We start from the raw sequence: 57,671 nt of genomic DNA on the forward strand, positions 1-57,671 counted from the left end.
GGACCGCCTCGCCTACCTCGACTCCGCCACCCGCCGGATCAACAGCGCCCTCGACCTGGCCGCCACCCTGCGCAACATCGGCCGGGTGCTCGTCCCGACCCTCGCCGACGCCGCCGTGATCCACCTGCGCGACCCGCTGCCGAACGTCGAGCGCGAGCCCGGCTTCCCCGACGAGCTGCGCATCCACCACAGCACCGGCACCCGGATCGGCCGCCAGGGCCGCCGGGGCGGCCTGGACGACCGGAACCGCTCCAGGTACGGCTCGCGCTCGACCGCCGATCCCGGCCCGGCCGTCCCGGTGACCCGCGGCGGCGCGATCGCGCACACCCTGCTGAGCCGCCGCCCGGCCGAACCGGCCGTCCTCGGCACGCCCGCCGCCGAGCGCACCGCGACGCTGCTGCGCGAGCTGTACGGCACCCGCGGCCCGTCCCGGCTGGCCGCCGGCACCTCGGTGCTCGCGCTGCCGCTGCGCGGCCGCAAGGCCGTCCTCGGGCTGCTGGTGCTGATCCGCCGGCCCCCTGAACGCACCGGCCGCCCGCCCTTCGACGCGGCGGACACCGCGACGGCCGCCCACCTGGCGACCCAGGCGGGGCTGGCGGTGGACACCGCGCTGCGGTACGCCCGCGAGTGGGAGATCGCCAACGAACTCCAGCGCAGCATGCTGCCGTTGCGCCTGCCGCAGCCGCACGGCGTCCGGCTCGCGCAGCGCTACCTGCCGGGCGAGCGCGGCGCGCAGGTCGGCGGGGACTGGTACGACGCCGTGCCGCTGCCGGGCAACCGGGTCGCCCTGATCGTCGGAGACGTGATGGGCCACTCGCTCACCTCGGCCGCCATCATGGGCCAACTGCGCACCAGCGCCCAGACCCTGGCCGCGCTCGACCTGCCGCCGCACGAGGTGCTGTACCACCTGGACGAGCAGGCGCAGCGGCTGGGCCGCGAGCAGCACCTGGCGACCTGCGTGTACGCGGTGTACGACCCGATCGCGAACCGGGTGGTGCTGGCCAACGCCGGGCACGTCCCGCCGGTGCTGGTCCGCCCGGGCGGGAAGGCCGAGTTGGTGGAGCTGGACTCCGGGGCGCCGATCGGGGTCGGCGGGGTGGACTTCAACTCGGTGGAGCTGCCGGCGCCGCCCGGCTCGGCACTGCTGCTGTTCACCGACGGCCTGGTGGAAACCCGCAACCGGCCGATCAGCGACGGTCTGGAGCTGCTGCGGGCCCGGATCTCGGGCGCCCGCTGGCAGTCGCCCGAGCAGCTGTGCCAGGAGGCGCTGCGGATCCTGCCGCCGGGCGACCGGGGCGACGACATCGCGCTGCTCGGCGCCTGCTTCGACGGCATCCCGGCGGGGGACGTCGCGCACTGGTACCTGCAGCCGCGCAACGAGACGCCGGGCCGGGCCCGCCGGCTGGCCGCGCACACGCTGCGGCGCTGGGGGCTGGAGGAGTTGAGCGAGGCGACCGAGCTGATGGTGAGCGAGCTGGTGACGAACGCCGTCCAGCACGCGACCCGGCCGATCACGCTGAGCCTGGTGCGCACGACGCGGCTGCGCTGCGAAGTCGGCGACGACAGCCCGCTGCTGCCGCGCCCGCGCCGTACCGGGCCGGAGGACGAACGCGGGCGCGGGCTGCAGATAGTGGCGCGGTGCGCGGAGCGCTGGGGGGCGACCCGGCTGGGCACCGGCAAGGTGGTCTGGTTCGAGCAGCGCCTGCCGAAGAACTGACCCGGTGCCCGGCCGGGGGGCGTCACACCCCGGCGGGCTCCTTCGCCTCGCGCTTCTCCTCGGCGAGGCGGGCCATCAGCTCCTCGCCCTCCATGTCGACCTTCGGCACGACCTTCCCGAGCGACCTGGGGAACCACCAGGCCGCCCTGCCGAACAGCGCCATCGCGGCGGGCACCAGCGCCATCCGCACCACGAAGGCGTCCACCAGCACGCCGACCGCGAGCGCGAAGCCGATCGGCTGGACGATCGGGTCGTCGCCGAGGACGAAGGCGCCGAACACCGACACCATGATCAGCGCGGCCGCCGTCACCACCCGGGCGCCGCCCTTGACGCCGCCGACGACCGCCTCGCGCGGGGCCTTGCCGTGGACGTGCTGCTCCTTCATCCCGGAGACCAGGAACAGCTCGTAGTCCATCGCCAGCCCGAACAGCACGCCGATCAGCAGGATCGGCACGAAGCTGACCACCGGCCCGACCTTCGGCACGTCGATGAACCCGTCCAGCCAGCCCCACTGGTAGACGGCGACGACGGCCCCGAGCGAGGCCGCGATGCTGAGCAGGAAGCCGAGCACGGCCTTGAGCGGCACCAGGATCGAGCGGAAGGCCAGCGCGAGCAGCACCAGCGCGATGCCGGCGATCACCGCGACGAACGGCGGCAGGGCCTGGTCGAGCTTGGTGGAGACGTCGATGTTGGCGGCGGTGGTGCCGGTGACGGCGACGCTCGCGCCGGTCGCGGACCTGAGCGCGGCGCGCTGGTCGCGGATCTCGTTGACCAGCGCCCTGGTGTCCGCGTGGTCGGGGCCGGTGGTCGGGATGACGGGCACCAGGGCCGTCCCGCTCGCCCGGTCGACGGTCGGCGGCAGCAGCGTCCTGACGCCCTCCAGGGTCTGCAGCCGGCCCGCGACGGTCTGGACGGCCTGCTCTGGGTTCGGCGCGTCGTGGGCGTCGACGACGACCACCAGCGGCGCGTTGAAGCCCGGCCCGAAGCTGTCGCTGACCAGGTCGTAGGCCTTGCGGGCGTCCGTCCCGACGGCCTGTGAGCCGCCGCCCGGCAGCCCGAGGTCCAGGCTCGCGGCGGGCGCGGCGAGGACGCCCAGCCCGGTCAGGCCGAGGAGCAGGACGGGCAGCGGGCGGCGGACCACGAAGCGGGCCCAGCGCTCGCCCATGGTGGTCCCGCCGTTGGCGGCCGGGGCTCGCTTCCAAAGCGGGAGCCGGTCGATGCCGCGGCCGACGAAGCCGAGCACCGCGGGCAGCAGGGTGATGGCGACCAGCACGGCCACCACGACCGCGCCGGAGGCGGCCAGGCCCATCACGGTGAGGAACGGAACGCCGGCGACGGCGAGCCCGGCGAGCGCGACGACCACGGTCAGGCCGGCGAAGACGACGGCGCTGCCGGCCGTCGCGGTGGCGCGGGCGGCGGCCTCCTCGGGCTCCAGTCCCTCGTCCAGGTGGCGGCGGTGGCGGAACAGGATGAAGAGCGCGTAGTCGATGCCGACCGCCAGGCCGACCATCAGCGCCAGCACCGGCGCGGTGGTGATGATCTCGAACGAGCCGGTGAGCGCGAGCAGCCCGGCCATGGCCACGCCGACACCGGCCAGCGCGGTCAGCAGCGGCAGCCCGGCGGCGACCAGGGTGCCCAGGGTGATGACCAGCACCGCCCCGGCGACCACCACGCCGATCGACTCGCTGCCGCCCTCGACCTTCGCCATCCTGTTGTACGCGTCGCCGCCGAAGGCGACGTCCAGCCCGGCCGCGCGGGCGGGTTCGGCGGCGGCCCGGACGGCCTCGCGCTGCTGGTCGGTGACCTCGGCGAGCTTGTGGTCGAAGGAGACCAGGGCGATCGCGACCCGCCCGTCCGGGGAGACCGCGCCGGTGGCGTACGGGTCGGGCACCGCGGCGACGCCCGGGACGTGGGCGATCCGCTCGACGGACGCGCCGACCGCCTTGGCCGCGTCCGGTGCGGCGATGCCGCCACCGGCGGGGGCGGCGAAGACGACCTGCGCGGAGCCGTGGCCCTGCGCCGGGAAGGTGTCCTTGATCCGGTCCAGGGTGGCCTGCGCCTCGGTGCCGGGCACCTTGAACTCGTCGCTGGTCTTCCCGGCGAAGGCGCCCGCGGCCCCGCCGACGGCGATCAGCACGGCGATCCAGACGGCCAGCACGGCGCGCCTTCGCCGGAAGCAGTAGCGGCCCAGTCGGTACAGGTACGTGGCCATGGGTGACCCCTCGCGGTCGTCGAGCAGGCGGGTGCCTGGCAGCGTCGCGCACCACCGTACGCCCAACTTTGTCAGGTGACAAAGTCGGCCGACGAGACCGAATGACCGGATCGGTTGACGCGGTTGCCCGACCGTGGCGATACCCTGACGGAATGGCTCATGTCCCCGCCTCCGAACGCCGCCCGCAGCTGGTCCAGGCCGCCCTCGACCTGATGGCCCGGGAGGGCGTCGCGGCCGGCAGCACCCGCGCGATCGCGGCCGAGCTGGGCGTGGCGCAGGCGACGGTGCACTACACCTTCGGCACCAAGAAGGACCTCTACCGGGCCGTGGTCGAGCAGCTGACCGCCGAGTTCATCGGCAACGTCCGCGCCGCCGACCCGGGCGACGGCCCGTTCGGCGAGCAGATCCGGGCACTGGTCCACGCCCTGTGGGAGAACTCCACCAGGGGGGACGGGCACTGCGAACTGCTCAGCGAGTTCGCGGCGCTGGCGATGCGCGACCCGGACCTGCAGGAGATCATGTCGGCGATGCAGCGCGAGATCGAGGGCACCGCCGCCGAGATGCTCACCGCGCTGGCCGAGGCGCACGGCATCCGGCTCGCCCTGCCCGCACGGGAGGTCGCCGTCTTCTTCCTGGCCGGCTTCGACGGCCTGACGGACCGCCACCTGGCGCAGCGCACCCCCGGCGAGCCGGCCGACCCGGACACCCTGCGGGGCCTGGAGGTGCTGATCGCGACCGCGGTCGGGCTCTGCCTGGGCGCCCCCGCGATCAGCTGACGATCAGTCGACGATCCGCACCGGCAGCTCGGCCAGCACCTCGCGCAGCGCCGCCGCGAAGCGCTCGTACTCGGCGCTGCGGGCCGAGCCCGGCCGGGTCGCCAAGCCGATCCGGCGGCCGGGCGCGGGCTCCGCGAAGCGGACGGCGGCCAGCCGGTCGGCGCGCCCGGCCTCGACGTCCAGCGCGGTGGCGGGCAGCAGGGTCACCCCGAGGCCCCCGGCGACCAGCTGGACCAGGGTGGACAGCCCGGCCGCGCGGGTGGTGGAGCCGGCCGGGTCGGCGCCGACCTCGCGGCAGATGTCCAGCGCCTGGTCGCGCAGGCAGTGGCCCTCCTCCAGCAGCAGCACCTCCAGGTCGAGCAGCACGTCGCGCGGGACGTCGATCCGCCCGGCGAGCGGGTGCCCGGGCGGGGTGACCAGCACGAAGTCCTCGTCGAACAGCGGGATGTCGCGGGTCGGCGACGCCCCGCCGGCCGGCAGCGCGAGCAGCAGCACGTCGAGCCGCCCGGCGGCCAGGCCCTCCAGCAGCGAGGGGGTGCGCTCCTCGTGGACGTGCAGCTCCAGCTCGGGGAAGCGGTCGCGGACCAGCCGGAGCACGGTGGGCAGCAGGTACGGTGCGACGGTCGGGATGACGCCCAGGTGCAGCGGCCCGGTGAACGGGCGGCGGGCGGCCTCGACCTCCTCGGTGAGGGCCTGCAGCGAGGCCAGCACCCGGCGGGCGTGCGCGTGCACCCGCTCCCCCAGGGGGGTCACGATCACCTTGCGCGTCGTACGCTCGACCAGTTGCGCGCCGAGGGCCTCCTCCAGCGCGGCGACGGCCCCGGACAGCGCGGGCTGGCTCGTCCCGGTGGCCGCGGCGGCCTCCCGGAAGTGCCGGTGCTCGGCCACCGCGACGAAGGCCCGGAGCTGGGCGACGGTGGGGGTGCGGGGGGCGCGGACTGTGGCACTCGCCACAGTCGCCTCGGGCTTGCCGCCCTCGCCGCGGCGGGAGCCGGGCCGGGACGTGCGCGGTTCATTACTGATAACAATCTCCGATCAGACACATCCAGGGTAGCTATTTCCCCGATCAGTCCACCATGTGGAATGGTGGACGGCGTCCGGAATCCGGACAAAACTCCCCGCAGTCTCACTTCAGGAGAAGCGAACGTGCTCACGATCGGTGACAAGTTCCCCGAGTTCGACCTCAAGGCCTGTGTCGACCTGGACGCCGCGAACGCCTTCGCCGACATCAACCACAAGTCCTACGAGGGCAAGTGGAAGATCGTCTTCTTCTGGCCGATGGACTTCACCTTCGTCTGCCCGACCGAGATCGCCGCGTTCGGCAAGCTGAACGACGAGTTCGCCGACCGCGACGCCCAGATCCTCGGCGTCTCCGGCGACTCCGAGTTCGTGCACCACGCCTGGCGCAAGGACCACAAGGACCTGCGCGACCTGCCCTTCCCGATGCTGGCCGACGTCAAGCACGACCTGATGCGCGCCTGCGGCGTCGAGGGCGAGGACGGCACCGCGCAGCGCGCCGTGTTCATCGTCGACCCGAACAACGAGATCCAGTTCGTCATGGTGACCGCCGGCTCCGTCGGCCGTAACCCCAAGGAGGTCCTGCGGGTGCTGGACGCCCTGCAGACCGACGAGCTGTGCCCGTGCAACTGGAACAAGGGCGAGGACACCCTCGACGCCCAGGCCCTGCTGGCGGGCTGACCCATGGCTCTCGACGACCTGAAGGCCGCCCTCCCGGACTACGCCAAGGACCTCAAGCTCAACCTGGGCTCGGTCATCGGCAACTCCGACCTCCCCGCCCAGCAGCTCTGGGGCACCGTGCTGTCCTGCGCGATGGCCACCCGCAGCCCCCGCGTGCTGCGCGAGCTGGAGCCCGAGGCCAAGGCCAACCTGTCCCCGGAGGCGTACAACGCCGCCAAGGGCGCGGCCGCGATCATGGGGATGAACAACGTCTACTACCGGACGCTGCACCTGCTCTCCGACAAGGAGTACAGCACGATGCGGGCCGGTCTGCGGATGAACATCATCGGCACCCCCGGCGTCGAGAAGGTCGACTTCGAGCTCTGGTGCTTCGCGGTCTCGGCCATCAACGGCTGCGGCCAGTGCCTGGACTCGCACGAGGGCGTCCTGCGCAAGGCCGGTGTCGAGCGCGAGGTCATCCAGGCCTCGATGAAGATCGCCGCCGTGCTCCAGGCCGTGGCCGGGGTCCTCGACTCCGAGGCCGCGCTCGCCTCCGTCGACGCCTGAGGCACCGCGCCACCCGCACCACCCCGCACCACAGCGACGGGCCCCGCCCCGGACACCACGTCCGGCGCGGGGCCCGTCCGCGTGCGCGGGCCCGGCCGGTCAGTCCGCGGCCGGGGCCGGCTCGGCGGGACGGACGGGAGCGGGCGCGGGCGCGGGCCGGGTGTGGGTCGGGTGGGCCTGCGGCTGGGCGGCGGCGGTGCGCTCGGCCGCCTCGCGGGCGGCCTCCATCGCGGTGAAGACGGCCTGGCCGGCCTCGTTGCGCCGGCGCAGGTGGGCGATCACGGTGTTGGTGACGGCGATCAGCGGGACGGCGACCACCGCGCCGCCGATGCCGCCGATGATGCCGCCGGCCGCGACGCCGAGCACCACGCCGAGCGGGTGGACCCGGACGGCCCGGCCGAGGATCAGCGGCTGCAGGATGTGGCTCTCCACCTGCATCACCACGATCAGCACCACCAGCACCATCAGCGCCGTCCACGGCCCCTGGGTGACCAGCCCGATCAGCACCGCGACGGTGCCGGTGATCAGCGCGCCGACCAGCGGGACGAACGCGCCCAGGAAGATGAGCACGGCCATCGGCAGCGCAAGTGGCACGCCGAGGAAGTCGACCCCGATGCCGATGCAGACCGCGTCGATGAAGGCCACGCAGACGGTGCCGCGCACGTACGCGGTGAGGGTCGCCCAGGCCTTCGGCCCGGCCCCGGCCATCGCGAACCGGGAGTGCCGGGGCAGGCCGCGCAGCGCCCAGTTCCAGATCTTCGCCCCGTCGTAGAGGAAGAAGAAGGTGGTGAAGAAGGTCATCATCAGCGCGGTCAGGACCTCGACGGCGATCTGCGCGCCGGTGATCGAGACCGAGGTGAGCCGGTCGGTGTTGCTGGTGATCGCCCCGGTGATCTGGTTGGCGAAGTCGGTGATCTGCTGGTGGGTCAGGTGCAGCGGGCCGTCGATCAGCCAGTCGCGCATCTGGTCGACACCGGTCTTCACCTTGGTGGTGACGGTGTCCACGTTGTCGGTCACCTGCCACACCACGAACCAGCCGACCAGGCCGATCCCGGCCAGGCCGCTCAGGAACGTCCCGCCGGCGGCCAGCGAGCGCGGCACCCCGTGCCGGCGCAGCCAGGAGACCGAGGGCTCCAGCAGCGCGGCGATCAGCAGCGAGGCCAGCACCGAGAAGGCGACCAGCCGCAGCATGTCGACGACGTAGAAGACGACGTAGAGCGCGGCGCCGAGCAGCAGCAGCCGCCAGGTGGACTCGGCGGCCACCCGCAGCCCCCAGGGCACCGCCTCGGCGGGGGTGGCGGGCCGCCCCGGGTGGTACTCGCGGCCGAGCGTCGCCTGGGCGGGCGGCGCCGGCGCGGGGGCCGGTGAGGCCTGGGCAGCCTGGGCGGCCGGGGTGGCCTGGGTCGCCGGCACGGGTGCCGGGAGCGCGACCGGGGCCGCCACGGCGGCCGGGCCGTGGTCGGCGCGCGGCTCGGGGAACTCGGCCGGGACGGCGGGCGCTCCGGCCGGTTCGGGGACGGCGGGGTCGTGCGGATCGGCCGCCATCGCGGCGCGTCGGCGCCGTTCGATCACGGCGGCCGCACTCGCCACCACGGCCATGCCCTTGGCCACGGCCTTGAAGGCCTTTCCGCCCCGCGCCATCCTGCTACCCGCCGCTTCCCTGCCGCTTCCGCCGTGTCCGGCGCTCCGCCGTGGGTCGCGCCACGGCCGTCAGGGATGACGCTACCCGGCGACGGCCCGGCGAGTCCGCCCCGCCGCGGGGTTCGGTTCGACCGGACCATCGGACAACGAGGACCAATCCCAACGTTTCGCATGGTTTCGGACACCGGGCGGTGGGGAGGAGTCGGAACGGGACCAGCGCCGCGCGGCAGGGCCGCGGGCCGCGTCCCGGCAGAAGCCAACCGCCGGCGGACCGGCCGGTGCGGGGAGCACCAGGACCCCTTCCCGCGCCCCGCGTCCGCACCCAGGACCGCACCGCCCGCGAGCGCCCCGGTCAGCGCAGCCCGGGCGGCGCGGCCCGCCCCGTCCGGCGGGACCGCGCTCGGGGAACGGGCCCGAAAACGGGAACGGCCCCCGGCCGCTCGTCGACGGGACGACGAGCGGCCGGGGGCCGTCGAGGGCGCGGACGGACCGCGGGCCCTCCTAGTACCAGCTGTGGGCCTGCCAGAACGACCACGCGCCGCAGGGGCTGCCGTAGCGGTCGTTCATGTAGCCGAGGCCCCACTTGATCTGGGTCGCCGGGTTGGTGCGCCAGTCGGCACCCGCCGAGGCCATCTTCGAGCCGGGCAGCGACTGGACCAGGCCGTACGCGCCGGAGCTCTTGTTGGTGGCGGTGTAGTCCCAGCCGCTTTCGCGCTTCACGATCTGGCTGAAGCACTGGAACTGGGTGTCGTTGCCGATGATCTGCCGGGCGATGTCCTGGACCGAGCCGGGGCTGACCGAGACGGCCGGCGCGCTGTCGGTGGCGGTCATCGCCGAGCGGGCCTTGGACCGGTTGGCGGCCTCGGCCTTGCGGGCGTCGTCGGCGGCCTTGGCGTCCGCGTCGGCCTTCGCCTGCGCGTCGGCCTTCGCCTGGGCGTCCGCGGCGGCCTTCTGGCGCGCGGCCTCGTCGGCGGCCTTCTGCTCGGCGGCGGCCTTGGCGGCCGCGTCGGCGGAGGCGCGCTGGGCGGACGCCTGCTGGCCGATGTTGTCGCTGACGGTCTGCGCCTGGGTGCCAGAGGGGACTTCGGCAAGCAGGGTCGCACCGGCGACGTCGACCGTCTGCGTCGTCTTGCCCTCGCTGCCCGAGGCCACACCCACGACGGCACCGACAGCGGTGACGGCGGTGGCGGAGGCCACAGCAACTCCCCGGACCGAGATCCGAGTCACATGGTTTCCTTCCAGCGTCGCCCACGCGTGACCGTGCGGGCGCAAGTTGCCCCTTGGCACGGACCTCCGCACGGTGCTCTGGTCACGGGAGGTGCTGGCCCGGCGTCCGGCCGAGGTGAGGCGACCGGGCGTTGAGATCGGGCGGCGTACGGCTCATCGGTCTTCAATTGTGCGTCCACCGACCGGAGTTGGCGGACCTTCCGGGACCGGACTTCCGGGCTCCGGAAGCCCTGTCGCGCCGTACGCGGGGCCTGACAGAACCCTCACCATGCCGCAAGGGGCACGGTCGACGCAATTCCCGCCCGCGTGGCGCACGTCACACCCAAGGGTGAAAAGCGGCGGGGCCCGCTCCGTCAGGAACGGGCCCCGCTACGGCAGTTGACCGTATTGTCCTACTATGCCCCGGTCAGAGGCGGATCACGGGTGGATGTCCTCCAGCATCTCCGTGACCAGCGCCGCGATCGGCGAACGCTCGGACCGGGTGAGGGTGATGTGGGCGAACAGTGGATGCCCCTTCAGCTTCTCCACCACCGCCACCACCCCGTCGTACCGGCCCACCCGGAGGTTGTCCCGCTGCGCGACGTCGTGGGTGAGCACCACCCGCGAGCCCTGCCCGATCCGGGACAGCACCGTCAGCAGGACGTTGCGCTCCAGCGACTGGGCTTCGTCCACGATCACGAAGGCGTCGTGCAGCGAGCGCCCCCGGATGTGGGTCAGCGGCAGCACCTCCAGCATCCCCCGGGAGATGACCTCCTCGATCACGTCCGGGGTGGTGACGGCGGAGAGCGTGTCGAAGACCGCCTGGGCCCAGGGGCCCATCTTGTCCGCCTCGCTGCCCGGCAGGTAGCCGAGCTCCTGCCCGCCGACCGCGTACAGCGGCCGGAAGACCATCACCTTGCGATGCTGCCCCCGCTCCAGCACCGCTTCCAGCCCCGCGCACAGCGCCAGCGCGGACTTGCCCGTGCCGGCCCGGCCGCCCATCGAGACGATGCCGACCTCCGGGTCCAGCAGGAGGTCCAGCGCGACCCGCTGCTCGGCGCTGCGCCCGCGCAGGCCGAACGCCTCCCGCTCGCCGCGGACCAGCCGCACCCGCCCGTCGCCGGTGACCCGGCCGAGCGCCCGGCCGCGCTCCGAGGTGAGCACCAGGCCGGTGTGGACGGGGAGTTCGGCGGCGCCGTCGACGTCCACCGGGACGTCGTGGCCGCCCGCGAACAGCGCGTCCACCTGGTCGGCCGGGACGTGCAGCTCGGTCATGCCCGTCCAGCCGGACGTGATCGCCAGCTCGGCCCGGTACTCCTCGGCGAGCAGGCCGACCGAACTGGCCTTGATCCGCAGCGGGAGGTCCTTGGACACGACGGTGACGTCGTAGCCCTCGGCCTGCAGGTTGCGGGCGACCGCCAGGATCCGGGTGTCCGCCTCGCTGGCGCCGGACCGGTAGCCGGCCGGCAGTATCGACAGGTCGGAGTGGTTGAGCTCGACCCGGATCGTGCCGCCCAGCTCGCCGACCGGGATCGGCTCGTCGAGCCGGCCGTACCGGATGCGGTAGTCGTCGAGCAGGCGGAGCGCCTGACGGGCGAAGTAGCCCAGCTCCGGGTGGTGCCGTTTGGCCTCCAGCTCGGTGACGACCACCACCGGGAGGACGACCTCGTGCTCCTCGAAGCGGGTCATGGCGAGCGGGTCCGCCAGGAGCACGCTGGTGTCGAGAACGTACGTGCGCCGGTCTGGTGTCCGGCGGCTCTTGGAACTGACCACTAGGCCTCCAGAGCGGATGACCCTGCGTCATCCGCGGCATGCCGGCCCCCGCTGCCCCGGTGGCCTCGGGGCCGGACTGACTGGAGTATTCCCAGGCGAGCGGCGGTGCATTCGCGCCCCCGGCGAACTGACGGATCATTGCCGGTGAACGTTTGGCCTCGCGCGGGGCCCGGGTACGCCAGCCCTACGGCGGTCACTTCACCGTGGGACGGCATGGGGGGCCCAGACCCCAGGGAGCCGCGGGACTAGAGGCCCAGTCGGCGGTGCCGCTGCTCGTACGCCCGCAGCGCGCGCAGGAAGTCGACCTTCCGGAAGGCCGGCCAGTACGCCTCGCAGAAGTAGAACTCGCTGTGCGCGCTCTGCCAGAGCAGGAAGCCGGACAGCCGCTGCTCGCCCGAGGTGCGGATGATGAGGTCCGGGTCGGGCTGGTTGCGGGTGTAGAGGTGCTCCGCGATGTGCTCGACGGTCAGGACCTCGGCCAGCTCCTCGATCGAGGTGCCGCGCCCGGCCTGCTCCTGGAGCAGCGAGCGGACGGCGTCGGCGATCTCGTGCCGGCCGCCGTAGCCGACCGCGACGTTGACCGTGATGCCCTCGATGTCGGCGGTCCGCTCGGCGGCGCTCTTGAGCACGCCGGCGGTGTGCTCGGGCAGCAGGTCCAGCGCGCCGACCGGGTTGACCCGCCAGCGGCGGGCGGCGGCCAGGCCGGCCACGGCCTCCTCGATGATGCCGAGCAGCGGGACCAGCTCCTCGGCCGGGCGGTCCAGGTTGTCGGTGGAGAGCATCCACAGGGTGACGACCTTGACGTGCGTCTCGTCGCACCAGCCGAGGAACTCGCTGATCTTGTCGGCGCCGCGCTGGTGGCCGTACGCGGTGGAACCGCCGGTGGCCTTGGCCCAGCGGCGGTTGCCGTCCAGGATCACGCCGATGTGGTGCGGGGTGCGTGCGAGGTGGACCTCGACCCGGCGGCCGTAGAGGCCGTACATCCCGCCCAGCAGGGTGCGCAGCCCCGGCGTCCGTTCGGCCACATCGCGCAGACCCATGGTTCCCGGCCCCTCTTTTTCCTCGTTCAGCTGGTGCTTCTCAGCCCCCGGCGCAGCCTACTCCGGCGCGCAGGCGGGCGGTAAAGCCGCAGGTAGCGGTCTGGTCACGGTCCTGTACGGAGTCTGTCCCGGCGGCGTGTCGGCCGCCTGCGGGGGAAGGGCGCCGGCCGGCCGCCGTGGCGCGGACACGGAACGGTCTCCGATTCCTTAAGGAATCCGTAAGCCGGCCGTCCGATGCTTGACGGCCGCTATTGGTCTAGTCCAGCTTGTCACCCAGGACGCAGCGGGTACCGCTCGCCCCCCATGTCTCGCACCGGACCTCCCCTCCCCCACACGCGGCCGCCGCGCCCCCCACCGCGGCGGCCGCTCCTCCCCCAGGAGCGTCGCACCATGGCCCGTACGCCGAACCAGCCCGCCCACAAGCGCCGGCGCAGCCCCCTCCCGGCCGTCGCGGCCGGCGCCACCGCCCTCGCCCTGGCCGGCGGCGGCCTGGCCCTGTTCGCCGGCGGCGCCAGCGCGGCGGCCGGGAACCTGGTCGCCAACGGCGGCTTCGAGAACGGGCTGGGCGGCTGGAGCTGTACCGGCGCCGCGAGCGCCGTCTCCTCGCCGACGCACTCCGGCGCCGGCGCGCTGCAGGCCACCCCGGGCGCGGGCGACACCGCCGAGTGCGCCCAGACCATCAGCGTGCTGCCCAACACCAGCTACACGCTGAGCGCCTGGGTCCAGGGACCGTACGTCTACCTCGGCGCGCGCGGCACCGGCGGCACCGACCCGTCGACCTGGTCGAACCAGAACAGCTGGAACCAGCTGTCCACCACCTTCACCACCGGGGCGAGCGCCACCAGCGTCACCGTCTACCTGCACGGCTGGTACGGGCAGAGCGCCTACCTGGCCGACGACGTCGCGCTGGCCGGCCCCGGCGGCACGTCGACGCCCTCGCCGACCGCCACCCCCACCCAGACGCCGACCGCCTCGCCGACCGCCACCGCCACGCCGACCCGGACCGCGACCCCCACCCCCACGGCGACGCCCACGGCCACCCCGACCGCCACCACCCCGCCGGCCACCGGCCTGCCCGCGCACGCCGTCACCGGCTACTGGCAGAACTTCGACAACGGCTCGACCCCGCAGCGCCTCGCCGACGTCCAGAGCGCGTACGACATCATCGCGGTCTCCTTCGCCGACGCCGTGCCGACCCGGACCGGCGCGATCAGCTTCACCCTCGACCCGGGCCTGTCCAAGGCGCTCGGCGGCTACACCGACGCGCAGTTCCGCGCCGACATCAAGGCCAAGCAGGCGGCCGGCAAGAAGGTGATCCTCTCGATCGGCGGCCAGAACGGCGCGATCACCGTGGGCGACGCGACGGCCGGGGCGAACTTCGCCGACAGCGCCTACGCGATCATCAAGGACTACGGCTTCGACGGCATCGACGTCGACCTGGAGAACGGCGTCCAGGCCGGCCCGCTCGGCGACGCGCTGCACGCCCTGCAGGCCAAGGTCGGCCCCGGCTTCGTGCTGACCATGGCGCCCGAGACGATCGGGATGTACAGCACCGCCGGCGCGTACTTCCAACTGGCGCTGAACACCAAGGACATCCTGACCGTCGTCAACACCCAGTTCTACAACTCGGGCGGCATGAACGGCTGCGACGGCAAGGTCTACAACCAGGGCACCGTCGACTTCATCACCTCGCAGGTCTGCACCCACATCCAGGGCGGCCTGCGGCCCGACCAGGTCGGCATCGGCGTCCCGGCCTCCGCCAAGGCGGCCGGCGGCGGCTACGTCGACCCGTCCGTGGTGAACAACGCGCTGAACTGCCTGGCCACCGGCGCCAACTGCGGCAGCTTCGTGCCGCCTGCCAAGTGGCCGACCATCCGCGGCGCGATGACCTGGTCGACCAACTGGGACGCCAACAACGGCAACGCGTTCTCGAACGCGGTCGGCCCGTTCGTGCACAAGATGCCGTAGGGCCGGGCAGCCCCTGAGGACCCAACCCCCTCCGGCGCGCCGCTCCTTGAGGGTGGGGCCCGCGCGCCGGCGGCCGGGCCCGCCGTACCCACCCGGTACGGCGGGCCCTTCCGCGTCCTCCCGCCGGGTGGCGCTCAGCGCCCCAGCACGGCGGCCAGCGCGCCGAGCAGCAGGAACGGGCCCACCGCGAGGTCCAGTCCGCGCACCGGGCGGCGGCGGGCCAGCGCCGCGACGGCCCGCACGACGCCCCAGAGGCCGGCCAGCAGCACCGCGGCGCACAGCCCGCCGAGCACCGTCCGCCAGCCGTACCAGCCGAGCAGCCCGCCCAGGGCGAGCCCGAGCGGGGAGTCGCCGGGGCCCAACGCGCCCAGCCAGACGGCCAGTTCGAGCACGCCCCCGACCGCGAGGGCGGCCAGCAGGCAGCGCAGCAGCGTCGCCCCGGGCTGCTGGGCGGACAGCGCGGCGGGCACCAGCAGGCCGGCCGTCCCGCCGAGCAGCGGCGTGGTCAGCCGGTACGGCAGCCGGCGCACCCGGGCGTCGACGAAGCCGAGCACCACCCCGAGCGCCGCGGCCCAGGCCAGCGCCAGGGTCACCACCAGCAGCCCGTCCGCCGCGTACGCCACGGCGACGGCGACCGCCACCGTGACCGGCTCCACCGTCCAGGGGCCGGCGCCCAGCCGCTCCCGGCAGACCGGGCAGCGCCCGGTCGGCGGCAGCAGGCGCACCGGGCGCCCGCACGACGGGCAGGCCTCGCACCAGGGCTCGCCCTCCGGCACCGCGAACCGGGCGATCAGCCCGCGCAGCGGCACGGCCGCCAGGAGACCGACCAGCACCGCCGCGACCACGACCGGGACCACCGGCGCACCCCCTCCTCGTCCGACACCGGCCACATCCTCCCGCGTGCGGCGGTGTGCCGTCCGTCTCGTTCCGCCCGGCCGCGCGCCGCCACCCCTCGCGTACGGGGGCAATCCGGACATGGGACTGCCGGTTCGGAAGGCCTCCCGCCACCCCCGCCTGCCGATCCAAGGGAGGCTCCCGGGCCCCGGGAAGCACCCCCGCGGAGCCCCGCCGAAGGGCCCGCCGTACCCCTAAAGTAGGCAGGCATGCAGGTCATCCAATCCAGCAAGCTCGCCAACGTCTGCTACGACATCCGCGGCCCGGTGCTCGACGAGGCGATGCGGCTGGAGGACCAGGGCCACCGCATCCTCAAGCTCAACACCGGCAACCCGGCCACCTTCGGGTTCGAGGCGCCGCCGGAGATCCTCCAGGACATCCTGCGCAACCTCGCCACCGCGCACGGCTACGGCGACTCCAAGGGCCTGCTCTCGGCGCGCCGCGCCGTCGTCATGCACTACGAGGACCGCGGCCTGCACGGCCTCTCCGTCGACGACGTCTTCCTGGGCAACGGCGTCTCCGAACTGATCCAGCTGGCCATGACCGCTCTGCTGGACGACGGCGACGAGGTGCTCGTCCCCGCGCCGGACTACCCGCTGTGGACGGCCTCGGTCTCGCTGGCCGGCGGCACCGCCGTGCACTACCGCTGCGACGAGCAGTCCGAGTGGTACCCGGACCTCGCCGACATCGAGGCCAAGGTCACCGACCGCACCCGCGCCATCGTGGTGATCAACCCGAACAACCCGACCGGCGCGGTCTACCCGCGCGAGGTGCTGGAGGGCATCGTCGAGATCGCCCGCCGGCACCAGCTGGTGGTCTACGCGGACGAGATCTACGACAAGATCCTCTACGACGACGTCGAGCACGTCCCGCTGGCCACCCTGGCGCCGGACCTCTTCTGCGTCACCTTCAACGGCCTGTCCAAGGCGTACCGGGTCGCGGGCTTCCGCTCCGGCTGGATGGTGCTCTCCGGCGACCGGTCCCGGGCCCGCAGCTACATCGAGGGCCTGACCGTGCTCGCCTCGATGCGGCTGTGCGCCAACATGCCGGCCCAGCACGCGGTGGCCGCCGCGCTCGGCGGCCGGCAGTCGATCAAGGACCTGGTCCTGCCCGGCGGCCGGCTGCTGGCCTCGCGCGACGCCGCGTACGAGCTGCTGAACCAGATCCCGGGCGTCAGCTGCGTCAAGCCGAAGGGCGCGCTGTACGCGTTCCCCCGGCTGGACCCGAAGGTCCACAAGATCAAGGACGACGCCCGGATGGTGCTCGACCTGCTGCGCTCCCAGCGCATCCTGCTGGTCCAGGGCACCGGCTTCAACTGGCCCGAGCCGGACCACTTCCGGCTGGTCACGCTGCCCCGGGCGGAGGAGATCACCGAGGCGGTGACCCGGATCGGCGACTTCCTCGGCGGCTACACCCAGCCGTAGGAAGTAAAAGGGGGGAAGCACTACGGCCGGAGTCCCGGCCCGGGCGGTCTCCTTGGTCGGGGAAAGACCGTCCGGCGGAACTCCGGCCGTCCTGTCGCTCGGCGGGCGCGCGGTTCGTGCCGCGCGCCCGCCTCCGCTCGGTCGAGGCTCAGGCTCAGCCGAGGCGCGCGACCAGGTTCCGGTACTCGTCCCACAGCTCCTTCGGCGTGTGCTCGCCGAACAGCTCCAGGTGGGCCGGCACGAGCGCGGCCTCCTGGCGCCAGATGTCGGCGTCCACGGTGAAGAGCAGGTCGAGGTCCTCCTCGGACAGCTTCAGGTCGCCGAGGTCGAAGCCCTCGACGGTCGGCAGCACGCCGATCGGGGTCTCGACGCCCTCGCCGGTGCCCTCCAGGCGCTCGACGATCCACTTGAGCACGCGGCTGTTCTCGCCGTAGCCGGGCCAGACGAACTTGCCCTCGGCGTTCTTGCGGAACCAGTTGACGTAGTAGATCTTCGGCAGCTTGGCGGCGTCCGCCTGGGCGCCGACCTTCAGCCAGTGGGCGAAGTAGTCGCCCATGTTGTAGCCGCAGAACGGCAGCATCGCGAACGGGTCGCGGCGCAGCTCGCCCACGGTGCCCTCGGCGGCGGCGGTCTTCTCGGAGGCGATGTTGGCGCCGAGGAAGACGCCGTGCTGCCAGTCGAAGGACTCGGTCACCAGCGGGACGGCGGTGGCGCGGCGGCCGCCGAACAGGATCGCGGAGATCGGCACGCCCGCCGGGTCCTCCCACTCCGGGGCGATGGTCGGGCACTGCGCGGCCGGGACGGCGAAGCGGGCGTTCGGGTGGGCGGCCGGGGTGCCGGACTCCGGGGTCCAGTCGTTGCCGCGCCAGTCGGTGAGGTGCGCCGGGGGCTCCTCGGTCAGGCCCTCCCACCACACGTCGCCGTCGTCGGTGAGGGCGACGTTGGTGAAGACGGTGTTGCCCCAGAGGGTGTCGATGGCGTTGGCGTTGGTGTCCACGCCGGTGCCGGGGGCGACGCCGAAGAAGCCGGCCTCGGGGTTGATGGCGTACAGGCGGCCGTCCGCGCCGAAGCGCATCCAGGCGATGTCGTCGCCGATCGTCTCGACCTTCCAGCCCGGAACGGTGGGCTGGAGCATGGCGAGGTTGGTCTTGCCGCAGGCCGAGGGGAAGGCGGCCGCGACGTACTTCGGCTGCGACTCGCCCGAGGGGCCGGCCGGCGGGGTGAGCTTCAGGATCAGCATGTGCTCGGCCAGCCAGCCCTCGTCGCGGGCCATGGTCGAGGCGATGCGCAGCGCGTAGCACTTCTTGCCGAGCAGGGCGTTGCCGCCGTAGCCGGAGCCGAAGGACCAGATCTCCCTGGTCTCCGGGAAGTGCGAGATGTACTTGGTGGTGTTGCACGGCCACGGCACGTCCGCCTGGCCCTCGGCGAGCGGGGCGCCGACGGTGTGCACGGCCTTGACGAAGTCGCCGTCCTCGCCGAGCTGGTCCAGCACGGCCTGGCCCATGCGGGTCATCACGCGCATGGAGACGGCGACGTAGGCGGAGTCGGTGATCTCGACGCCGTACGCGGCCAGCGGGGAGCCGACCGGGCCCATCGAGAAGGGCACGACGTACATGGTGCGGCCCTTCATGGCGCCGCGGAACAGGCCCTCGGTGCCCTGGAAGAGCTCCCGCATCTCGGCGGGGGCCTTCCAGTTGTTGGTGGGGCCGGCGTCCTTCTCCTGCTCGGAGCAGATGAACGTGCGGTCCTCCACGCGCGCCACGTCCGTCGGGTCCGAGGCGGCGTAGTAGGAGTTGGGGCGCTTCTCCTCGTTGAGCTTCTTGAAGGTGCCCTGAGCGACCAGCAGGTCCGCGAGGCGCTGGTACTCCTCGTCGGAGCCGTCGCACCACTCGATGCGGTCCGGCTGGGTCAGCTCGGCGATCTCGCTCACCCAAGCGAGCAGCTGCTTGTGGCGGGTGGGCGCGGATGCGCTGAGAGCAGAGATCTCGTACGACACGATCGCTCCGTTTCACGCCATCTCGTCGAAGAGGCGGCGTAGCGGGGGTCTGAGGGTGCTTGCAGCGTAGCCCCGGGTGTTCGAGCTGAATGCGGCAGCTCGGCGATATTGACGCATCTTTTACTACAGTCAGTACTATTACCAGCCAGTAACAGCTCGCCGACCTCCGGCCCGGAGTGCGCGGCGCCACACTTCGAACACTCCAAAACGTCCAAGAGTGACTATCACCACTTCACTACGCGCCAGTAACCTACGGAGGCGTAGGTAACGGGTAGCATGCAGCGCATGACTGCTGCTGCGCTCGGGGAGAGCCCCGCGGAGGATCCGACCCGAACCGGCCCCGCGGAGGGCGGCCTCCCGGACACCGGGGAGGGCAAGCCGAAGTGGCGCGGCTGGCTGCACGCCGGGATGTTCCCCGCCACCGTCGCCGCCGGGATCGTGCTGATCTGCCTGGCCGACTCACCGCGCGCCAAGGCCGCCTGCGCGGTCTACTCGGTCAGCGCCTGGCTGCTGTTCGGGGTCAGCGCGGTCTACCACCGCTTCACCTGGGGGCCGCGCGGCGACGCGATCCTGCGCCGCCTGGACCACGCGAACATCTTCCTGATCATCGCGGGCACCTACACCCCGTTCACCATCCTGCTGCTGCAGGGCGGCAGCAGGCAGGTGCTGCTCTGGGCGGTCTGGGGCGGGGCGCTCGCCGGGATCGCGTTCCGGGTGTTCTGGGTCGGCGCGCCGCGTTGGCTGTACACGCCGGTGTACCTCGCGCTGGGCTGGGCCGCCGCCTTCTTCCTGCCGGACTTCCTGCACACCGGGGGCGTCGCGGTGCTGGTGCTGATGATCGTCGGCGGGGTGCTCTACAGCGTCGGCGGCGTGGTGTACGGCCTCAAGCGCCCCAACCCCTCACCGCGCTGGTTCGGCTTCCACGAGGTGTTCCACGCCTTCACCCTCGGCGCCTTCATCGTGCAGTACGTCGGCGTCTCACTGGTGGCGTACAGCACGGCCGGCTGAACCCGGCGTCCCACGACGGGCGGTCGCGCGGTCCACGGACCGGGCGGCCGCCCGTTCGGCCGTCCAGGGCCGCTCGTACGGGGCCCGGCCCTGCGGGCGGTGCGGGTACGGCGGGCGGGCGGCCTCGCCGAGCCCGGGCAGCGGCTCCGCCGGGGGCGCCGACTCCGGGCGCGGCTCCGGCCGCTCGACCCGGCCGGCCCGGCCGCGCGCCTGGCGGGCGTCCAGCGCCTCGCGGGCCCGGCGGCAGCGCTCGCAGTGCGCGGCGTCCGGGGTGCCCCGGCGCGGGCGGTGACCGGACTCCGGCGCCGGCGACCGGTGCAGCGCGCGCCAGCGGCGGGCGACGTAGACCATCAGCAGCAGGGTCTCGACCCCGGCGACCGTCAGGACCAGCAGGGCGCCGTTGATCAGATAGGCCGCGACCACGGCCAGCGCGGAGGCCACCACCACCGCCCCGCCCCACACCTGGGCGCTCGCCCGCACCTCGTCACTGTCGGCCACTTCGGCTCCCCTTTCCCGGCGCCGGGCTCGTGGTCGGCCCTGGCCGCCCCACCCCTTCTCCGCTCTCGGCACGCGTCGGCCAACACTGACCGATTGCCACATGGTATCTACCGTCCGTCACTCCAGGCTGCCCCGAGGCGGCGAACGACAGATCAACGTTGCGTCAATTCCGTGTGCGGAAGCAGCACTTCCAGGACACATCACCGTATGCGATCGAATCGTCACGGGGTCACGCATGGACGGCCGGCACCGAGGAGGCCGGGGCGGGAGTCGAGCCCGCCGCCGTCGAAGATCGCCGATAATCGGGTCATGAACGCCACGCAGCCGACCGCGGCCCTCCCGGACGCCCCGACCAACCCGGTCCAGGCCCTGCTGGAGGCGCCGCTGTCGCTGCGCGAACGCAAGAAGCTGAAGACCCGGCAGACCATCCGGCGCGAGGCGTACCGCCTGTTCGCCGAGCAGGGTTACGAGAGCACCACGGTGGAGCAGATCGCCGCCGCCGCCGAGGTCTCCCCCTCCACCTTCTTCCGCTACTTCGCCACCAAGGACGACCTCGTCCTCACCGACGAGTACGACCCGGCGATGATCGCCGCCCTGCTGGCGCGCCCCGCCGACGAGCCCTTCCTCACCTCCTGCCGGGAGGCGCTCATCGGGCTGATCCGCCAACTGCTCCAGCACGAGCGGCAGGAACTGCTCATCCGGATGCGGCTGGTCACCGAGGTGCCCGCGCTGCGCGCCGGGCTGCACCGGGCCGACCACAGCCCGGCGGCGCTCTACCTGGCCATCCTGCTGCGGCGGGCCGGCGTCGAGGAGCCCAGCTACGACATGCGGATCACCGCCGCCGCGATCGGCGCCGCCTCTACCGAGGCCGTGCTGTGCTGGGCGGCGGGCGGCGGCGAGCAGGACATCGCGGAGCTGGTCGACCACGCCTTCGCGCTGCTGGAGAGCGGCTTCGCCGGGGTGTGACGGTGGGCGGACGCGGTGCGGGGCCCGGCTCCTTCGCCGGGCCCCGCCGTCCCGCCGGGTCCGCTAGCTGCGGCGGGACCGGCGCCGCAGCGCCGCGCCCGTGCCGGCCAGCGCGGTGGCGCCCAGGGCCGCGGCCGCCGTCACCGCGGGCAGCGCCGAGCCGCCGCCCGCCGCCGGGGTGGCCGCCGCCTCCACCTGGTAGCCGCCGCCCTCGCCGGCCCGGTCGTACGCCGAGCCGGGCAGCTTGTCGCCGTACCGCTGGTGCACCAGCTGCTGGTACCGGGCCAGCGACACCCCGTCCGTGCCGACCGAGCGCCGGGCCTCGTCGTCCAGCGGGAGCACCCGGCCGTCGCGCAGCACGTACCAGGCGTTGATCTGCGGCTCGCGGAAGGCCGTGCCGCCACCGCCGCTCGCCGCCTTCGCCGCGTAGTCGCTCTCGTCGCCGCCGGAGGCGATGTTCACGACCCGCCAGCCGTCGCCCTGCCGGACCGTCCAGACCGAGGCGCTCTGCCCGTCCGCCGCGGTCACCTTGCTGGCCGTGAACTCGGCCTTCGCCACCGGCGCACCGGCGGTGCCGGCCACGAAGCCGGCGTCCAGGATGTACACCGGCACGGTGTCCCCGGTCAGCCGGGGCGCCGACGCGGCCGCCGCCTTCGCCTCCTCGGCCGCGCCGATGGTCAGCTGCTGGGTCGGCGGGACGCCCTTGCGGGCGAAGAACCGGCCGACCTGGTCGAGCACCGCCGGGTCCTGCACCGCGCCGCGCGCCCGGGCCAGGTCGGCGGCGGGCACCGGCGCCGGGGCGGCGGTCGCGGGGGCGGCGGTCCGGGGGTCGTCGTCGGCCTGCGCGGCCGGGGCGAGCGCCAGGCCGAGGCCGGCCGCGAGGAGGACGGCGACGGCGGCCCGGCGGATGCTGTTCAGCTCGGTCATGGTCGCCACCTCACGCGCCGATCCGGTAGAGGGAGTGGGTCCACGAGAACGTGTCGTTGTTCACGTAGTACGAGTAGTCCGCCCAGTTGTAGCGGTAGTTGGACGGCCAGGGGTCGCCCCAGTAGATCCAGTTGTTGCCGGTGTCGTAGCCGTAGACGACGTGCATGTGCCCGCCGCCCGAGCTCCACTGGATGCGCGTCTCGATCGGCCGGTTCGCGTTCACCTCGGTCTGCACGGTGGAGTAGCGCAGGTAGCCGGTGACGTACGAGCCCGGGTTGATGCCGACCCAGTCCAGGCCGTTCTGCACATCGGCCAGCGTGGCCTGGCTGTTGGGGCAGCCGGAGTCGATCGAGCGGCCGAACGCGGCGTTGCAGAACTGGTTCTGGCTGTAGTTGTAGCCGAACCAGGTGGCGATCGTGTTGCCGCTCGCCGCCCAGCACCAGTTGGTCTGCTGTTGCTGCTGCATGGTGATGTTGAGCTTCTTGAAGGTGCCGGCCAGGTCGGCCGTGCTACCGGGCGCGGCGGCCTGGCGGACCTTCGCCGGGGCCCGGTCGGCGGCCGACGCGTGGGGGGCGTCGGCGGCGACGGCCGGGGCGGCCACCGCCGCGGTGAGCGCCGGGCCCAGCACGCCGAGGGCGAGCAGGGCGACCGCGCGGCGCAGCCGTGTCCGGGGAACGGGTGTTGCTGGCATGGGGGATGCCTCCTTGCACGAGCGGAGCGAGGTGCTGTGGGGGGGCGCGGTCCGGATCGCGCCATGAGCATCGCGCCGTTGTCGGAGGATGGTCAACGGGTGCCGCGGGTACCGGTGTTGGGGTGTGAACGGGCGGCAGCAGGTGTGAACGCCGCCCGGCGAAGCCGCTGGTGGGGCGCCCGGACCAGTGACAAACAGCCGTCCGGATGTGAATATTCACGGTCAAAAGCCGGTCTGCCCGCGCCGCGTCCCCAGGAGGCAGCCATCCGCCGCAGCGACCCCGCCGACCTCGCCGCCGCCCTGCGCTCCGGCCCGTTCCACCTCGCCCTGCGCACCGCCATCGCCGCCCGCGGCCTCACCCTGCACCGCGTCCGCCGCCATCTCGCCCTGCGCGGCGTCAACGTCGGCCTCACCAGCCTCAGTTACTGGCAGCAGGGCCGCCGCCGCCCGGAACGCCCCGAGTCCCTGCGCGCCGTCGCCGCCCTCGAGGACGTCCTCGACCTGCCCGAGCACTCCCTCACCCGGCTGCTCGGCCCGCGCCGCGCGGCCGCCGACCCGGCCGGCCCGCCCGTGCGCCCGTACCGCGACCTGATCGCCCCGGCCGCCGCCGTCGACGACCTGCTCGCCACCATCTCCGGCCCGCGCGACACCGGCCTGCACACCATCACCCACATCGAACGCATCCGGATCGGCCCCGACCGCCGCCTCACCCGCCGCGACTCCCAGCACGCCCTGCGCGCCCACCGCGACGGCATCGACCGCTACCTCGCCCTCTACCAGGGCGACCCGGGCAGCGACATCGGCCTGGTCGGCGTCCGCGCCGAGGAGAACTGCCGCCCCGGCCGGATCCGCCGCGACCGGGCCCACCACCTGCTCCTCGCCGAGCTCCTGCTCGACCGGCGCCTGCGCGCCGGCGACACCCACCTGCTCGGCTACGGCTTCGACGACGCCCCCGCCCCCGAGCCCAGCGACGAGTACGTCCGCGGCTTCAACTCCGGCGCCGGCCAGTACGTCCTGCAGGTCACCTTCCACCCCGCCGCCCTGCCCGTGCGCTGCCAGCGCTTCGCGCTCCACTCGCCCGGCGAGGACCCGTACGAGACCGAGGAGTTGACCCTCGACGGGCACCACTGCGTGCATCTGGTCGCGACGGCGCTGCGGCCGTGCCTGCTGGGGGTCCGGTGGGACTGGGAGTGAGGCCGCGCTACGCCGGGGCGAAGTCCAGGACCAGGATGTCCTCCACCGGCCGGTAGCCGATCTGCCGGTAGACGGAGTTGCTGGTCGGGTTGGCGACGTCGGTGTACAGCAGCACCTCCTCGGCCCCCTCGGTGAGGGCGTGGGCGGAGGCGGCGGCGGTGACGGCGCCGGCGTAGCCGCGCCGCCGGTGCTCGGCCGGGGTGTAGACCGGGCCGACCCGGGACATACCGGCGATGATCGGGCTGGTGCCGGCCAGGGCGACGGGCCGGCCGCCGTCCTCCCAGAGGTGGACGCCGCCGGCGGCGATCTTCTCGTCCACCGCCCGTGGCACGTCGGGCAGGACGACCTCGACCTCGGCCAGGAAGTCCCGGTACCAGCGGACCACCAGCTCCCGGTCGGCCGGTGCGGCGAGCCGGTGGCGGCCGGCCGGCGGGCGCGGCGGGTCGGTCAGCCGGCCGAGCCGGTACAGCCGCTCCTGGACGCGGACGGACGGCGTGGTGCCGGTGGCGGCCGTCCAGGCACCGCTGAAGGCGCGGACCGCGCCGGTGGCCCCGCTGACCCCGGCCACCTCGGTGAACCCGCTCCCGGCCGCCGCGAGTTCGACGGCGAGCTCGGCGGCCGCCCGCTCCGGCATCCGGGAGAGCCGGGGGTCGAACGGCGGGGTCTGCAGGAAGGCGCCCTCGACCGGGCCGTCCGGCGCCGCCCGCCACCAGCCGAAGACGGGCGGCCCGCCGAACACGTCCAGCCCGGCCTCGGCGAGCCGGTGGGAGATGGTGAGCAGCACGGTGTTCTCGGCCGGGTGGGCGGCCAGGAAGGCCCCGGCCTCGGCGCGGAACGCGTCCAGGGAGGTGGTGAGGGTCCAGGTCATGGCCCATCCTCGCCCCGGCGCACCGGCTCCCGCCAGCGGTTATTCGGCGTCCGGCCGCCCGACGACCACGCCCAGCCGCTCGGCGAGCGCCGCCGGATCGGTGGTCGGCACCTCGCAGGCGAAGTGCCGGCAGACGTAGGCGGCGGGCGCGCCGCCGACCAGCGGCCGGTCGGCCAGCAGCGGCACCTCGGGCTCCGCCGCCCCGGCGGGCTCGCCGACCGCGAGCACCGCCCCCGGGGCCGTCCCGAGCAGCGCCGCCCGGCGCAGCGCGGCGGTGGCCGGGTGGTCGGCGGGGCCGACGACGGCGATCTCGCGCGGCCCGTCCAGCAGCGCCTCGGCGACGGCGAGCCCCCAGCCGATGAAGCGGGGCGCCCGCGCGGCGAGCGCGCCGACGATGCCGAGGGCCCGCTCGGCGGCGGTGCGGTGCCGGTCGGAGCCGGTGTACGCGGCGTAGCCGAGCAGCGCGCCGGCGGCGGCGGTCCAGCCGGACGGGGTGGCGTTGTCGGTCGGGTCCTGCGGGCGGCGGATGAGCTCCTCGGCGTCGTCGGCGGTGTCGTAGAGGGCGCCGGAGGCCTCGTCGGTGAAGTGCTTGAGCACGGTGTCGAGCAGCCCACCGGCCAGCTGCAGCCAGGCGGCGTCGCCGGTGACGGCGTACAGCGCGAGGAAGCCCTCGGCGGTGTCGGCGTAGTCCTCCAGGACGCCCGCGTTGTCGCCGGCCCGGCCGTCGCGGGAGGTGCGCAGCAGCCGCCCGTCCGGGGTGAGGTGGACGGCGAGCAGCAGGTCGGCGGCGCGTTCGGCGGCCTCGACGAGGTCGGGCCGCTCCAGCAGGGCGCCGGCCTCGGCGAGGGCGGCGATGGCGAGGCCGTTCCAGGCGGCGACCACCTTGTCGTCGCGGGCGGGTGCGGGCCGGTCCGCCCGGGCCCGCAGCATCCGCTCGCGGATCTCCTCGTACTGGGCGAAGTCCTCGGGTTCGTCGAGGAGTTGGAGCACGGAGGTGCCGTGCTCGAAGGTGCCGTCCGCGGTCACCGTGAACAGCCGGGCGGCGGTGGCGGCGTCGGCGGGCCCGAGCAGGTCGACCAACTGGCCGGGCTCCCACACGTAGTAGGCCCCTTCGGCGGTGGCGCCGGTCTCCTCGTCCAGGCTGTCGGCGTCCAGCGCGGAGGCGAACGCGCCTTCGGGCGTGCGGAGTTCGCGCAGCAGGAAGTCCGCGGTGGACAGCGCCACCCGGCGGGCGAGCGGGGAGCCGGTGGCCCGCCACAGGTGCAGGTAGGCGCGCAGCAGCAGCGCGTTGTCGGACAGCATCTTCTCGAAGTGCGGCACCACCCAGCCGGCGTCCACCGCGTACCGGGCGAAGCCGCCGCCGAGCTGGTCGTGGAGGCCGCCGCGGGCCATCGCCTCGCCGGTGCGGACGGCCATCTCCAGCGCCGCCTCCGAGCCGGTGCGGGCGTGGTGGCGCAGCAGGAACTCGACCGTCATGGCCGGCGGGAACTTGGGCGCGCCGCCGAAGCCGCCGTGGCGCTGGTCGAAGTCCCGGCTGAGCCCGACGAGCGCCTGGTGCAGGTCGGCGTCCGCGGGTGGGTGGTGCGCGCCCGCCGAGTAGACGGACGCCCGTTCGGCCAGGTCGGCCCGGATCCGCCCGGCGACCTCGGCGACCTCCTCCCGCCGGTCCCGCCAGGCGGCGTCCACACCCTCCAGCACCTGCCGGAAGGACGGCATCCCGTGCCGGGGCCGCGGCGGGAAGTAGGTGCCGAAGTAGAACGGCTCCTTGCCGGGCGTGAGGAACACCGTCATCGGCCAGCCGCCCTGCCCGGTGGCCGCCTGCACGGCCTCCATGTACACGGCGTCGACATCCGGCCGCTCCTCGCGGTCCACCTTGACGGCGACGAACCGCTCGTTCAGGTACTCCGCGAGCCCGGCGTCCTCGAAGCTCTCGTGCGCCATCACGTGGCACCAGTGGCAGGCGGCGTAGCCCACGCTCAGCAGGACCGGCACGCCCCGCCGTTCGGCCTCCGCGAAGGCCTCGGGCCCCCACGGCCACCAGTCGACCGGGTTGTCGGCGTGCTGCTGCAGGTACGGCGAGGTCGCGTCCGCGAGACGGTTCGGCATGCCCCCATCCTCGCGCATCGGCGTCCCGGTCAGGGCGTGTCGCGCGAGTCCGGTCCCGGCCCGGCGAATTGTCGGTTCATCGACTCGGTGCGGGGAGCGCGGCGCCGGTGAGGGCGAGGGCCGCGTCGAGCAGCGCGGAGGTCAGGGTGGGGAGCTGCTCGGGGGACTCGCGCAGCAGGAACAGCCAGGCGAAGACGGGGCCGACGAGCAGGGCGTTGAGGGCGGCCGGGTCGGGGCGGACGGCGAGTTCGCCGCGCGCGGTCGCGCGGTCCAGGATCTCGGCGAGGGTCTGGCGCTGGAACCCGAGGTACCGCTCGACGAACCGGTCCCGCAGGGCGGGGTCGGCGTGGACGTCGGCCAGCAGGCCGGGGACCGTCCCGCCCGGCGGGGAGGCCATGGTGTCCGCGATCTCGGCGATCACGGCGGCCAGGTCGGCGCGGAGCGAGCCGCGGTCGGGCGCCACGGCCAGGAACTTGTCGGGCAGCAGGACGTCGAAGATCATCTCCTGCTTCGTGGCGTGGCGGCGGTAGATCGCGGCCTTGCCGACGCCGGCCCGCGCGGCCACTTCGGCCATCGTGAGCCGCGTGTACCCCACCTCGGTCAGCAGCTCTCGGACGGCGGAGGCGATGGCCTCGTCGACGCGGCTGTCACGGGGGCGGCCCCCCTGGGTGCGAGCTTGCTTCCGAACAGACATAGGTGCAACATACAGAACCAGGAGTATCGAAACCAGTAGTTCCAAAACTGCTGGTTCCGTATCCACCGGTGCGACCGCGAACCGACGCACCACCCCAGCCGACTGGGCACGAAGGCTCGGAAAGGTTTGACCGATGCGAATCCCGAAAGCGGCCCACACCGCGCAGCCGTGGCGGATCCACGAGTTCACCCGCGACTTCCGGATCGACGACGTGTGGTCCTTCCGCACGCCCGACGCCGGGCCCGAGGACTTCCCGGTGATGGTCGCGGCGCTGAAGAAGGCCTACGACACCCGCCCGGCCCCGGCCGCGGTCAACTTCCTCTTCGCGGTGCGCTGGAAGCTCGGCGAGATCTTCAACTGGGACACCCCGGGAGAGGGCTTCGGCGGACGGGTGCCCTCGCTGACCAGCCGCCTCCCGGAGGAGCTCGCCCGGACCAAGAGCGACATGATCCCCGCCACGGACCCGTTCAGCGAGGTGTACCAGACCGACACCGAGGCGGCCCGCGAGCTGGGCAACTTCACCGTCCACACGATCATGCACCTGGGCTGGGTGCAGACGAAGGACGGCCAGTACGAGCTGCGCATGGCGGCGCTGGTCAAGCCCAACGGGCTGTTCGGGAAGGCCTACATGGCCTTCATCCTCCCGTTCCGGTACCTCGTCATCTACCCGGCGCTGACCCGCTCGTGGGAGAAGGCCTGGATGGACTTCGGCCGCCCGAACCGCAAGGCCCTGCAGGACCAGCGGGGAGAGTCCGCCGACCGGGACTGACCCGGACCGGGGCCTCCCGGGCCCGTCGCCGGCCGCCGCCACCGCCCTCGGTGTCGGCGGCCGGCGCGTTTCGTTTCCCGGTACCGCACGATCATCCGGCGCCGGCGGTTCGACGCGCGGGCGATGTCGACAGGTTTCTGCCACGGTGAAGTGCCCCGCGACTGCCGCACGAAGATCCTCACGCGAACTCCGCACGCGGTGTCGCCCTCCCGCCACGCACCGGACACCGCACGGCCGAACGCGCTCAGCCTTCCGGCCATGAACGCCTTCGCGAATTCGGCCCTACCAAATGAAGCGGCCGCATATTCGCCCCCGACTGTCAGGTTCGGGACGCGCGAGTGTCCGAAGTTGGCAGGTTCTGGCCATAGTCAGTCACACATCTATCGAAATCTGCTAGATCTTGTGTCTGCCGTCTCGACCAGCGAAGACCGGCATTCGGGGATGGGGGAAGTGCCTCGGCCATCGGCCCATTAGGCACCGGATCTTGTACATCAGCACCGGGGGCGCGGTCAATGACGACTACTTCGCCCTCATAGCGGCGCGTTCCCGAAATGAACCCCACGCAGGGCCGAACGCCGTTGAGTTCATCGAAACCGAGTTTCATTGAGGTGCGAGGGAAAGCATGACGACGGAGACTGACGAGCAGCAGGAGAAGCTTCTCCGGTACCTCAAGAAGTCCGTAATCGAACTCAACGAGACGCGGGCCCTCCTACGGGAAACGGAAGAGCGCGCGACCGAGCCGCTCGCGGTGGTCGGCATGAGCTGCCGCTACGCCGGCGCGGATTCCCCGGACGAACTCTGGGACGTGGTCGCCGAGGGCCGGGACGCGATATCCGGATTCCCGCTCGACCGCGGCTGGAACCTCGAGCGGCTCTACGACCCGGACCCGGACCGGCTCGGCGCCAGCTACACCCGCGCGGGCGGCTTCGTCCCCAGCGCCACGGCCTTCGACGCCGACTTCTTCGGGATCAGCCCGCGCGAGGCGCTCTCCATGGACCCGCAGCAGCGGCTGCTGCTGGAGCTGTCCTGGGAGGCGTTCGAGGACGCCGGCATCGACCCGGCCTCGCTGCGCGGCAGCGACACCGGCGTCTACACCGGCGTCGGCCCGTCCGACTACGCGGCCGTACCGGCCGGCGCGGCGCCGCAGATCGAGGGCCTGCGGCTGACCGGCGGCACGACCAGCGTGGTGTCGGGCCGGGTCGCCTACACCTTCGGCCTGGAGGGGCCGGCGCTGTCCGTGGACACCGCGTGCTCCTCCTCGCTGGTGGCCCTGCACCTGGCCGCGCAGGGCCTGCGCACCGGGGAGTGCTCGCTGGCCCTGGTCGGCGGCGTGACGGTGCTGGCCGGGCCGACCCTGTTCGTGGACTTCAGCCGGCAGCGCGGCCTGGCGCCGGACGGCCGGTGCAAGCCCTACGCGGCCGCCGCCGACGGCACCGGCTTCTCCGACGGCGCCGGCGTGGTCGTGCTGGAGCGGCTGTCGGACGCGCGGCGCAACGGCCACCGGGTGCTGGCCGTACTGCGCGGCAGCGCCGTCAACCAGGACGGCGCCAGCAACGGCCTGACCGCCCCCAACGGCCCCTCGCAGGAACGCGTGATCCGCCAGGCGCTGGCCAACGCCGGGGTGTCGGCGGCGGACGTCGACGCGGTCGAGGGCCACGGCACGGGCACCCAGCTGGGCGACCCGATCGAGGCCCAGGCCCTGCTGGCCACCTACGGCCAGGAGCGCGAGCACGGCCCGCTGTGGCTGGGCTCGATCAAGTCGAACATCGGGCACGCCTCCGCCGGCGCCGGCATGGCCGGCGTGATCAAGATGGTGCAGGCGCTGCGCCACGAGGCGCTGCCCGCCACCCTGCACGTGGACAAGCCCTCGCCGCACGTGGACTGGGAGTCCGGCGGCGTCGAGCTGCTGACCGAGATGCGGGCGTGGAAGGCCGGCGAGCGGCCGCGCCGGGCCGGGGTGTCCGCGTTCGGTGTCGGCGGCACCAACGCCCACGTGATCCTGGAGGAGGCGCCGGCCGAGGAGCCCGCCGACTCCGCCGAGGCCGTCGAGCCGACCCCGGTCACCGAGCTGCCGACGGTGCCGGTCCTGGTGTCCGGTCGCGGCGCGGCGGCCCTGCGGGCCCAGGCCGAGCGGCTGCGGGCCGGCATCCTGGCCCGCCCCGAACTCACCGTCGCCGAGGTCGGGTTCTCCTCCGCGACGACCCGGGCGCACCTCGACCAGCGGGCCGTCGTCCTGGCGTCCGACCGCGAGACGCTGCTGGCCCGGCTGGCCGAGCTGGCCACCGGTGAGTCGTCGACCGCCGCGGCCGAGGGCCGGGTGCTCACCGCCGGCGCGCTCCCGGTGTTCGTGTTCCCGGGGCAGGGCGCGCAGTGGGAGGGGATGGCGGTCGAACTGCTGGACTCCTCCCCGGTGTTCGCCCGCGAGATCGCGGCGTGCGGGGACGCCCTGGCCGAGTTCGTCGACTGGCGGCTGGAGGACGTGCTGCGCGGCGCCGAGGGCGCGCCCACGTTCGACCGGGTCGACGTGGTGCAGCCCGCCCTGTGGGCCGTGATGGTGTCGCTCGCGGCGCTGTGGCGCTCCTACGGCGTCGAGCCGATGGCCGTGGTTGGCCACTCGCAGGGCGAGATCGCCGCGGCCGTGGTGGCCGGCGGTCTGTCGCTGGCCGACGGCGCCCGGGTGGCCGCGCTGCGGTCGCGGGCCATCGCCGAGCGGCTCGCCGGGCGCGGCGGCATGGTGTCCGTCCAGGCGACGGTCGGGCGGGTCGAGGAGCTGATCGCCCCGTCCGAGGGCCGGGCGTCGATCGCCGCGGTGAACGGCCCGTCCGCCGTGGTGGTCTCCGGAGAGCCGGGCGCCCTGGACGACCTGATCGCGGCCTGCGAGCGCGAGCAGGTGTGGGCCCGGCGGATCGCCGTGGACTACGCCTCGCACTCGGCGCAGGTGGAGAGCATCGAGGACGAACTGGCGAAGGTGCTGGGCCCGGTGGCCCCGGTGCCGGGCTCGGTCCCGTTCTACTCCACGGCGGTGGGCGACTTCGTCGACACCACCGTGCTCGACGGCGGGTACTGGTACCGGAACCTGCGCGGGCGGGTCGGCTTCGAGCCGGCCATCCGGGCGCTGATCGACAACGGCGCCGGCTGCTTCCTGGAGATGTCGCCGCACCCGGTGCTGGCCATCGCGGTGGAGAACACCGTCGCCGACCACGGCGCCGACGCCCGGGTGGGCGTCGTCGGGTCGCTGCGGCGGGACGAGGGCGGCTTCGAGCGGTTCGCCTCCTCGCTGGCCGAGGCCCACGTCGCCGGTGTGTCCGTCGACTGGTCGGCGGTCTTCGCGGGCACCGGCGCGCGCGCCGTGCCGCTGCCGACCTACGCCTTCCAGCACCACCGGTACTGGCTGACCACGGGCACCGGCGGCGCGGACGCCGCAGCCCTCGGGATGCGTCCGGTGGACCACCCCGTCCTCGGCGCGGCCGCGCGGGTCGGGGACCGGGACGAGTGGGTCTACACCGGCCGGATCTCCCCCGACGCGCAGCCGTGGATCCGCGACCACGTGGTCTTCGGCATCTCCATCGCCCCCGGCACCGCCCTGGTGGAACTGGCGCTGGCGGCGGGTACCGGGGTCGGCTTCGGCACCCTGGACGAGGCCGTGCTGGAGGCGCCGCTCGTCCTCGACGACGAGGCGGGCTGCCGGATCCAGGTGACCGTCGGCGCCCCGGAGGAGGACGGGCGCCGCGAGGTCGCGGTGTACTCGACCCCGGACGCCGGACCGGACGACGAGGCCCCCGAGCCGGTCTGCCACGTGCGCGGCTGGCTGAGCGACGAGCCCGCCGCGCCCGCGCCGCGCCCGGCGCAGTGGCCGCCGGCGGGTGCCGAGCCGATCGCGGTGGACACCCTCTACGACCGGATGGCGCTCGCCGGGCTCGACTACGGCCCGCTGTTCAAGGGCATCCGGGCCGCCTGGCGGGTCGGGACCGAGATCTGCACCGAGGTGGCGCTGCCCGACGACGCCGACGACGCGGGCTTCGTGCTGCACCCGGCCCTGCTCGACGCCGCGCTGCAGGGCGCGCTGGTCGACAAGGACCCGAACGCCGCGGTGGAGATGCCGTTCACCTGGACCGGGGTGCGCTCCGGCCGCCGGGTGCGCTCGGCCCGGGTGCGGATCACCACGTCCGCCGAGACCGGCCTGCACGTCGAGCTGTCCGACGAGGCCGGCGAGCCGGTGCTGAGCATCGGAGGCCTGGTGTACCGGACGGTCGACGCGGCGCAGCTCGAAGCGGTGCGCGGCGGCGGGCCCGACTCGCTGTACGGCGTCGAGTGGGTGCCCGTCCCGCTGGGGCAGGCCGAACCGGCGGGCCTGGTCCGCGTGGGCTGGGACGGCGCGGACGGCTTCGCCGACCTGGCCGCGGTGGAGCGGGCGGTCGCCGAGGGCACGGGAGCCCCGGACGCCGTCCTGGTCCGGATCGCGCCGGCGAGCGCCGACGCTCCGCCCGCGGCGGCCCGCGAGAGCGCCGAGCGGATGCTCGCCACGCTGCAGCGCTGGCTGGCCAGTGCCGAGCTGGACGGGACCCGGCTGGTCGCGGTCACCCGCGGCGCGGTGGCGCTGGACGGCGAGACGCCGGACATCGCCCAGGCCTCGGCCTGGGGTCTCGCGCGCAGCGTCCAGACCGAGCACCCGGGCCGGATCGTGCTCGTCGACCTCGACGACGACCGGGCCGACGTGCCGTGGGACGCCCTGCTGGCCGCCGACGAGCCGCAGTTGGCCGTCCGGGCCGGCCAGGTGTCGGCGCCGCGACTGGCCCGCGTGCCCGCGCTCGCCGAGGACCCGCTGCGCGGACTCGACCCGGACGGCACCGTGCTGGTCACCGGCGGCACCGGCGGCCTGGGCGTGGTGTTCGCCCGTCACCTGGCGGCCGTGCACCGCGTCCGCAACCTGGTGCTGGTCAGCCGGCGCGGCCCCGCCGCGGACGGCGCCGCCGAGCTGGCGGCCGAGCTCACCGAGCTCGGCGCGCGGGTGCGGATCGAGGCCTGCGACATCGGCGACCGGGACCAGGTCACCGCGCTGCTGGACTCGCTGGAGGCCCCGCTCACCGCGGTCGTGCACTCCGCCGGTGTGCTCGCGGACGGCGTGATCGAGTCGGTGACCCCGGAACAGCTCGCCGAGGTCATGCGGCCGAAGGTCGACGCGGCCTGGCTGCTGCACGAACTGACCGCGGACGCGAAGCTGTCGGCGTTCGTGCTGTTCTCCTCGGGCGCCTCGCTGTTCGGCAACCCGGGGCAGGCCTGCTACGCCGCCGCGAACGGCGGTCTCGACGCGATGGCCCAGCGGCTGCGGGCGGACGGCGTGCCGGCCACCTCGCTGGCCTGGGGTCTGTGGGGCGACGGCGCCGGCATGGCCGGCCGCCTCGACAGCACCAACGTGGCCCGCATCGAGGACGCCGGCGTGGCCCTGCTGCCGGTCGACCGCGGCCTGGCGCTGTTCGACTACTCGCTGCGGCTCGACGCCGGGCTGCTGGCCCCCGTCCAGCTGGACATGGCCGCGCTGCGGGCCCAGGCCCGGACCGGCTCGCTGCCCGCGCTGCTGCGCGGACTCGTCCGGGTGCCGGCCAAGACCGCCGAGGCGGCGGGCGGTTCGCTCGCGCAGCGGCTGGCCGGGGTGGCCGAGGAGGACCGCGAGCAGCTGGTCCTGGAGCTGGTGCAGGGGCAGGTCTCGGCCGTGCTCGGCCACGAGTCGGCGGCCGCGATCGAGCCCGAGCGGGCGTTCAAGGACATGGGCTTCGACTCGCTGGCCAGCGTCGGCCTGCGGAACCGGCTCAACAAGATCACCGGCCTGCGGCTGCCCGCCACCCTGGTCTTCGACCACCCGAACGCGGCGGCGGTCACCCGGTACCTGCTGGAGTCCGTCGAGCCCGAGGCCGCGACCGGCGGCCGGGCCGACGACGACACCGCCGAGATCCGCGCGGTGCTCGCCTCGATCCCGGTCGAGCGGCTGCGCCAGGCCGGGCTGCTGGACACCTTGTTCGATCTGGCGCGCGGCGACGTGCCCGAGGAGGAGACCGAGGACGGTGACGCCGAGTCGGTCGACGACCTCGACGCGGAAGCACTGATCCGGATGGCCCGAGGGGACCGGTAGGACACCATGACTGCGAAGACGAACGAGCTGGTCGACGCCCTGCGGATGTCGATCAAGGACAACGAGCAACTCCGCAAGGAGAACCGGCAGCTGCGCACCCGCGCGTCCGAGCCGCTGGCGATCGTCGGGATGAGCTGCCGCTTCGGCGGCGGCGCGACCACCCCCGAGCTCCTGTGGGAGCTGCTGGCGCAGGGCCGCGACGCCCTGGTGCCGCTGCCCGAGGACCGCGGCTGGCAGGTCGACCGCCTCTACCACCCGGACCCGGACCACCCCGGCACCACGTACGCGAAGACCGGCGGATTCGTCGACGGGGTCGCGGACTTCGACGCCGACTTCTTCGGCATCGGCCCGCGCGAGGCGCTGGCGATGGACCCGGCCGCGCGACTCATCCTGGAAGGCGCGTGGGAGGCGTTCGAGCACGCCGGCATCGACCCGACGTCGCTGCGCGGCACCGACACCGGCGTCTTCTGCGGCGCCATCAGCTCCGAGTACGGCGCCACCATGCCGCCCGAGCTGGGCGGGTACCGGCTGGGCATCCTGACCAGCGTGCTGGCCGGGCGGATCTCGTACCTGCTGGGGCTGGAGGGCCCCGCGGTCACGGTGGACACCGCCTGCTCCTCCTCGCTGGTGGCGCTGCACCAGGCCGCGCAGGCGCTGCGCGCCGGTGAGTGCTCGATGGCGCTGGTCGGCGGCGTGACCGTGCTGTCCAGCCCGACCCTGCTGGTCGAGTTCAGCCGCCAGCGCGGGCTGGCGCCGGACGGCCGCTGCAAGGCGTACGCCGAGGAGGCGGACGGCACCGGCTTCGCCGACGGCTGCGGCCTCATCGTGCTGGAGCGGCTCTCCGACGCCCGGCGCAACGGGCACACCGTGCTGGCCGTCGTGCGCGGCAGCGCCGTCAACCAGGACGGCGCCAGCAACGGGCTGACGGCCCCGAGCGGCCCGGCCCAGGAGCGGGTGATCCGGGCGGCGCTGGCCACCTCGGGCCTGTCCCCGGCGGACGTGGACGCCGTGGAGGGCCACGGCACCGGAACGGAGCTCGGCGACCCGATCGAGGCGCACGCGCTGCTGCGCACCTACGGCCGGGAGCGGACCGACGGCCCGCTGTGGCTGGGGTCGATCAAGTCGAACATCGGGCACACCTCGGCGGCCGCCGGCATCGCCGGCGTGATCAAGATGGTGCTGGCGATGCGGCACGAGACGCTGCCCGCCACCCTGCACGCGGACACCCCGTCCTCGAACGTGGACTGGGAGAGCGGCCAGGTCGCCCTGCTGTCGCGCCCGCGGCCGTGGCGGCCGGGCGACCGGCCGCGGCGCGCGGGCGTCTCGTCCTTCGGGGTGAGCGGCACCAACGTGCACGTCATCCTGGAGGAGGCACCCTCGGCGTCCGAGCGGTCCGCCGACGCCGAGGCCGCGCCGCGCCCCGCGGGCATCGTGCCGGTCCTGCTGTCCGGCCGCACCGAGGCGGCGCTGCGGGCCCAGGCCGGACGGCTGCGCGAACACCTCGTGCAGCGGCCGGAGTTGACGCCGGCGGACATCGGCCTCTCGATGGCGACCACGCGCGCGCTGCTGGAGCGGCGCGCGGTGGTCCCGGCCGCCGACCGGGACGGGCTGGCGGCCGCGCTGGCCGCCCTGGCCGCCGGGGAGCCGGGAGCGGCCGAGGGCCGGGCCGTCGCCGGGAAGACGGCGGTGCTGTTCACCGGCCAGGGCTCCCAGCGGGCCCGGATGGGCTTCGACCTGGCGCGGGCGTACCCGGTGTTCGCCGCCGCGCTGGACGAGGTGTGCGCCGCGGCGGACCCGCTGCTCGGCCGGTCGCTGCGCGCGCTGCTGAACGCGGAGCCCGACTCCGCCGAGGCGGCGCTGCTGAACGCCACCGAGTACACGCAGGTGGCGCTGTTCGCCGTCGAGGTCGCGCTGTACCGGCTGGTCGAGTCGTTCGGGGTGCGCCCGGACTTCCTGATCGGGCACTCGGTGGGCGAGATCGCCGCGGCGCACGTCGCCGGGGTGCTCTCGCTGGCGGACGCCGCCGCCCTGGTGGTGGCGCGCGGCCGGCTGATGGGGGCGCTGCCCGGGGGCGGCGCGATGGTGGCCGTCCAGGCCACCGAGGAGGAGGTCCTCGCGACGCTGGGCGGCTACCAGGGCCGGCTGGAGATCGCCGCGGTGAACGGCCCGCGGGCGGTGGTGGTGTCCGGTGACGCCGACGCCGCCGAGGAGTGGCTGCCGGGCTTCGCGGACCGGAAGACCTCGCGGTTGAAGGTGTCGCACGCCTTCCACTCGCCCCGGATGGAACCGATGCTGGCGGAGTTCGCCGCCGTCGCACGGAAGTTGACGTTCAGCAAGCCGAAGCTCGCGGTCGTGTCGAACGTGACCGGCGAGCGGGTGACCGACGAGCTCACCGACCCGATGTACTGGGTGAAGCACGTCCGCCGCGCGGTGCGGTTCGCCGACGGCGTGCGGACCCTGTACCGGTCGGGCGTCCGGCGGTTCCTGGAGCTCGGCCCGGACGCGGTGCTGACCGCGATGGCCGGGCAGACCCTCGACGGCGCCGACGACGCCGTCCTGCTGCCGGCGCTGCGCGCGCGGCAGGACGAGGCCGAGACCTTCGCCCGCTTCCTCGGCGGGGCGCGGATCGCCGGCGTCGACGTCGACTGGGCGGCCTACTACGCCGGAACCGGGGCGGCCCGGGTGGACCTGCCGACGTACGCATTCCAGCGCGAGCGGTTCTGGCTGGCGCCCGGCACCGGCTCGGCCGACGCGGCCGCGGCCGGCCAGGTCGGGGTGGACCACGCCGTCCTCACCGCCGCGGTGCCGGTGGCCGACCGCGACGAATGGGTGTTCACCGGGCGCGTCGCGGCCGGCACGCAGCCGTGGATCGCCGACCACGTCGTGCTCGGGGCGCTGGTGCTCCCCGGGACGGCGCTGGTCGACCTGGCGGTGACGGCCGGCACGGCGATCGGCTGCCCGGTGCTGGAGGAGCTGGAGATCGGCACGCAGCTGGTCCTCGGCGACGAGCCGCGCCTGGTCCAGGTGACCGTCGGCGCCGCCGATGCCGAGGGCCGCCGCGAGCTCGCCGTCTACTCGCGCGCCACCGCCTCGACCACCGCCGCCGACACCGCCGACGACCGCCCGGAGGCGGTCTGCCACGCGCGCGGCCGGCTCGGCGGCGCGGCGGCGACGCCGGTGCCCTTCGACGCGCAGTGGCCGCCGGCGGACGCCGAGCCCGTGCCCGTCGACGACCTGTACGCGCGCCTCGCGGAGGCCGGGCTCGACCTCGGCCCGCTGTTCCAGGGCGTGCAGGCCCTCTGGCGCCGGGGCTCGGAGGTCTTCGCCGAGATCGCCCTGCCCGACGACATCGACGGCACCGGCTACGGGCTCCACCCCGGGCTGTTCGACGCGGCGCTCCAGGGCGGCCTGCTCGACGTCGAGCCGGGCGCCGCCCCGAACCTGCCGGTCTCCTGGGCGAACGTGTCCTTCGGGACGGCCACCGCGGCCCGCGCCCGGGTCCGGGTCGTCACGGCGGACTCGGTGCTGCGGGTGGACGCGGTGGACCTCGACGGCGAGCCGCTGCTGTCGGTCGGCCGGGTCGGCTACCGCCCGGCGCCCGGACTCGACGGCGCGCTGCGGTCCGGCGCGGACACCCTGTTCGAGCCGGTCTGGACGCCGGTGGACGCGCAACCGTCCGCCGCGGCGCGGATCGCCGTCCTGGGCGAACTGGACGCCCCCGGCGAGAAGTTCGCCGATCTCGGCGCCCTGAAGGCGGCGCTGGCCGCCGGCGCGCAGCCGCCCACCCTGGTGCTGGCCCCGGTCCTGGCGGACGGCACCGAGGCCTCCGTCACCGGCGGGGTCCGGGAGCTGGCCGCGCGGACGATCGACACGCTGCGCGGCTGGCTGTCGAGCCCCCTGTCGGCCGACGCGCGGCTGGTGCTGGTGACCCGCGGCGCGGTCGCGGCCGGCGGCGTGCTGCCCGACCCCGCGGCGGCGGCGATCTGGGGCGCGGCCCGGGTCGTCCGGACGGAACACCCGGACACGGTGCTGCTCGTCGACCTCGACGAGCGGGGCCCGGCCGACTGGACCGTGCTCGGCGAGCTGGACGAGCCCGAACTGGCCGTCCGCGAGGGCGCGTTGCTCGCGCCCCGGCTCGCCCCCGCCGCCCCGGCGGAGGCCGCGGCGGTGCCCGACCCGGCCGGGACGGTCCTGGTCGCGTGCGGCCCGGGCGGTGCCGGCCCGGCGGTCGCCCGCCGGCTGGCCGAGCGGTACGGCGCCGGGCGGCTGCTGCTGGCCACCTTCGGCGGCCCCGACGAGGCCGTCGACGCGCTGGTCGCCGACCTGGCCGGCGCGGGCGCCCGCGCGGTGGCCTGTGACACCGTCGACGACCTCGCCGACGCGCTGTCCGCCCTGGACGGCCCGCTGAGCGCGGTCGTCCACGCCCCCGGGGCCGTCGCGGACGGCACCCTGGAGACGCACGACGGCGAGCAGCTCGACCGGGCCGTCGACGCGCGGCTCGACACCGCGCTGCGGCTGCGCGAGCTGACCGCCGGGCACGGCCCGGCCGCGTTCGCGCTGGTCTGCTCCGAGGCCGGGCTCCTCGGCACCGCCGGGAAGCTCGCCACCGCCGCCGCCGACGCGGCCCTGGACGCCCTCGGCCACCGGTGGCGCGCCGAGGGCCTGCCGGTGACCGCGCTGGCCTGGGACGCCTCCCCCGACGCCGCCGAACCGACCGAGCCCGCACGGCAGTTGGTCGACCGCCTGGGCGCGGCCGCGCCCGCCCTGCTCACGCCGCTCCGGCTGGACCTCGCCGAGCTGCGGGCCCGCGCCCAGCAGGGCACGCTGGCCCCGCTGCTGCGCGGACTGGTCCGCACGCCCGCCCGCCGCGGCCGGGCCGGCGGCTCGCTGGCGCGCACGCTCGCCCAGACCCCCGAGGCGGACCGCGTGCGGGTCGTGCTCGACCTGGTGCGCGCGCAGGTCGCCGCCGTCCTCGGGCACGACACCCACACCGCGATCGACCCCGAGCGCCCGTTCAAGGACGTCGGCCTCGACTCCATGGGCGCCGTCGAGCTGCGCAACCGGCTGACCCGGGTCACCGGCCTGCGGCTGTCGGCGACCATGGTCTTCGACCACCCGACCCCGGCGGCGATCGCCCGGCTGATCGTCGGCGAGCTCGCCGAGGCCTCCGACACCCCGCGCCCGGTGGTGCGCTCGCGCCGCGGCGCGGTCGACGAGCCGCTGGCGATCGTCGGGATGAGCTGCCGGTACCCGGGCGGGGTGAACTCGCCGGACGACCTGTGGCAGCTGGTGGCCGCCGGCGGGAACGGCATGGTCGGGTTCCCGACCGACCGCGACTGGAACATCGACGAGCTGTACCACCCGGACCCCGAGCACCCCGGCACCACGTACGCCCGGATCGGCGGGTTCGTGAAGGGCGCGGGCGACTTCGACGCCGGCTTCTTCGGCATCGGCCCGCACGAGGCCCGGGCCATGGACCCCCAGCAGCGCTGGCTGCTGGAGGGCGCGTGGGAGGCGTTCGAGAACGCCGGCATCGACCCGACCTCGCTGCGCGGCACCGACACCGGTGTGTACTGCGGTGCGGTCAACCCGGACTACGGCGTCGGCATGCCGCCGGAGCTGGAGCAGTTCCACATGACCGGCGTGATGTCGAGCGTGCTGTCCGGCCGGATCTCGTACACCCTCGGCCTGGAGGGCCCGGCGGTCACCGTCGACACGGCCTGCTCCGCGTCCCTGGTGGCGCTGCACCTGGCCATGCAGGCGCTGCGGGCGGGCGAGTGCTCGCTCGCCCTGGCCGGCGGCGTGACCGTGATGGCCACCCCGACCGCCCTGTCCGACACCGCGCGCATCCACGGCCTGTCCCCGGACGGCCTGTGCAAGGCGTTCTCGGCGACCGCGGACGGCACGTCCTTCTCGGACGGCATGGGCCTGCTCGTGCTGGAACGGCTCTCGGACGCCCGCCGCAACGGCCACCAGGTGCTGGCCGTGCTGCGCGGCAGCGCGATCAACCAGGACGGCGCCAGCAACGGCCTGACCGCGCCGAACGGCCCCTCCCAGGAGCGGGTGATCCGGGCGGCCCTGGCCGCCTCGGACCTGGAGCCGGCGCAGGTGGACGCGGTCGAGGCGCACGGCACCGGCACCTCGCTGGGCGACCCGATCGAGGCGCACGCGCTGCTGGCCACCTACGGCCAGGACCGCACCCGGGGCCCGCTGTGGCTGGGCTCGCTCAAGTCGAACATCGGGCACTCCGGCCCCGCGGCCGGCGTCGGCGGCGTCATCAAGATGGTCCAGGCGCTGCGGCACGAGACGCTGCCGCGCACGCTGCACGTGACCGAGCCGTCCCCGCACATCGACTGGGAGGCCGGCGAGGTCGAGCTGCTGCTCACCGAGCGGCCCTGGAAGAGCGACGGCGAGCCGCGCCGGGCCGGCATCTCGGCCTTCGGTCTGAGCGGCACCAACGCCCACGTGATCCTGGAGGAGGCCCCGGCGCCGGATCCGGTCGCGCCGGTCACCGGCGAGCGGCCGCCCGCCGTCCCGGTGCTGCTCTCGGCCCGTACCCGGCCCGCGCTGCGGGCGCAGGCCGAGCGGCTGCACGCCGCGCTGATCGCCGACCCGGGTCTCGACCCGGTCGACGTCGCCTTCTCGACGGCGACGACCCGCGCGGCCCTGCCGCGGCGGGCCGCGGTCGCGGCCCGGGACCGGGACGAACTGCTCGACGGGCTGGCGGCGCTGGCCGGCGACGGGGCGGCCGAGCACACCGTCGACGGCCGGGTGCTGGACGGCAAGACGGTGTTCGTCTTCCCCGGCCACGGCTCGCACTGGACCGGGATGGCGGTGCGGCTGCTGGACACCGCGCCGGTGTTCGCGGAGCAGATCGCGGCCTGCGCGAAGGCGCTCGAACCACACGTGGACTGGAACCTGGAGGACGTGCTGCGCGGCGCGCCGGGCGCGCCGTCGCTGGAGGCGGTCGACGGGGCCGTCCCGTGGAACGTGCTGCAGCCGACGATGTTCTCGGTGATGGTCTCGCTGGCCGCGCTGTGGCGGGCCCACGGCGTGGAGCCGGACGTGATCGTCGGCCACTCGCAGGGCGAGGTCGCCGCCGCCTACACGGCCGGCGCGCTGTCCCTGGAGGACGCCGTCCTGATCGTGGTGATGCGCAACCGGCTCGCGAGCGAGCTGCTGCCGAACGACGAGGGGCTGCTCTGGATCGGCGCCTCGGACGCCGAGGTCGCCCGGCGGGTCGCCGCCCACGGCGGCCGGGCCGAGGTCGCCGTGGTGAACAGCCCGGTCTCCGTGGTGCTCGCCGGTGACGGCGACGTCCTGGAGCTGGTGCGGGCCGAGTGCGAGCGCGACGGCGTGCGGACCCGCGCGCTCGGCTCGGGCTTCGCCTCGCACACCACCGCGGTCGAGGCGATGGAGAGCGAGCTGGTGGCGTCCCTGGCGTCGGTGGCGCCCCGGGCGAGCCGGGTCCCGTTCTACTCCACGGCGGTCGACGGGTTCGTCGACACCACCGGCCTGGACGCGGCCTACTGGTACCGCAACGTCCGCAACCAGGTCGGCTTCGAGGCCGCGGTCTGCGCGCTGATCGACGACGGCGCGACGCGCTTCGTGGAGGTCTCGCCGCACCCGGTGCTGTCGACCGCGATCGAGCAGACCGCCACCGCCCACGACGCCGAGGGCCGGGTCGCCACGGTGGCGACGATCGGCACGCTCCGGCGCGACGAGGGCGGCCTGGACCGCTTCGCGCTGTCGCTGGCCGAGGCGCACACGGCCGGCATCGAGGTGGACTGGGACGCCTTCTACGCCGGGACCGGCGCCACCCGGGTGCCGCTGCCGACCTACGCGTTCCAGCACAAGCGGTACTGGCTGGCGCCGGGCGTGTCCGGACCGGCGGCCCAGGGCGCGGCCCGGCCAGCCGAGCAGCACGACGAGGACGCGGACGACCGCGGCGGCGCGCTGGTGCGGCAGTTGGCCGCGGTGCCCGCGCAGGAGCGCGAGGCTCTGGCGCAGCGGGTGGTCCGGGCGCAGGTCGCGGCCGTTCTCGGGCACGAGTCCGGCGACGCGGTCGAGGTCGACCAGGGCTTCTGGGAGATGGGGTTCAACTCGGTCGGCGTGGTCCGGCTGTGCAACCGCCTGAACCGGGTGACCGGCGTGCAGGTGGCGTCGACCGTGGTCTTCGAGCACCCCGACGCCGTGGGCCTGGCCCGCTGGCTCGTCCGGCACCTCGCGGACGAGGTGGCGGCGGCCGAGGCCGACCCCCGGTCCGGAGAGTCCGGCGGGTCCGGCGGGTCGGGCGAGTCCGGCGGGTCCGGACAGCCGCCCGCACCGGCCGCACCGGCCGGTTCCGCCACCGGCGGGACCACGGCCGTCCGTTCCGACCAGGAGGGCCGCGGCACCTTCACCGCGCTGGTCCGCCACGCCCACGCCGGGGGCGAGCTCGGCCGGGCGATGAGCTGGCTGATGGAGGCCTCCCGGTTCCGCCCGGCCTTCACCTCGCCGCAGGAGCTGCCGCAGGGCAGCGGACGCGTGGTGCGGCTCGCCAAGGGCGATCCGGCGCAGCCGGCCGTCGTCTGCGTGCCGTCGTTCGCGGTCGGCTCGGGCCCGCACCTGTTCCTGGCGCTCGCCCAGGGCCTGCGCGGCCGGGACGTGTACTCCTGCTCGCTGCCCGGCTTCCGCGAGGACGAGCCGCTGCCCGGGGCCTGGGACACCGTCATCGGGATGCTCGCGGACGGGATCCGGCAGGCCGTCGGCGACGCCGAGGTGGTGCTCGTCGGGTACTCCATCGGCGGCGCCGTCGCGCACGCGCTGGCCGCCGAGCTCGAGCGCACCGGTCGGGCCGCGGCGGGCCTGGTGCTGCTCGACTCGCCGGACCCGAAGGCCGTCGTCGAGGACGGCGGCGCCGCGTTCGAGTCGAGCATGGACGCGCTGCTCAACGGCGGTCGCGACCTCGCCTTCGACGACTCCGGCTGGCTGGCGATGGGCGCCTACCTGCGCCTGCTGGCGGAGCGCGAGGACACCGGCATCGAGACCCCGCGGCTGTACGTGCGGGCCGGCGACACGCACTCCTGGCCCGCGTGGGACCTCGGCGGCGACCTGCTGCGGCTCGACGCCGGTCACTTCGACCTGATCAACGACCCGAAGTGCGCCCAGGCCGTCGAGATGTGGGTCCGGGGCGGATTCTCTGCCGACTCAGCTGTGTACGACAAGGAGAAGTGATGAACCCCGACGCGAACGACGTGGCGGCCGAGCACGGCGGCGGCCGCTGCCCGGTCGACCACACCGCGAAGCCGGCGGAGACGACGGTGATCCCGTCCTCGCAGGTGCCCGGGCCGAGCCTGGGCCAGCGCGAGCAGCTCGCCCAGTGGGCCCAGAACCGCACCGCGTTCCTGAACGAGTGCAAGCGGCTGTACGGCTCCAAGTTCAAGCTGGGCTTCGTGCCGGGCGTCGAGTTCTTCATCCTCACCGACCCGGACGAGGTGAAGGCCGTCTTCCAGGCGCCGCGCACCAGCCTGCACTGCGGCACCTCGAACGGCGCGCTGGAGAAGTTCTTCGGCCACACCGGGCTCGCCTTCCTCGACGAGGGCGAGCACCTGGCCCGCCGCAAGGCGCTCACCCGCAGCTTCAAGGGCGCCGCCTTCAACCGGATCACCGAAGCGGTGGAGCAGATCACGGTGGACGCGGTCGCGCAGTGGCCGCGCGACGAGGACGTCGACATGCACCCGCTGGTGCACCGCTGGGCGATGAACGTCATCCGCGAGGTCGTGTTCGGCCAGGTGGTCCCGAGCAACTGGCCCCAGCTGCTCGACGGGCTGATGGACCTGCTGGAGATCAACACCTACCCCACCGCGATGATCATGTTCGACCGGTGGTCGCCGGCGAAGAAGCGGCTGATGAAGCGGCGCCCCGGCACCGGCGTCAAGGACTTCTGGCGCAACCGCCCCCGGGTCGACGCACTGATCGCCGAGGCGGTGGCCGAGCGCCTGGAGGTCGGCGAGCTCGGCAACGACATGCTGTCGGTCCTGCTCGGCATCACCCACGAGGACGGCACGACTCTGTCCGGCGTGGAGCTGCGCGACGAGATCATGACGATGTTCGTCGCCGGCACCGTGACGACCGTGTCCGCGGTCTGCTGGTCGATCGAGCACTTCTCCCGGGACCCGGAGCGGCTCGCCAAGCTGCGGGCCGAGATCGCCGAGGGGTCCTCGGAGTACCTCACCGCCGCCGCGCACGAGGTGCTGCGCAAGAACCCGCCGCTGCCGAACAACCTGGCCCGCCAGGTCATGGAGCCGATCGTGATCGGCAATGTGCGCTACGAGCCCGGCCAACTGCTGGTCCCCAGCGCCGAGTTGATGAACAACGACCCGGAGCGCTACCCCGAGCCGGACGAGTTCCGCCCGGAGCGGTTCCTCGGCGTGCAGCCGGGCCAGTACACCTGGATCCCGTTCGGCGGCGGGCACACCCGCTGCATGGGCGACCAGATCGCGATCCACGAGATCAGGACCATGCTGCGCGAGCTGGTGACCAACGTCGACTTCGAGCGGGTCGAGGAGGACCCGGCGAAGGCGGTCCCGCGCGGCCCCGTCGTGGTGCCCCAGCGCGGTCCGCGGATGGTGCTGCGCCCCCGGACCGCGGTGGCGGCCGGGCACTGACCGCGGATACCCACAGAACCGAGGAGATACCCTTGTCCGTCCCCTTCACGACCGGCGTGCACCAGCTCGCGCCGCAGACCTTCGCCTACCTGCAGGGCAGTTGTGCCACCGGCTTCGGCAACGCGGGCCTGGTGCACAGCGGCGAAGAGGCGCTGCTCGTCGACACCCTGTTCTCCGTCCCGCAGACCCGGGACATGCTGTCCGCCATCGCCCGGGCGGTGCCCACCGTCGACATCTGCTGGGTCGTCAACACCCACCACGACGGCGACCACTGGTGGGGCAACCAGCTCGTCGGCGACGCCATGATCGTGTCCTCCACGGCCGCCGCGCGGGCGATGCGCCACGCCGGCCCGGAGACCACCTCCCCGCTGCTGGCCCCCGACGCCGACCCCCGGCTGCGCAAGCACCTGGAGCCGTTCGACTTCACCGGCATCACCCCGACCTACCCGACGATCACCTTCAACGGCGAGCTCGAACTGACCGTGGGCCAGCGGGTCGTGCGACTGATCGAGGCCGGCCCGGCGCACACCGTCGGCGACGTCATCGTCCACGTCCCCGACACGAAGGTCGTGTACGCCGGCGACCTGCTCATGTTCGGCACCCACGGGGTCATCCACTCCGGGCCGATCGACAACTGCATCCGCGCCTGCGACACGATCATCGAGCTCGACCCCGAGTTCGTCGTCCCCGGCCACGGCCCGGTCGGCGGCAAGCAGGACGTCGTCCGGATCCGCGAGCAGCTGGAGCAGCTGAAGCTCCAGGCCACCGCCGCCCACCAGCAGGGCAAGTCCGCGCTGGAGGCCGCCCGCGAGTTCGACCTCACCGGGTTCGAGGGCCTGGAGAACGCCGAGCGCCTGGTCCTCAACATCGGTGCCGTCTACCGCGAGCTCAACGGCGACGGCACGCCGGGACCGCTGGAGTGCCTGCACCACATGGTGGAGCTGGAGGAATCCCCGAAGGCCGAGGTGACGGCGTGACGACCCGGAGCACCGCGCCCCGGATGGCGCTCGCCCCCGCCGAGCAGCTCCGTCCGCTGCTCGGCATGCCCGCCGAGGTCCAGACCGACCCGGACGGCCCGCTGGCGCACATGGTCGGCAATCCGGTGCCCAACGTCCTGGGCGTGATCGGCAACCACCCGGCGCTGCTGACCGGGATGAACCCGATGCTCTCCGCGCTCGGCCAGGGCAAGCTGCCGCTGCGCGACCGGGAGCTGATGGTGCTGCGGGTCGGCTACCTCCTGCAGTCCCGCTACGAGTGGGCCCACCACGTGGCCATCGGCTCCAAGGCCGGCATCTCCGAGGAGGAGATCGCCCGCGTCCCGGCCGGCCCGGACGCCGCCGGCTGGTCCGCGCACGACGCCGCCCTGCTGCGGGCGGTCGACGAGCTGCGCGGCCCGGACGCCGCGCTGTCCGACCGGACGTGGCAGCAGCTGTCGTCCGCGTACGACAACGAGCAGCTGCTGGAAGTGCTGGCGCTCATCGGCGCGTACTCGATGCTCGCCTACATCCTGAAGTCCTGCGACGTCCCGCTCGAGGACTGGTTCACCGACCCCGCCGACCTCCCCAGACCCTGAGACTCCGCCGACCGGTTCCGTGCCCCCGCACGGAACCGGTGCGGTACGGCCGCCGTGCGCCGCACCGCACCGATCAGTGGAAGTGATTCTCAGGGAGGGCAAGGAAGATGACCCAGTTCGGGGGACCCGTGCGGGAAGAGACCATCGGAATCGACTTCTTCGACGATCCGCACAAGTACTACCGTCGCTGGCGCGCCAAGGGCCCCGTCCTGCGGGTCCGTCGGCCCAACGGTCTGCCGCACTGGCTGATCATCGGCTACGACGAGGCCCGGACCGCGCTCGCGGACCCGCGGATGCGCAAGAACGTCACCGATCTGTACGAGATCCTGCGCCGCGTCGCCCCGGACGGGCGCGGCGCCGGCGCCTCGGAACTGCTCAACTCGCACATGCTGAACAGCGACGCGCCCGAGCACACCCGGCTGCGCAAGCTCGTCGGCCGGGAGTTCACCGGCCGACGGGTCGCCGCCCTGCGGCCGCGCATCGAGCACATCACCAAGGGCCTGCTCGACCAGCTGGAGGGCCGGGAGCAGGTCGACCTGATCGAGGCGCTGGCGGCGCCGCTGCCGGTCATGGTGATCTGCGAGCTGCTCGGCGTGCCGTTCGACGACCGGGAGAAGTTCCAGGAGTGGTCCAGGATCCTGCTGGACGCCGACCCGGACCTCGACATGGCCGCCGTCTCGCAGCAGATGACCGACTACCTGACCGCGCTGCTGGAGGCCAAGCGGGCCGCCCCCGGTGACGACCTGCTGTCCGGGCTGATCGCCGACAGCGAGGACGGCGACCGGCTCAGCACGGACGAGCTGATCGGGATGGCCTTCCTGCTGCTGGTCGCCGGGCACGAGACGTCGCTGCACCTGATCGCCAACGGCGTCTACATGATGCTGCGGGACCGCGAGGCGATGGACGCGCTGCGGGCCCACCCGGACCGGATCCCCGCCGCGACCGAGGAGGTGCTGCGCCGCTTCGGGCCGGTCGGCTGGGCGACGATGCGGTACACCAGCGAGGCCGTGAGCCTCGGCGGCGTCACCATCCCGGCCGGCGAGCTGGTGTGCGTCTCGCTCGACGCCGCCAACCACGACCCCGAGTACAACGAGGACCCGCCCCGGCTGCACCAGGTGGACGAGAGCCCCAAGCACCTGGCCTTCGGGCACGGCATCCACTTCTGCCTCGGCGCCCCGCTGGGCCGACTGGAGGCGAACGTCGCGTTCACCCAGCTGCTGCAGCGGTTCGGTGACCTGCGACTGGCCGATCCCGACTACTTCCCGGATTGGCGGATCGGCTTCATGCGCGGTTTCGGCTCCCTGCCGGTGCGCCTGAAGTGAGCGCGAGAGACCAGCAAGCACTGCACTGAGCCAGCAAGCACTGCACTGAGGAAGACGTCATGACTGAAGCGATCCACAAGCAACGACTGTTCGAACTGGCCTTCGGCCACATGGCCATGCAGACGGTGTCCACCGCGGCCCGGCTGGGCGTGGCCGACGTGCTCGGCGACGGCGAGCGGACCGGCGCCGAGCTGGCCGCCGAGCTCGGCACGGACCCGGCGGTCACCACCCAGCTGTGCAGTGCGCTCGCCGCGTTCGGGGTCCTGGCCCAGGCGGAATCCGGCGCGTTCCGGCTCACCGAGGTCGGCGCCCTGCTGCGGACCGACCGCCCCGACTCGCTGAATTCCTTCACCCGGATGTTCACCGATCCGGCGATCCAGGCGGCCTGGCGCGAGCTCGACACCGCCGTCCGCACCGGCGGCTCCACCTTCGGCGCCGTCTTCGGGCAGCCGTTCTTCGCGTACGTCGCGGGCGACCCGGAACTGTCGCAGCACTTCCCCGCCACCCTGCGGCAGAGCGCCCTGCAGACCGCGGAGGCGCTGCCGCGGCACTACGACTTCGGCGCTTTCAAGACCGTCGCCGACATCGCCGGCGGGAACGGCGCGCTGCTCGCCGCCGTCCTCACCGCCAATCCCGGTCTGCGCGGCATCGTGCACGACGCCGCCCCCGCGGTCGCCCCGGCCGAGGAGGTCCTGGCGGCGGCCGGAGTCGCCGACCGCTGCACCGTGGTCGCCGGCGACGTCGCGGCCGAGGTGCCCGCCGGCGCCGACCTCTACCTGGTCAGGAACGTCCTGCACTACGCCGACGACGAGCGGGCCGTCACGATCCTCGGCAACGTCCGGCGGGTGATCCCCCCGCACGGCCGGCTGCTCATCGTGGACCCGGTCATGCCCGACACCGTGGACGGCTCCCTGCCGAACACGATGTACCTCAGCGACATCCACATGCAGCTGGTCGGCTCCCGCCGGGGACGCACCAAGGCCGAGTTCGAGGCCCTCCTCGTGCGGGCCGGCTTCACCCCGGCCGCGTTCTCGCTGCTGCCCGCCCCGATGGCCTTCTCGCTGATCGAGGCCGTCCCCGGAGGCAACGAGGGCTGACGACGGACGGGCGACGGCCAGGGCCGTCGGTCCGACTTCCCGCTCGCGTTCCGTTCCGTACCGCGCAGACCCACCGCGCGGAAACGGGACGGAACGCGAGCGGTTTCGTTTATCTCGGTTCGGCATCAACGCCCTTGCCACCGGCGGGATTCGGTCGTACCGGAACTGCGCGGCACGGGACGGGCGAGCGCCCCGAAGCGCCTTTACCACGGCAATGTTTCCGATCTGGTCCAGTCCACTGACCAGAAGCTGACAGCGATGTTGGTCACGTCGCGGCAGGGCGGACTTCACCCGGGCCTCCCCGTCGAACAGGCGCGTTGTGCCGTTCGCACAGGGTCTTCTCGTCGTTTTCCGGAGCCCGCCGGAGTCACTGTCCGAACCGGATCGACCGGCCGTCCGGCCGCATCACGAACTATCTGACCAGTTCCTGCCTTCTTGACATTGGCAGGTTGCGGACAATGCCCTCTTGACGGCACACGAAGGTGCGTACTGTCACTCGCGGGCCTGCTGACACTCGGCCCATGACGGGGAATTGCCATGCGCCGGGGGGATCGGCATGGCGGGGGACTGCCGGCCCGACGGCGTGCCGGCGGCCGGGTGGCCGCGTCGATCGGTCACTGGCCGACGCCCTGATCCGGGCGGCCCGCACCAGCGTGGCGTGAGAGCAGTCGAGGACCTGGTTGCCGCTGTGCGCCCAGGCGTGAAGGAGTAGGCATGGCCGCCGATCAGAAGGACATCGTCGGGGCCCTCCGGCAGTCGCTCAAGGAAACCGAGCGCCTCCGGCGGCAGAACCAGCAGCTTCTGGACCGTGCGGGCGAGCCACTGGCGATCGTCGGCATGAGCTGCCGCTTCCCGGGCGGGGTGACCTCGCCGGAGGAGCTGTGGGAGCTGCTCGCGAAGGAGCGCGTCGGGATCTCCGAGTTCCCGGACGACCGCGGCTGGGACCTCGAGCGGCTCTACGACCCGGACCCGGACCACCCGGGCACCTCCTACACGCGCAGCGGCGGATTCGTCGACCGCGTCGGCGAGTTCGACGCCGAGTTCTTCGGCATCTCGCCGCGCGAGGCGCTCGCGATGGACCCGCAGCAGCGGCTGCTGCTGGAGACCGCCTGGGAGGCGTTCGAGGACGCCGGCATCGACCCGCTGACCCTCAAGGGCAGCGACACCGGCGTCTTCTGCGGCGTGATGTTCCAGGACTACGGCTTCGTCGCGGGCATGAGCGACCGCAGCGCCGAGATCGAGGGCTACCTCCCGACCGCCGCCGCCGGCAGCGTCGCCTCCGGCCGGATCAGCTACACCTTCGGCTTCGAGGGGCCCGCGGTGTCGGTGGACACCGCCTGCTCCTCCTCGCTCGTCGCCGTGGACCTGGCGGCCAAGTCCCTGCGCGCGCGTGAGTGTTCGCTGGCGCTGGTCGGCGGCGTCACCGTGCACCCGCGGCCGAACAACTTCATCGAGTTCAGCCGGCAGCGGGCGCTGTCGGTGGACGGGCTGTGCAAGGCGTACGCGGCCGCCGCGGACGGCGTGGCCTGGGGCGAGGGCTCCGGCCTGCTGCTGCTGGAGCGGCTGTCGGACGCCCGCCGCAACGGCCACCGCGTGCTGGCCGTGGTGCGCGGCACCGCGGTCAACCAGGACGGCGCCAGCAACGGCCTGACCGCGCCGAACGGCCCCTCGCAGGAGCGCGTCATCCGGCAGGCCCTGGCGAACGCCGGGCTCAAGGCCGCCGACGTGGACGCCGTCGAGGGCCACGGCACCGGCACCACGCTCGGTGACCCGATCGAGGCGGAGGCGCTGCTGGCGACCTACGGGCGCGAGCGGACCGACGGCCCGCTGCGGCTCGGCTCGATCAAGTCCAACATCGGCCACACCATGGCCGCGGCCGGCGTGGCCGGCGTGATCAAGATGGTCCTGGCGATGCAGAACGAGGTGCTGCCCGCCACGCTGCACGTGGACGCGCCCTCGCCGCACGTCGACTGGGAGTCCGGCCAGGTCGAGCTGCTGACCGAGGCGCAGAAGTGGCCGGCCTCGGAGCGGCCGCGGCGCGCGGGCGTGTCCTCGTTCGGGATCAGCGGCACCAACGCGCACGTCATCCTGGAGGAGGCGCCGGTCGCGGAGCCGACGCCGGACGAGGACGCCCGGGTGGCGCCGACCGTGACGCCGGTGCTGCTCTCCGCCCGGAGCGAGGCGGCGCTGCGCGAGCAGGCCGACCGCATCCGGGCCCGCATGATCGCCCGGCCGGACATCTCCGTCCTGGACATCGGCTTCTCCTCGGTGACGACGCGCGCGCAGTTGGAGCACCGCGCGGTCGTGGTGGCCCCGGACCGCGGCGCGCTGCTGAGCGGCCTGGCCGCCCTCACCGCGGCCGACCCGGCGGCGAACGTGCTGGAGGGCCGGCCGGGCAACGGCAAGGCCGTCTTCGTGTTCCCCGGCCAGGGCGCGCAGTGGGTCGGCATGGCCGTCGAACTGCTGGACTCCTCGCCGGTGTTCGCCGAGTCGGTCGCGGCCTGCGGTGCGGCGCTGGCCGAGTTCGTCGACTGGAACCTGGAGGACGTCCTGCGCGGCGCCGAGGGCGCGCCCTCGTACGAGCGGGTGGACGTCGTGCAGCCCGCGCTGTGGGCCGTGATGGTGTCGCTGGCGGCGCTGTGGCGCTCGTACGGCGTCGAGCCCTCGGCCGTGGTCGGGCACTCGCAGGGCGAGATCGCCGCCGCGTGCGTCGCGGGCGGGCTGTCGCTGCGGGACGGCGCCCGGGTCGTGGCGCTGCGCAGCCGGCTGGTCCTGGACCGGCTGGCGGGCCGGGGCGGCATGGTCTCGGTGGCGCTGCCGGTGGAACGCGCCGAGGAGCTCCTCCAGCCGTACCAGGGCCGGATCTCGGTCGCCGCGGTGAACGGCCCCGCGACCGTGGTCATCGCCGGTGAGGTCGCCGCGCTGGACGAGATGATCGCCGGCTGCGAGCGCGACGGCATCCGCGCCCGCAAGGTCAACGTGGACTACGCCTCGCACTCGGCGCAGGTCGAGGCCATCGAGGCGGAACTGCTGGAGGTGCTGGCGCCGATCGCGCCGGTCTCCGGGACGATCCCGTTCTACTCGACCGCCACCGGTGGTTTCATCGACACCCGGACGCTGGACGCCCGGTACTGGTACGGGAACCTGCGCGGCCGGGTCGGCTTCGAGCCGGCCCTGCGGGCGCTGATCGACACCGGGGTGTCCTTCTTCGTCGAGGTGTCCCCGCACCCGGTGCTGACCATGGCCGTCGAGGAGACGGCCCAGGCCCACGGCGCCCAGGACCGCGTCGGCGTGGTCGGATCGCTGCGTCGCGAGGAGGGCGGGCTGCAGCGCTTCGCGACCTCGCTCGGCGCCGCCCACGTGAACGGCGTGGCCGTCGACTGGCGGGCGTTCTTCGCCGCCAGCGGCGCCCAGCAGGTGCCGCTGCCGACCTACGCGTTCCAGCGCGAACGCTTCTGGCTCACCCCCAGCGCCGGTTCCGGGGACGCCTCGGCGGCCGGCCTCGGCCGGGTCGAGCACCCCGTGCTGGCCGCCGCCGCCCAGCTCGGCGACCGCGACGAATGGCTGTTCACCGGCCGCCTGTCGATCGACACCCAGCCCTGGACCCGCGACCACGTCGTCTTCGGCATGGTCCTCGTCCCCGGCACCGCCCTGGTCGAGATGGCCCTCACCGCCGGCGACACGGTCGGCTGCCCCGTCCTGGACGAGCTGGTCATCGAGGCCCCGCTCCTCCTCGACGAGGGCACCGCGCGGCACGTCCAGGTCACCGTGGGCCAGCCCGGCGAGGACGGCCGCCGCGAGGTCGCCGTCTTCTCCCGCCCCGAGACCGGCGGCCAGGACGGCCAGGACGACCGGCCGGACACCACCTGCCACGCCCGCGGCTGGCTCACCGCCGACACCGACGCCCCGGCCCCGTTCCCGGCGCAGTGGCCCCCGGTCGGCGCCCAGCCCGTCCCCGTCGAATCGCTCTACCCGCGGCTGGCCGACCTCGGCCTGGACTACGGGCCGCTGTTCCAGGGTGTGCAGGCCGCGTGGCGCAGCGGCACCGAGGTGTACGCCGAGGTGGCGCTGCCCGACGACGCCGGAACCGAGGGCTTCGACGTCCACCCGGCGCTGTTCGACGCCGCGCTGCACGGCGTGATGCTGGACAAGGACGCCGGATCGTCGGTCGACCTGCCGTTCTCCTGGTCGGGCGTGCGGCTCGGCCGGGCCGGCCTCACCCGGGCCCGGGTGCGGATCGGCTCGGCGGGCGAGTCCGCCGTGCGGATCGACGCGGTCGACGACAGCGGCGCCATGGTGGTGACGGTCGGCGCCCTCGCCCTGCGCCCGACCGACCCGGCGCAGCTCGAGAGCGCCCAGCGCGGCCGGCAGAACCCGCTGTTCCAGGTCGACTGGGCCCCGGTGACGCCCGAGTCCGCGAAGCCGGTGCGGCTGGCCGTCCTCGGCTCGTCGCCGGCCCTCGACGGCCTGGCGGGCGAGGCCGAGCGGTTCGCGGACCTGGACGCCCTGGAGAAGGCCGTCGCCGATGGCGCGGCCGCGCCGGAGGCGGTCCTCGCCGGCTTCGACGGCCCGGGGTTCGACGGCCCGGCCCCGGCGGAAGGTACGGCGGAGGCCGTGCTGGCGACCGCCGGGCAGGCGCTGGAGCTGGTGCAGCGCTGGCTGGCGAGCGAGTGGCTGGGCGAGGCCCGGCTGGTCGTGGTGACCCGGGGCGGCGTCGCGGTGGGCGACGAGGCTCCCGATCTGGCGCAGTCCCCGGTGTGGGGCCTGGTGCGCAGCGCCCAGTCCGAGCACCCGGGCCGCTTCGTGCTGGTGGACCTCGACGGCCCGGACGGCGGCGAGGAGCCCCAGTGGGGGGCCCTCCTCGACCTCGACGAGCCGCAACTCGCCCTGCGCGAGGGCCGGTTGGTCGCGCCGCGACTCGGTCGTACGTCCGCGGCGGCGGCCGACGACCTGTGGCGGCTGGCGATCACCCGGAAGGGCTCGCTGGAGAACCTGGCGATCGTCCCGTCCGAGGCCGGCCGGCCGCTGGGCGCGGGCGAGGTGCGGATCGGGGTGCGGGCCGCCGGCCTGAACTTCCGTGACGTGCTGATCGCGCTCGGGATGTACCCGGGCGAGGCGCCGCTGGGCAGCGAGGCGGCCGGCGTGGTGCTGGAGGTCGGCTCCGGGGTGACCGACCTGGCGCCGGGCGACCGGGTGTTCGGCCTGGTCACCGACGCGTTCGGGCCGGTGACGGTGGCCGACCGGCGGACGGTCGCGCCGATGCCGGCCGGTCTGAGCTTCGCCGAGGCGGCGGCCATCCCCGTCGTCTACCTCACCGCCTACTACGGCCTGGTCGACCTGGCCGACCTGCGCGCGGGCGAGAAGCTGCTGGTGCACGCGGCCGCCGGCGGTGTCGGCATGGCCGCGATCCAGCTGGCGCACCACTTCGGCGCGGAGGTGTTCGCCACCGCCAGCCCCGCCAAGTGGGACGCCGTGCGGGCGCTGGACGTGCCCACCGAGCGGATCGCCAACTCGCGCGACCTGGGCTTCCGCGACGCGTTCCGGGAGGCCACCGGCGGCACGGGCGTGGACGTGGTACTGAACTCGCTGGCCGGCGAGTTCGTCGACGCCTCGCTGGAGCTGCTGCCGCGCGGCGGCCGGTTCCTGGAGATGGGCAAGACCGACCTGCGCGACCCGGAGGCCGTCGCCCGGCAGCACGCCGGGGTGCGCTACCGCTCGTACGACCTGGTCGCCCAGGCCGGGCCGGAGCGGATCCAGGAGATGCTGGTCGAGCTCGCCGCACTGTTCGAGCGCAAGGTGCTCGTCCCCTCGCCGATCCGCTCCTGGGACGTGCGCCGGGGCCAGGAGGCCTTCCGCTACCTGCGCGAGGGCCGCAACACCGGCAAGGTCGTGCTGACCGTGCCGGCGGCCCTCGACCCCGAGGGCACCGTGCTCATCACCGGCGGCACCGGCGGCCTCGGCGCCCTGTTCGCCAAGCACCTGGTCGAGCGGCGCGGTGCCAAGCGCCTGCTGCTGGTCAGCCGGCGCGGCCCGGCCGCCGAGGGCGTGGCCGAGCTGGTCGCCGAGCTCGCGGAGCTCGGCGCCGAGGCCCGGGTGGCCGCCTGCGACGTCACCGACCGCGACCAACTGGCCGAGCTGCTCTCCGCGTTGGATCACCCGCTGACGGCCGTCGTGCACGCGGCGGGCGTCCTGGACGACGGCGTCGTCGAATCGCTGACCGCCGATCAGGTGGCCCGGGTGATGCGCCCGAAGGTCGACGCGGCCTGGAACCTGCACGAGCTCACCGCGGGCACCGAGCTGGCGGCCTTCGTGCTGTTCTCCTCCGCCGCGGCACAGCTGGGCAACCCCGGCCAGGCGAACTACGCCGCCGCCAACGCCGCCCTCGACGCCCTCGCGGCGACCCGCCGCGCGGCCGGCCTGCCGGCCACCTCGCTGGCCTGGGGCCTGTGGGCCGACGCCACCGGCATGACCGGCGAACTCGACGAGGCCGACCTCGCCCGGATGGAGCGCACCGGCATCGGCGCGCTCCCCGCCGAGCTCGGCCTGGAACTGTTCGACGAGTCGCTGCGGTTGGACGCCGCGCTCCTGGTGCCGATCCAGCTGGACCTGGCCGCCCTGCGGACGCAGGCGCGGGCGGGGATGCTGCCGGCCCTGCTGCGCGGGCTGGTGCGCGCCCCGGCCCGCCGGAGGGAGTCCACGGGCGGGTCGCTGGCGCAGCGGCTGGCCGGCGTGGCCGAGGCGGACCAGGAGCAGGTCGTCCTCGACGTGGTCCTGGCGCAGGTCGCCTCCGTGCTCGGCCACGCCTCCGGCGCGGCGATCGAGCCCGGGCGGGCGTTCAAGGAGCTCGGCTTCGACTCGCTGGCCGCGGTCGAGCTGCGCAACCGGCTCAGCCAGGTGGCCGGGCTGCGGCTCCCGGCGACGCTGGTCTTCGACCACCCGACCCCGGTCGAGGCGGCGCGGCTGATCCTCTCCCTGGTCGGCGGGACGGGCGGCGCCGAGCAGCCCTCGCCGCTGGACCAGGAGCTGCAGCGGCTGGAGGCCCTGCTGATCGCGGTCGCCGGCCACGAGAAGCAGATCGCCAGTGCCGAGCCGCGGCTGCGCTCGCTCAGCAACCGCCTCCGCGCCCTGCTCAGCACCACCGGCACCGAAGACGCCGATGACGACGACACCTTCGAGGACGACCTCGACTTCGCCTCGGACAGCGACATGTTCGACCTGATCGACAAGGAGCTCGGATCCGCATGACCGGGAAGACCGATGACGGCCGCAGCGGACCGGGGAACGGACCGATGAGCGACGAACAGAAACTCCGCACCTACCTCAAGCGCGTCACCAATGAGCTGCGCACGGCCAATCGCCGGGTGCGCGACCTGGAGGACCGGGCTGTCGAGCCGATCGCGATCGTCGGCATGAGCTGCCGGTTCGCGGGCGGGGTGAGCTCGCCCGAGGAGCTGTGGCGGCTGGTGGCCGAGGGCCGGGACGGCATGGGTCCGTTCCCGACCGACCGCGGCTGGGACCTGGAGAAGCTGTACGACGAGGACCCGGAGCGTCCGGGCAGCGCGTACGCCGTCGAGGGCGGTTTCGTCGACTCGGCGACGACGTTCGACGCGGACTTCTTCGGGATCTCGCCGCGTGAGGCGCTGGCGATGGACCCGACCCAGCGCCTCACGCTGGAGTCGGCGTGGGAGGCGCTGGAGGACGCGGGCATCGACCCGACCTCGCTCAAGGGCAGCGACACCGGCATCTACGCGGGCACCGTGTCCTCGGACTACGGGCCGTCCACGCTGCCGGAGTTGGAGGGCTTCCGGGTCACCGGCACGCAGAGCAGCGTGATGTCGGGTCGTGTCGCCTACGCGCTGGGTCTGGAGGGCCCGGCGGTGTCGGTGGACACCGCCTGCTCGTCCTCGCTGGTGGCGATGCACCTGGCGGCGAACGCGCTGCGCTCGGGCGAGTGCTCGCTGGCGCTCGCCGGTGGTGTGACGGTGCTGGCCGGGCCGTTCCTGTTCGTCGAGTTCAGCCGCCAGCGCGGCCTGGCGCCGGACGGGCGCTGCAAGGCCTACTCCTCCGACGCGGACGGCACCGGCTTCTCGGACGGCGTCGGTCTGGTGGTGCTGGAGCGCCTGTCGGACGCCAAGCGCAACGGCCGCAAGATCCTCGGCCTGATCCGGGGCAGCGCCGTCAACCAGGACGGCGCGAGCAACGGCCTCACCGCCCCGAGCGGTCCCTCCCAGGAGCGGGTGATCCGGCAGGCGCTGGCCAGTGCCGGGCTGTCGCCGGCGGAGGTCGACGCG

33 protein-coding genes (2 of these 33 cut by a window edge) are annotated in these 57,671 nt (G+C 74.1%); 19 read left to right on the forward strand and 14 right to left on the reverse strand.

What is annotated here, in order from left to right:
- Nucleotides 1-1,717: the 3' portion of a SpoIIE family protein phosphatase gene (locus AB2U05_RS12665; protein ID WP_369183238.1), read on the forward strand. It extends 185 nt beyond the left edge of the window; 1,717 of the gene's 1,902 nt are visible here — the last part of the coding sequence; its start codon lies off the left edge, out of view; it ends in the stop codon at nt 1,715-1,717.
- A gap of 22 nt (nt 1,718-1,739) precedes the next feature.
- On the opposite strand, the gene AB2U05_RS12670 is transcribed toward AB2U05_RS12665, so the two are convergent.
- Nucleotides 1,740-3,929, reverse strand: coding sequence for an MMPL family transporter (locus AB2U05_RS12670; RefSeq protein ID WP_369183239.1), 2,190 nt, complete (start codon nt 3,927-3,929; stop codon nt 1,740-1,742).
- Nucleotides 3,930-4,081: 152 nt separating this feature from the next.
- On the opposite strand from AB2U05_RS12670, the gene AB2U05_RS12675 reads away from it, so the two are divergent.
- Nucleotides 4,082-4,705, forward strand: a complete 624-nt coding sequence (locus AB2U05_RS12675) for a TetR/AcrR family transcriptional regulator (RefSeq protein WP_045697697.1) — start codon at nt 4,082-4,084, stop codon at nt 4,703-4,705.
- A gap of 3 nt (nt 4,706-4,708) precedes the next feature.
- On the opposite strand, the gene AB2U05_RS12680 is transcribed toward AB2U05_RS12675, so the two are convergent.
- A complete protein-coding gene (locus AB2U05_RS12680; protein ID WP_078860046.1) occupies nt 4,709-5,659 on the reverse strand; it encodes a LysR substrate-binding domain-containing protein in 951 nt (316 codons plus the stop codon).
- A 192-nt stretch (nt 5,660-5,851) separates the two neighbouring features.
- Between AB2U05_RS12680 and AB2U05_RS12685 the strand changes: the two genes are divergently transcribed.
- The gene (locus AB2U05_RS12685) at nt 5,852-6,403 is read left to right on the forward strand and encodes a peroxiredoxin (protein WP_045697699.1); all 552 of its coding nucleotides are present in this window, start codon (nt 5,852-5,854) and stop codon (nt 6,401-6,403) included.
- Nucleotides 6,404-6,406: 3 nt separating this feature from the next.
- Nucleotides 6,407-6,949 carry an alkyl hydroperoxide reductase gene (locus AB2U05_RS12690; protein WP_045697701.1) on the forward strand — a complete coding sequence of 181 codons (543 nt, stop codon included), beginning with the start codon at nt 6,407-6,409 and terminating at the stop codon, nt 6,947-6,949.
- Nucleotides 6,950-7,048: 99 nt separating this feature from the next.
- Here AB2U05_RS12690 and AB2U05_RS12695 read toward each other — a convergent pair whose 3' ends face one another.
- The 4 genes from AB2U05_RS12695 to AB2U05_RS12710 form a co-directional block, all read right to left on the reverse strand.
- The gene (locus tag AB2U05_RS12695) at nt 7,049-8,590 is read right to left on the reverse strand and encodes an AI-2E family transporter (protein WP_369183240.1); all 1,542 of its coding nucleotides are present in this window, start codon (nt 8,588-8,590) and stop codon (nt 7,049-7,051) included.
- Nucleotides 8,591-9,091: 501 nt separating this feature from the next.
- The gene (locus AB2U05_RS12700) at nt 9,092-9,817 is read right to left on the reverse strand and encodes a transglycosylase SLT domain-containing protein (protein WP_045697705.1); all 726 of its coding nucleotides are present in this window, start codon (nt 9,815-9,817) and stop codon (nt 9,092-9,094) included.
- Between the two features lie 417 nt (nt 9,818-10,234).
- A complete protein-coding gene (locus tag AB2U05_RS12705; protein WP_045697707.1) occupies nt 10,235-11,569 on the reverse strand; it encodes a PhoH family protein in 1,335 nt (444 codons plus the stop codon).
- A 245-nt stretch (nt 11,570-11,814) separates the two neighbouring features.
- Nucleotides 11,815-12,609, reverse strand: a complete 795-nt coding sequence (locus AB2U05_RS12710; RefSeq protein WP_208615473.1) for an isoprenyl transferase — start codon at nt 12,607-12,609, stop codon at nt 11,815-11,817.
- A 390-nt stretch (nt 12,610-12,999) separates the two neighbouring features.
- On the opposite strand from AB2U05_RS12710, the gene AB2U05_RS12715 reads away from it, so the two are divergent.
- Nucleotides 13,000-14,577 carry a chitinase gene (locus AB2U05_RS12715; RefSeq protein WP_369183241.1) on the forward strand — a complete coding sequence of 526 codons (1,578 nt, stop codon included), beginning with the start codon at nt 13,000-13,002 and terminating at the stop codon, nt 14,575-14,577.
- A 134-nt stretch (nt 14,578-14,711) separates the two neighbouring features.
- Here AB2U05_RS12715 and AB2U05_RS12720 read toward each other — a convergent pair whose 3' ends face one another.
- Nucleotides 14,712-15,434: a prepilin peptidase gene (locus AB2U05_RS12720; RefSeq protein WP_369183242.1), complete on the reverse strand. Its 723-nt coding sequence runs from the start codon at nt 15,432-15,434 to the stop codon at nt 14,712-14,714.
- Between the two features lie 246 nt (nt 15,435-15,680).
- Here AB2U05_RS12720 and AB2U05_RS12725 point away from each other — a divergent pair, with 246 nt between their 5' ends.
- Complete coding sequence (locus AB2U05_RS12725) at nt 15,681-16,895, forward strand: pyridoxal phosphate-dependent aminotransferase (RefSeq protein ID WP_045697711.1); 1,215 nt, start codon at nt 15,681-15,683, stop codon at nt 16,893-16,895.
- 154 nt (nt 16,896-17,049) lie between these two features.
- Here the strand turns inward: AB2U05_RS12725 and AB2U05_RS12730 are convergent, their stop codons facing one another.
- The gene (locus tag AB2U05_RS12730; RefSeq protein WP_045697713.1) at nt 17,050-18,891 is read right to left on the reverse strand and encodes a phosphoenolpyruvate carboxykinase (GTP); all 1,842 of its coding nucleotides are present in this window, start codon (nt 18,889-18,891) and stop codon (nt 17,050-17,052) included.
- A gap of 285 nt (nt 18,892-19,176) precedes the next feature.
- Between AB2U05_RS12730 and AB2U05_RS12735 the strand changes: the two genes are divergently transcribed.
- Nucleotides 19,177-19,899 carry a hemolysin III family protein gene (locus AB2U05_RS12735; RefSeq protein ID WP_045697751.1) on the forward strand — a complete coding sequence of 241 codons (723 nt, stop codon included), beginning with the start codon at nt 19,177-19,179 and terminating at the stop codon, nt 19,897-19,899.
- On the opposite strand, the gene AB2U05_RS12740 is transcribed toward AB2U05_RS12735, so the two are convergent.
- On the reverse strand, nt 19,870-20,397 hold the full coding sequence (locus AB2U05_RS12740) for a hypothetical protein (RefSeq protein ID WP_045697714.1): 528 nt from the start codon (nt 20,395-20,397) through the stop codon (nt 19,870-19,872). The two genes, AB2U05_RS12735 and AB2U05_RS12740, sit on opposite strands and share 30 nt — an antisense overlap.
- Before the next feature lie 309 nt (nt 20,398-20,706).
- Here AB2U05_RS12740 and AB2U05_RS12745 point away from each other — a divergent pair, with 309 nt between their 5' ends.
- Entirely contained in the window at nt 20,707-21,363 is a 657-nt protein-coding gene (locus AB2U05_RS12745; protein WP_045697716.1) for a TetR family transcriptional regulator, read from the forward strand.
- A 63-nt stretch (nt 21,364-21,426) separates the two neighbouring features.
- Here AB2U05_RS12745 and AB2U05_RS12750 read toward each other — a convergent pair whose 3' ends face one another.
- Nucleotides 21,427-22,290 (reverse strand): hypothetical protein, encoded by an 864-nt coding sequence (locus tag AB2U05_RS12750; RefSeq protein WP_369183243.1) that lies wholly within the window; start codon nt 22,288-22,290, stop codon nt 21,427-21,429.
- A 10-nt stretch (nt 22,291-22,300) separates the two neighbouring features.
- Nucleotides 22,301-22,981: a papain-like cysteine protease family protein gene (locus AB2U05_RS12755; RefSeq protein WP_078860050.1), complete on the reverse strand. Its 681-nt coding sequence runs from the start codon at nt 22,979-22,981 to the stop codon at nt 22,301-22,303.
- A 264-nt stretch (nt 22,982-23,245) separates the two neighbouring features.
- Here AB2U05_RS12755 and AB2U05_RS12760 point away from each other — a divergent pair, with 264 nt between their 5' ends.
- Nucleotides 23,246-24,175, forward strand: a complete 930-nt coding sequence (locus AB2U05_RS12760) for a hypothetical protein (protein ID WP_045697758.1) — start codon at nt 23,246-23,248, stop codon at nt 24,173-24,175.
- Nucleotides 24,176-24,182: 7 nt separating this feature from the next.
- Here AB2U05_RS12760 and AB2U05_RS12765 read toward each other — a convergent pair whose 3' ends face one another.
- The 3 genes from AB2U05_RS12765 to AB2U05_RS12775 all read right to left on the reverse strand — a co-directional run bounded on the left by AB2U05_RS12765 (nt 24,183) and on the right by AB2U05_RS12775 (nt 27,843).
- The gene (locus AB2U05_RS12765) at nt 24,183-25,043 is read right to left on the reverse strand and encodes a GNAT family N-acetyltransferase (protein WP_045697718.1); all 861 of its coding nucleotides are present in this window, start codon (nt 25,041-25,043) and stop codon (nt 24,183-24,185) included.
- 39 nt (nt 25,044-25,082) lie between these two features.
- On the reverse strand, nt 25,083-27,149 hold the full coding sequence (locus AB2U05_RS12770; protein ID WP_369183244.1) for a thioredoxin domain-containing protein: 2,067 nt from the start codon (nt 27,147-27,149) through the stop codon (nt 25,083-25,085).
- 76 nt (nt 27,150-27,225) lie between these two features.
- A complete protein-coding gene (locus AB2U05_RS12775) occupies nt 27,226-27,843 on the reverse strand; it encodes a TetR/AcrR family transcriptional regulator (protein WP_045697722.1) in 618 nt (205 codons plus the stop codon).
- Between the two features lie 133 nt (nt 27,844-27,976).
- On the opposite strand from AB2U05_RS12775, the gene AB2U05_RS12780 reads away from it, so the two are divergent.
- The 10 genes from AB2U05_RS12780 to AB2U05_RS12825 all read left to right on the forward strand — a co-directional run.
- A complete protein-coding gene (locus AB2U05_RS12780) occupies nt 27,977-28,612 on the forward strand; it encodes a DUF2867 domain-containing protein (protein ID WP_369183245.1) in 636 nt (211 codons plus the stop codon).
- A 622-nt stretch (nt 28,613-29,234) separates the two neighbouring features.
- Nucleotides 29,235-34,739: a type I polyketide synthase gene (locus AB2U05_RS12785; protein WP_369183246.1), complete on the forward strand. Its 5,505-nt coding sequence runs from the start codon at nt 29,235-29,237 to the stop codon at nt 34,737-34,739.
- 6 nt (nt 34,740-34,745) lie between these two features.
- Nucleotides 34,746-43,955 carry an alpha/beta fold hydrolase gene (locus tag AB2U05_RS12790; RefSeq protein WP_369183247.1) on the forward strand — a complete coding sequence of 3,070 codons (9,210 nt, stop codon included), beginning with the start codon at nt 34,746-34,748 and terminating at the stop codon, nt 43,953-43,955.
- Nucleotides 43,955-45,388, forward strand: coding sequence for a cytochrome P450 (locus AB2U05_RS12795; RefSeq protein ID WP_369183248.1), 1,434 nt, complete (start codon nt 43,955-43,957; stop codon nt 45,386-45,388). Before AB2U05_RS12790 ends, AB2U05_RS12795 begins: the two co-directional genes overlap by 1 nt.
- A gap of 32 nt (nt 45,389-45,420) precedes the next feature.
- On the forward strand, nt 45,421-46,365 hold the full coding sequence (locus AB2U05_RS12800; protein ID WP_369183249.1) for an MBL fold metallo-hydrolase: 945 nt from the start codon (nt 45,421-45,423) through the stop codon (nt 46,363-46,365).
- Nucleotides 46,362-46,961: a carboxymuconolactone decarboxylase family protein gene (locus AB2U05_RS12805; RefSeq protein ID WP_052707420.1), complete on the forward strand. Its 600-nt coding sequence runs from the start codon at nt 46,362-46,364 to the stop codon at nt 46,959-46,961. The genes AB2U05_RS12800 and AB2U05_RS12805 overlap by 4 nt, the downstream gene beginning before the upstream one ends.
- Nucleotides 46,962-47,068: 107 nt before the next feature.
- Complete coding sequence (locus tag AB2U05_RS12810) at nt 47,069-48,283, forward strand: cytochrome P450 (RefSeq protein WP_369183250.1); 1,215 nt, start codon at nt 47,069-47,071, stop codon at nt 48,281-48,283.
- A 59-nt stretch (nt 48,284-48,342) separates the two neighbouring features.
- Nucleotides 48,343-49,380, forward strand: coding sequence for a methyltransferase (locus tag AB2U05_RS12815; protein WP_045697732.1), 1,038 nt, complete (start codon nt 48,343-48,345; stop codon nt 49,378-49,380).
- A gap of 714 nt (nt 49,381-50,094) precedes the next feature.
- A complete protein-coding gene (locus AB2U05_RS12820) occupies nt 50,095-56,625 on the forward strand; it encodes an SDR family NAD(P)-dependent oxidoreductase (RefSeq protein WP_369183251.1) in 6,531 nt (2,176 codons plus the stop codon).
- 44 nt (nt 56,626-56,669) lie between these two features.
- Nucleotides 56,670-57,671, forward strand: the 5' portion of a protein-coding gene (locus AB2U05_RS12825) for an SDR family NAD(P)-dependent oxidoreductase (RefSeq protein ID WP_369183252.1). The gene runs 9,645 nt beyond the window's last position; the window shows 1,002 of its 10,647 coding nt (coding positions 1-1,002); it begins with the start codon at nt 56,670-56,672; its stop codon lies off the right edge, out of view.

It is taken from the genome of Streptomyces sp. Y1 (assembly GCF_041053115.1).
In the GTDB taxonomy this organism is placed as follows: Bacteria; Actinomycetota; Actinomycetes; order Streptomycetales; family Streptomycetaceae; genus Kitasatospora; species Kitasatospora rubellomurina.

Coding starts and splice junctions, on each gene's coding strand:
- AB2U05_RS12815 (WP_045697732.1), top strand. CDS start 48,343: ATGACTGAAGCGATCCACAAGCAACGACTGTTCGAACTGGCCTTCGGC.
- AB2U05_RS12780 (WP_369183245.1), top strand. CDS start 27,977: ATGCGAATCCCGAAAGCGGCCCACACCGCGCAGCCGTGGCGGATCCAC.
- AB2U05_RS12770 (WP_369183244.1), bottom strand. CDS start 27,149: ATGCCGAACCGTCTCGCGGACGCGACCTCGCCGTACCTGCAGCAGCAC.
- AB2U05_RS12725 (WP_045697711.1), top strand. CDS start 15,681: ATGCAGGTCATCCAATCCAGCAAGCTCGCCAACGTCTGCTACGACATC.
- AB2U05_RS12795 (WP_369183248.1), top strand. CDS start 43,955: ATGAACCCCGACGCGAACGACGTGGCGGCCGAGCACGGCGGCGGCCGC.
- AB2U05_RS12820 (WP_369183251.1), top strand. CDS start 50,095: ATGGCCGCCGATCAGAAGGACATCGTCGGGGCCCTCCGGCAGTCGCTC.
- AB2U05_RS12765 (WP_045697718.1), bottom strand. CDS start 25,043: ATGACCTGGACCCTCACCACCTCCCTGGACGCGTTCCGCGCCGAGGCC.
- AB2U05_RS12715 (WP_369183241.1), top strand. CDS start 13,000: ATGGCCCGTACGCCGAACCAGCCCGCCCACAAGCGCCGGCGCAGCCCC.
- AB2U05_RS12775 (WP_045697722.1), bottom strand. CDS start 27,843: ATGTCTGTTCGGAAGCAAGCTCGCACCCAGGGGGGCCGCCCCCGTGAC.
- AB2U05_RS12790 (WP_369183247.1), top strand. CDS start 34,746: ATGACTGCGAAGACGAACGAGCTGGTCGACGCCCTGCGGATGTCGATC.
- AB2U05_RS12810 (WP_369183250.1), top strand. CDS start 47,069: ATGACCCAGTTCGGGGGACCCGTGCGGGAAGAGACCATCGGAATCGAC.
- AB2U05_RS12675 (WP_045697697.1), top strand. CDS start 4,082: ATGGCTCATGTCCCCGCCTCCGAACGCCGCCCGCAGCTGGTCCAGGCC.
- AB2U05_RS12745 (WP_045697716.1), top strand. CDS start 20,707: ATGAACGCCACGCAGCCGACCGCGGCCCTCCCGGACGCCCCGACCAAC.
- AB2U05_RS12785 (WP_369183246.1), top strand. CDS start 29,235: ATGACGACGGAGACTGACGAGCAGCAGGAGAAGCTTCTCCGGTACCTC.
- AB2U05_RS12755 (WP_078860050.1), bottom strand. CDS start 22,981: ATGCCAGCAACACCCGTTCCCCGGACACGGCTGCGCCGCGCGGTCGCC.
- AB2U05_RS12735 (WP_045697751.1), top strand. CDS start 19,177: ATGACTGCTGCTGCGCTCGGGGAGAGCCCCGCGGAGGATCCGACCCGA.
- AB2U05_RS12710 (WP_208615473.1), bottom strand. CDS start 12,609: ATGGGTCTGCGCGATGTGGCCGAACGGACGCCGGGGCTGCGCACCCTG.
- AB2U05_RS12750 (WP_369183243.1), bottom strand. CDS start 22,290: ATGACCGAGCTGAACAGCATCCGCCGGGCCGCCGTCGCCGTCCTCCTC.
- AB2U05_RS12670 (WP_369183239.1), bottom strand. CDS start 3,929: ATGGCCACGTACCTGTACCGACTGGGCCGCTACTGCTTCCGGCGAAGG.
- AB2U05_RS12690 (WP_045697701.1), top strand. CDS start 6,407: ATGGCTCTCGACGACCTGAAGGCCGCCCTCCCGGACTACGCCAAGGAC.
- AB2U05_RS12695 (WP_369183240.1), bottom strand. CDS start 8,590: ATGGCGCGGGGCGGAAAGGCCTTCAAGGCCGTGGCCAAGGGCATGGCC.